The 45,127-nt window shown below is 59.7% G+C and carries 46 protein-coding genes (1 of these 46 running past the window's edge); 39 read left to right on the forward strand and 7 right to left on the reverse strand.

Annotated features, from left to right (window positions below; translation table 11 throughout):
* The 11 genes from C5L13_RS22140 to C5L13_RS22190 form a co-directional block, all read left to right on the forward strand.
* Positions 1-1,171: the 3' portion of an extracellular solute-binding protein gene (locus tag C5L13_RS22140; RefSeq protein ID WP_105385431.1), read on the forward strand. It extends 263 nt beyond the left edge of the window; only the last 1,171 of its 1,434 coding nucleotides appear in the window; its start codon lies off the left edge, out of view; the stop codon is at positions 1,169-1,171.
* Between the two features lie 104 nt (positions 1,172-1,275).
* Entirely contained in the window at positions 1,276-2,157 is an 882-nt protein-coding gene (locus C5L13_RS22145) for a carbohydrate ABC transporter permease (protein ID WP_105385432.1), read from the forward strand.
* The gene (locus C5L13_RS22150) at positions 2,157-2,993 is read left to right on the forward strand and encodes a carbohydrate ABC transporter permease (protein WP_105385433.1); all 837 of its coding nucleotides are present in this window, start codon (positions 2,157-2,159) and stop codon (positions 2,991-2,993) included. The genes C5L13_RS22145 and C5L13_RS22150 overlap by 1 nt, the downstream gene beginning before the upstream one ends.
* A 4-nt stretch (positions 2,994-2,997) precedes the next feature.
* Positions 2,998-3,231, forward strand: coding sequence for a DUF2160 family membrane protein (locus C5L13_RS22155; protein WP_105385434.1), 234 nt, complete (start codon positions 2,998-3,000; stop codon positions 3,229-3,231).
* A 27-nt stretch (positions 3,232-3,258) separates the two neighbouring features.
* Entirely contained in the window at positions 3,259-4,302 is a 1,044-nt protein-coding gene (locus C5L13_RS22160) for an NAD(P)-dependent alcohol dehydrogenase (protein WP_105385435.1), read from the forward strand.
* A gap of 10 nt (positions 4,303-4,312) precedes the next feature.
* A complete protein-coding gene (locus C5L13_RS22165; RefSeq protein WP_105385436.1) occupies positions 4,313-5,374 on the forward strand; it encodes an ABC transporter ATP-binding protein in 1,062 nt (353 codons plus the stop codon).
* A gap of 24 nt (positions 5,375-5,398) precedes the next feature.
* Entirely contained in the window at positions 5,399-6,169 is a 771-nt protein-coding gene (locus C5L13_RS22170; protein ID WP_105385437.1) for an SDR family NAD(P)-dependent oxidoreductase, read from the forward strand.
* A gap of 12 nt (positions 6,170-6,181) precedes the next feature.
* A complete protein-coding gene (locus C5L13_RS22175; RefSeq protein ID WP_105385438.1) occupies positions 6,182-6,907 on the forward strand; it encodes an SDR family oxidoreductase in 726 nt (241 codons plus the stop codon).
* An 82-nt stretch (positions 6,908-6,989) separates the two neighbouring features.
* Complete coding sequence (locus C5L13_RS22180) at positions 6,990-7,973, forward strand: beta/alpha barrel domain-containing protein (RefSeq protein WP_105385439.1); 984 nt, start codon at positions 6,990-6,992, stop codon at positions 7,971-7,973.
* Positions 7,974-7,993: 20 nt separating this feature from the next.
* Positions 7,994-9,010, forward strand: a complete 1,017-nt coding sequence (locus tag C5L13_RS22185; RefSeq protein ID WP_105385440.1) for a carbohydrate kinase family protein — start codon at positions 7,994-7,996, stop codon at positions 9,008-9,010.
* Between the two features lie 45 nt (positions 9,011-9,055).
* Entirely contained in the window at positions 9,056-9,784 is a 729-nt protein-coding gene (locus tag C5L13_RS22190; RefSeq protein WP_407070457.1) for an SDR family oxidoreductase, read from the forward strand.
* Positions 9,785-9,914: 130 nt separating this feature from the next.
* Here C5L13_RS22190 and C5L13_RS22195 read toward each other — a convergent pair whose 3' ends face one another.
* From C5L13_RS22195 to C5L13_RS22210, 4 genes are all read right to left on the reverse strand, one after another.
* Positions 9,915-11,000: an extracellular catalytic domain type 1 short-chain-length polyhydroxyalkanoate depolymerase gene (locus C5L13_RS22195; RefSeq protein ID WP_105385441.1), complete on the reverse strand. Its 1,086-nt coding sequence runs from the start codon at positions 10,998-11,000 to the stop codon at positions 9,915-9,917.
* 216 nt (positions 11,001-11,216) lie between these two features.
* Positions 11,217-13,487 carry a methyl-accepting chemotaxis protein gene (locus C5L13_RS22200; RefSeq protein WP_105385442.1) on the reverse strand — a complete coding sequence of 757 codons (2,271 nt, stop codon included), beginning with the start codon at positions 13,485-13,487 and terminating at the stop codon, positions 11,217-11,219.
* A gap of 234 nt (positions 13,488-13,721) precedes the next feature.
* The gene (locus C5L13_RS22205) at positions 13,722-14,555 is read right to left on the reverse strand and encodes a phosphoenolpyruvate hydrolase family protein (protein WP_105385443.1); all 834 of its coding nucleotides are present in this window, start codon (positions 14,553-14,555) and stop codon (positions 13,722-13,724) included.
* 10 nt (positions 14,556-14,565) lie between these two features.
* Positions 14,566-15,762: a Tm-1-like ATP-binding domain-containing protein gene (locus C5L13_RS22210; protein WP_105385444.1), complete on the reverse strand. Its 1,197-nt coding sequence runs from the start codon at positions 15,760-15,762 to the stop codon at positions 14,566-14,568.
* Between the two features lie 124 nt (positions 15,763-15,886).
* On the opposite strand from C5L13_RS22210, the gene C5L13_RS22215 reads away from it, so the two are divergent.
* The 7 genes from C5L13_RS22215 (at position 15,887) to C5L13_RS22245 (ending at position 22,350) form a co-directional block, all read left to right on the forward strand.
* Positions 15,887-16,549, forward strand: a complete 663-nt coding sequence (locus C5L13_RS22215) for a GntR family transcriptional regulator (protein ID WP_105385445.1) — start codon at positions 15,887-15,889, stop codon at positions 16,547-16,549.
* Positions 16,550-16,686: 137 nt separating this feature from the next.
* A complete protein-coding gene (locus C5L13_RS22220; RefSeq protein ID WP_105385446.1) occupies positions 16,687-17,940 on the forward strand; it encodes an ABC transporter substrate-binding protein in 1,254 nt (417 codons plus the stop codon).
* Positions 17,941-17,970: 30 nt separating this feature from the next.
* Positions 17,971-18,933, forward strand: a complete 963-nt coding sequence (locus C5L13_RS22225) for a carbohydrate ABC transporter permease (protein WP_245571429.1) — start codon at positions 17,971-17,973, stop codon at positions 18,931-18,933.
* The gene (locus C5L13_RS22230) at positions 18,930-19,757 is read left to right on the forward strand and encodes a carbohydrate ABC transporter permease (protein WP_105385447.1); all 828 of its coding nucleotides are present in this window, start codon (positions 18,930-18,932) and stop codon (positions 19,755-19,757) included. Before C5L13_RS22225 ends, C5L13_RS22230 begins: the two co-directional genes overlap by 4 nt.
* 2 nt (positions 19,758-19,759) lie before the next feature.
* Positions 19,760-20,851: a Gfo/Idh/MocA family protein gene (locus C5L13_RS22235; protein WP_105385448.1), complete on the forward strand. Its 1,092-nt coding sequence runs from the start codon at positions 19,760-19,762 to the stop codon at positions 20,849-20,851.
* A gap of 31 nt (positions 20,852-20,882) precedes the next feature.
* Positions 20,883-21,248 carry a cupin domain-containing protein gene (locus C5L13_RS22240; protein WP_407070458.1) on the forward strand — a complete coding sequence of 122 codons (366 nt, stop codon included), beginning with the start codon at positions 20,883-20,885 and terminating at the stop codon, positions 21,246-21,248.
* A 16-nt stretch (positions 21,249-21,264) separates the two neighbouring features.
* Positions 21,265-22,350: an ABC transporter ATP-binding protein gene (locus C5L13_RS22245; protein WP_105385450.1), complete on the forward strand. Its 1,086-nt coding sequence runs from the start codon at positions 21,265-21,267 to the stop codon at positions 22,348-22,350.
* 92 nt (positions 22,351-22,442) lie between these two features.
* On the opposite strand, the gene C5L13_RS22250 is transcribed toward C5L13_RS22245, so the two are convergent.
* Positions 22,443-23,315, reverse strand: a complete 873-nt coding sequence (locus tag C5L13_RS22250; RefSeq protein ID WP_205836871.1) for an SDR family NAD(P)-dependent oxidoreductase — start codon at positions 23,313-23,315, stop codon at positions 22,443-22,445.
* 108 nt (positions 23,316-23,423) lie between these two features.
* Here C5L13_RS22250 and C5L13_RS22255 point away from each other — a divergent pair, with 108 nt between their 5' ends.
* A complete protein-coding gene (locus C5L13_RS22255) occupies positions 23,424-24,329 on the forward strand; it encodes a LysR family transcriptional regulator (protein ID WP_105385486.1) in 906 nt (301 codons plus the stop codon).
* Between the two features lie 217 nt (positions 24,330-24,546).
* On the opposite strand, the gene C5L13_RS22260 is transcribed toward C5L13_RS22255, so the two are convergent.
* Positions 24,547-25,167: an NADPH-dependent F420 reductase gene (locus C5L13_RS22260; protein ID WP_105385451.1), complete on the reverse strand. Its 621-nt coding sequence runs from the start codon at positions 25,165-25,167 to the stop codon at positions 24,547-24,549.
* A 101-nt stretch (positions 25,168-25,268) separates the two neighbouring features.
* Here C5L13_RS22260 and C5L13_RS22265 point away from each other — a divergent pair, with 101 nt between their 5' ends.
* The 14 genes from C5L13_RS22265 to C5L13_RS22330 all read left to right on the forward strand — a co-directional run bounded on the left by C5L13_RS22265 (position 25,269) and on the right by C5L13_RS22330 (position 39,270).
* Positions 25,269-26,168: a LysR family transcriptional regulator gene (locus tag C5L13_RS22265; protein ID WP_105385452.1), complete on the forward strand. Its 900-nt coding sequence runs from the start codon at positions 25,269-25,271 to the stop codon at positions 26,166-26,168.
* Between the two features lie 135 nt (positions 26,169-26,303).
* Positions 26,304-27,233, forward strand: a complete 930-nt coding sequence (locus C5L13_RS22270) for an ArsR/SmtB family transcription factor (protein WP_105385453.1) — start codon at positions 26,304-26,306, stop codon at positions 27,231-27,233.
* Positions 27,234-27,364: 131 nt separating this feature from the next.
* Positions 27,365-28,876, forward strand: coding sequence for an arabinosylfuranosidase ArfA (gene arfA / locus C5L13_RS22275; protein WP_105385454.1), 1,512 nt, complete (start codon positions 27,365-27,367; stop codon positions 28,874-28,876).
* 10 nt (positions 28,877-28,886) lie between these two features.
* A complete protein-coding gene (locus tag C5L13_RS22280) occupies positions 28,887-29,957 on the forward strand; it encodes an ABC transporter ATP-binding protein (protein ID WP_105385455.1) in 1,071 nt (356 codons plus the stop codon).
* Positions 29,958-30,029: 72 nt separating this feature from the next.
* Positions 30,030-31,298: an extracellular solute-binding protein gene (locus tag C5L13_RS22285; protein WP_105385456.1), complete on the forward strand. Its 1,269-nt coding sequence runs from the start codon at positions 30,030-30,032 to the stop codon at positions 31,296-31,298.
* A 70-nt stretch (positions 31,299-31,368) separates the two neighbouring features.
* Positions 31,369-32,247, forward strand: a complete 879-nt coding sequence (locus C5L13_RS22290; protein WP_105385457.1) for a carbohydrate ABC transporter permease — start codon at positions 31,369-31,371, stop codon at positions 32,245-32,247.
* Positions 32,244-33,074 (forward strand): carbohydrate ABC transporter permease, encoded by an 831-nt coding sequence (locus C5L13_RS22295; RefSeq protein WP_105385458.1) that lies wholly within the window; start codon positions 32,244-32,246, stop codon positions 33,072-33,074. The genes C5L13_RS22290 and C5L13_RS22295 overlap by 4 nt, the downstream gene beginning before the upstream one ends.
* A gap of 180 nt (positions 33,075-33,254) precedes the next feature.
* Entirely contained in the window at positions 33,255-33,695 is a 441-nt protein-coding gene (locus C5L13_RS22300) for an acetyl-CoA carboxylase biotin carboxyl carrier protein (protein ID WP_105385459.1), read from the forward strand.
* Positions 33,695-35,086, forward strand: coding sequence for an acetyl-CoA carboxylase biotin carboxylase subunit (gene accC, locus C5L13_RS22305; protein ID WP_105385487.1), 1,392 nt, complete (start codon positions 33,695-33,697; stop codon positions 35,084-35,086). The genes C5L13_RS22300 and accC overlap by 1 nt, the downstream gene beginning before the upstream one ends.
* Positions 35,083-35,505, forward strand: a complete 423-nt coding sequence (locus tag C5L13_RS22310) for an acetyl-CoA carboxylase (RefSeq protein ID WP_105385460.1) — start codon at positions 35,083-35,085, stop codon at positions 35,503-35,505. The genes accC and C5L13_RS22310 overlap by 4 nt, the downstream gene beginning before the upstream one ends.
* A complete protein-coding gene (gene pxpB, locus C5L13_RS22315; protein WP_105385461.1) occupies positions 35,502-36,209 on the forward strand; it encodes a 5-oxoprolinase subunit PxpB in 708 nt (235 codons plus the stop codon). Before C5L13_RS22310 ends, pxpB begins: the two co-directional genes overlap by 4 nt.
* On the forward strand, positions 36,206-37,201 hold the full coding sequence (locus C5L13_RS22320; protein WP_105385462.1) for a 5-oxoprolinase subunit C family protein: 996 nt from the start codon (positions 36,206-36,208) through the stop codon (positions 37,199-37,201). Before pxpB ends, C5L13_RS22320 begins: the two co-directional genes overlap by 4 nt.
* Positions 37,202-37,240: 39 nt before the next feature.
* Positions 37,241-38,008, forward strand: a complete 768-nt coding sequence (locus C5L13_RS22325) for a 5-oxoprolinase subunit PxpA (protein ID WP_105385463.1) — start codon at positions 37,241-37,243, stop codon at positions 38,006-38,008.
* A 56-nt stretch (positions 38,009-38,064) separates the two neighbouring features.
* Positions 38,065-39,270, forward strand: coding sequence for a pyridoxal phosphate-dependent aminotransferase (locus C5L13_RS22330; RefSeq protein ID WP_105385488.1), 1,206 nt, complete (start codon positions 38,065-38,067; stop codon positions 39,268-39,270).
* 44 nt (positions 39,271-39,314) lie between these two features.
* Here the strand turns inward: C5L13_RS22330 and nac are convergent, their stop codons facing one another.
* Positions 39,315-40,220, reverse strand: a complete 906-nt coding sequence (gene nac, locus C5L13_RS22335) for a nitrogen assimilation transcriptional regulator NAC (protein WP_105385464.1) — start codon at positions 40,218-40,220, stop codon at positions 39,315-39,317.
* A 239-nt stretch (positions 40,221-40,459) separates the two neighbouring features.
* Between nac and C5L13_RS22340 the strand changes: the two genes are divergently transcribed.
* From C5L13_RS22340 to C5L13_RS22365, 6 genes are all read left to right on the forward strand, one after another.
* Complete coding sequence (locus C5L13_RS22340) at positions 40,460-41,233, forward strand: SDR family oxidoreductase (protein ID WP_105385465.1); 774 nt, start codon at positions 40,460-40,462, stop codon at positions 41,231-41,233.
* Positions 41,230-41,937: an amino acid ABC transporter permease gene (locus C5L13_RS22345; RefSeq protein ID WP_105385466.1), complete on the forward strand. Its 708-nt coding sequence runs from the start codon at positions 41,230-41,232 to the stop codon at positions 41,935-41,937. The genes C5L13_RS22340 and C5L13_RS22345 overlap by 4 nt, the downstream gene beginning before the upstream one ends.
* Complete coding sequence (locus tag C5L13_RS22350) at positions 41,934-42,692, forward strand: amino acid ABC transporter permease (protein ID WP_105385467.1); 759 nt, start codon at positions 41,934-41,936, stop codon at positions 42,690-42,692. Before C5L13_RS22345 ends, C5L13_RS22350 begins: the two co-directional genes overlap by 4 nt.
* The gene (locus tag C5L13_RS22355; RefSeq protein ID WP_105385468.1) at positions 42,689-43,453 is read left to right on the forward strand and encodes an amino acid ABC transporter ATP-binding protein; all 765 of its coding nucleotides are present in this window, start codon (positions 42,689-42,691) and stop codon (positions 43,451-43,453) included. Before C5L13_RS22350 ends, C5L13_RS22355 begins: the two co-directional genes overlap by 4 nt.
* 31 nt (positions 43,454-43,484) lie before the next feature.
* Positions 43,485-44,321, forward strand: coding sequence for an ABC transporter substrate-binding protein (locus C5L13_RS22360; protein ID WP_105385469.1), 837 nt, complete (start codon positions 43,485-43,487; stop codon positions 44,319-44,321).
* A gap of 76 nt (positions 44,322-44,397) precedes the next feature.
* Entirely contained in the window at positions 44,398-45,072 is a 675-nt protein-coding gene (locus C5L13_RS22365; RefSeq protein ID WP_105385470.1) for a 4-carboxy-4-hydroxy-2-oxoadipate aldolase/oxaloacetate decarboxylase, read from the forward strand.
* Positions 45,073-45,127 lie beyond the last annotated feature (55 nt).

Raw genomic sequence — 45,127 nt, forward strand, 5'->3', positions numbered from 1 at the left:
AGCCAAGACCGGCATCTATGACATGGTCTATATCGAGCAGGACATCATCTACGCCTATCTGGCACGCAACTTCCTGGTCGATATCTCGAAATCGCTGAAGGACGACCCTTCGCTGAAGGCCGCGGAATTCAACGAAACTCATTTCACGACTTTCGCCAACTACTTCAAGAATGGCTCCGGCGACCTCTTCGGCATCCCGATGGAAGCCTTCATCAAGGTCTATCTCTATCGCACGGATCTCTTCAGCGATCCGAAGATCAAGGAAGCCTTCAAGAAGGAGACCGGTAAGGAATTGGCTCCGGCCAAGACTCATCAGGAATACACGCAGATTGCCGAATTCTTCACGAAATACGGCAAGGACAACGGAACGGAGCTCTGGGGGACAACGGCCCAGGCGCATACCGGTCACCCGGCCTCCTGGTACGAATTCTTCGAGTCGATCGCTCCCACATATGGCCTCTACAACTGGGGTATCGACGCCAAAAACAACTTTGCCGCATCGGTCGCCAATGGCGGTCAAATGAACAGTGACAAGGCCAAGGCCGCCATGAAATACTGGCTGCATCTGCGAGACATCGCTCCGCCCGAATCCGCCGCTTCGACCTGGACGGAAGTCGGTACGACATTTGCCGCCGGCCGCGTCGCACAGGGCCTGGTTTATGGTGAAAATGCTGCCTGGATCGCGTCGGATGCGGAAAAGTCCAAGGTGGTCGGTAAAGTCGGTGTGGCGTTGCCTCCCACCGAGCCCGATGTCCTCAAGGAGGTCGAGGCTGGCAAGGGCTATCTCGGCTATTATGACGGCGGCGCCTTCGGCTTGCCGGTCACATCGAAGAACAAGCAGGCGGCACTACTCTTCCTGCAGTTCATCGGCCAGGACTCGGTCCAGCCCGACTGGGCGGTCGCGGCACCCCGCATCACCAATACGGCAACTTACAATGACCCCAAGGTCGTTGCCATGGATAAGAAGCTGAATGGCTACTACACCATGCTCAAAGATCAGGGAAAGCTGTTTGCCGGTGCGCCGCCTTTCCCGTTCCACGCGCAGGTGCGTGAAGCCACGACGCCGATCTTTTACAAGATCCTGCTTGGTGAAGTCGGCCCCGACGAAGGCCTCGACCAGATGGCGGCGGCGGCCGAAGCAGAGCTGAAAAACCTCGGCTACCGCAAATAACACCGATAAGAGGCTGCGTCCGGGTGGCATCTCCCAAGACCGCCACCCGGGCGCAGTTGTCGGATATTGCAGGCTTTGGCCCGCACCTTCGGGAGCACGAATTCATGCGTCCAAATACTGTCGGCTGGCTGATGCTCGCCCCGACGATCGCGATCCTCGGCATCTTCGGCATCATCCCGTTCATCTATGTGCTTTACGTGTCCTTCCATCAATGGAACCCGTTCGGCGCCAGCCCGGACATGATCTATAACGGTGCCAACAACTTCCGCCGTCTCGTCTTCGATGCTGAGTTCCTGACCTCCATCGCCTTCACGATGAAATTCGCCTTCTTCGCTGTTCTAAGCGAAATCGCGTTGGGCTATCTGCTGGCGCAGCTCTTCATGAAGGAGTTCCCCGGACGAGGCTTCTTCAGAACAATCCACACGCTGCCGCTGATCGTCGCGCCCATCGTCGTCGGATCGGTCTGGCGGCTGATGACGACTCCCAGCATCGGTATCATCCCCTATCTTCTGAAAAGCTGGTTCGGATATGATCTCAACATCGGCCGCGACGCCACCGCCGCCTTCGCGTTGACGGTCATCATGGACATTTGGCACTGGACGCCATTGGTGACGCTGACACTGCTCGCGGCACTTCTTGCCCTCCCGAAAGAGCCGTTCGAACAGGCGCAGATCGATGGCGCCAACCGCCGTCAGATCTTCTGGCACGTCACGCTGCCGATGATCCGCCCGGCAATTCTTGCGACGGTCTTCATTCGCCTTATGGACGCGTTGCGCACCGTGGATGAAGTTTGGATGCTGACCTCCGGCGGCCCGGGTGCTGCAACCCGTTTTGTTGGGCTGCATATCTGGAAGATCGTCTTTCCGAAGACCGACTACGGCTACGGCGCCGCGATCTCGGTGATCGTGCTCTACCTCACCCTCGTGATGTGCTGGCTGCTCTATGTCGCACTCGTGGCCCGACGCGAACGGAAGAGGACGTTCTGATGCAGAGCCGCAATCCGCTCTTCTACCTGGCACTTTGGCTCTTGCTGAGCTTGCTGACGCTTTTCCCGATCTATTGGCTCTTCGTCATTTCGGTGAAGCCGGCTGTGGATCTGTTCACGACGCCCAGCGTGATCCTCGATACGGTCTACTGGAAGAACTACGTCAACGTCATCGGCAACGAGACGCTGCGTGGCTATATGATCAACTCTCTGATCATTTCTACCAGCAATGCATTCCTGGTCACCGGACTGGCTTTCCTGGCCTGCTACGCGCTGTCCCGTTTCGATCTTGCGGGTAAGGAGAATATCTTTTTCTGGACGATCACCAACCGCATGGCCCCGGCGGCCGTGTTCCTGCTGCCGTTCTACCTGCTGTTCACCCAGGTCTTCACCTTTGGCGACTGGAAACTCTACGACACCAAGATTGGCATGATCCTGCTTTATTGCACCTTCAACCTGCCTTTCGCGATCTGGACTTTGCGGCCGACCATTGACGGAATTCCCAAGGAACTTGACGAGGCAGCAACCGTTGATGGCGCCTCGACCTGGCAGGTTATCTCCGAGGTCATCTTCCCGCTTGCACGGCCCGGTCTTGCGGTGACGCTGATCCTCACCTGGGTCTTTGCCTGGAACGAGTTTCTGCTGGCTGCGACCCTGACCAGCTTCAACGCCCGCACCATCACAACGGGCCTCTCGGAATATGTGACGACGACGGGAACCGAATGGGGGGCGATGGCGGCGATCGCGATGATCACCCTCATCCCCGCCCTCATCATCTTCGCCGTGGTACAGCGCCATATCGTGGCGGGTCTCACCTTCGGCGCAGTCAAGGAGTAGAGCCATGCAAGAGCCATTCGACCCAGCGAAGGTCGATGCCGATCTGGAAGTGGCGCGCCCGGTGCGAACCGGCTTCCTGCCGATCACCACCAACTGGTTCGACCGTGTCTTCGTCGGCATCTACCTGTTCGTGGCACTCGAACTCTTCTGGATGCGGTTCCTCGAACAGTCGATTCCGTTGATGGTCTGCCACGTTCTGGCCATCTCGCTCGGGGTCCTGATCGTATGGCGCGGCTGATGCTTCTTTGGAAATAGGACAGAGACAATGAAATCGCTGGTATTGGAAGAGAAGATGAAACTGTCGCTGCGCGATTTCCCGATCGAGCGCGAAGAGACGCTAGGCCCGCGCGACGTGCGGATAAAGCTACACACCGTGGGCATATGCGGGTCCGACGTACATTATTATACGCATGGCGGCACCGGCGTGTTCCAGGTGAAAGCGCCGATGATCCTTGGCCACGAGGCGTCGGGCACCGTGATCGAGACGGGAACCGACGTCACCGAGCTAAGGGTGGGCGATCGCGTCTGCATGGAGCCAGGGATCCCCGATCCCAACAGCCGCGCGACCCGCATGGGGCTCTACAATGTCGATCCGGCGGTTCGCTTCTGGGCCACGCCGCCGATCCACGGCGTGCTCAGGCCAACCGTCGTCCATCCCGCCGACTTCACCTTCAAGCTGCCCGATAATGTCTCATTCGCCGAAGCAGCAATGGTGGAGCCACTGGCGGTGGGAGTGCATGCTGCGACCAAGGCGCAGGTCAAGCCTGGCGACATAGCTCTGGTGATCGGTGCAGGCCCGATCGGCTTGGTGACCGCGCTGTCGGCTGTCGCCGCAGGCTGTGCGCGGGTGTTCGTGAGCGATGTCGACGATGCCAAGCTGGAACTCGCCGCCAAGCTTGGTCCAATCTCGCCAATCAATGTTGCAAGGCAGGAACTGGTCAAGGAGATCCTTGCCGCCACCGACGGGTGGGGCGTCGAACTCGTGTTCGAATGCTCCGGCCATCCCAAGGGCGCCGAAGGTGTGTTCGATCCGCTCGCTCCGGGCGGCCGGGTGGTTTTCATCGGTTCTCAGGTTCACCCGATCCAATACGATGTCGGCAAGGCCATGGTGCGCGAGGCCCGCGTGGAGCATGTTTTCCGCTATGCCCATGTCTTTCCGCGTTGCGTGGCCATGCTCTCTTCCGGCGCGATCGACGTAAAGCCGCTCATCACCCGCACTTTCGGCTTTGACGAAAGCGTCCGTGCTTTCGAGATCGCCGCGTCCTCCCCCAAGGGCGAAGTCAAGATGCAGATCGCACTGCCGCAATAGAGGAATTCATATGGCTCACGTCACCGTCACGGACGTTACAAAGAAATATGGTGCGCTGCCGGTCATCCACGGGGTCGGCATAGATATCGCCGACGGCGAATTCGTCGTGTTGGTCGGACCGTCCGGATGCGGCAAGTCCACGCTGCTGCGGATGATCGCAGGGCTTGAGACGATCTCTGGCGGCACGGTTGCGATCGGTGGACGCGTGGTCAACGACGTCCTGCCCAAGGACCGTGACATTGCCATGGTGTTTCAGAACTACGCGCTCTACCCGCACAAAACGGTCGCCGACAATATGGGGTTTCCGCTCAAACTCAAAGGCGCGCCGAGGAGCGAAATCGAAGCCAAGGTGCGCAAGGCGGCCGATATCCTCGATCTCGGGAAACTGCTCGATCGCTATCCCAAGCAGCTTTCGGGCGGCCAGCGCCAGCGCGTCGCCATGGGACGCGCCATTGTCCGCGATCCGCAGGTCTTCCTGTTCGACGAGCCGCTCTCCAATCTGGACGCCAAGCTGCGCGTCACCATGCGCGTCGAGATCAAGGAACTGCATCAGCGGTTGAAGACGACCACGATCTACGTGACGCATGATCAGATCGAGGCCATGACGATGGCTGACAAGATCGTCGTGATGCGCGACGGGCGTGTGGAGCAGATAGGCGCGCCTCTCGATCTGTACGACCGGCCGGCAAATGTCTTCGTGGCAGGTTTTATCGGTTCGCCGTCGATGAATTTCGTTCCCGGCAGATTGTCGATGGCGAGCGGCCAGGTGAACTTCGTCAGCGACAAGGGCACCGTGCTTCCGGTGCCGGAAGGTACACCGGACCACGGCGAACCTGTCATCTACGGCATCCGTCCCGAGCATATCGACGTGCGGCCGGACGGGTTGTCTGCGAGGATCTCGGTCCTCGAGCCCACCGGCTCGGAAACGCAGATCTTTGCGCATCTCGGCGGCGACCCGGTCATGGCGGCGGTTCGCGACCGTGTCGCGGTGACGCCGGGCGATACCATCTCGTTCCGGATCGACCCGCACCGTGCGCATCTCTTCGACGCCAGGAGCGGTCGGCGCCTATAGTTCTGCAGAGGCAGGGAGCAAGACATGTTCTTCGACAAATTCCGGATGGACGGCCAGATCGCTGTGGTGACCGGCGGCGGGCGCGGCATCGGCCTTGCCTGCGCCGAAGCGCTTGCCGAGGCGGGCAACAGCGTTGTCATCATCGATCGCGACGAAGCGGTTGCCGAATCGGGCAGGCTGGCCCTGGCCGACAAGGGGATCGAGGTCGATGCGTTGGTCCTTGATGTCACGGATTCCGCGGCAGTCGATAAGGCCGCAGCCGACATCTTCGCAAAGCACGGTCGCATCGACGCGCTGGTAGCCAATGCAGGCATTGCCCGCACCGGTACGGCCGCGGAGGAGACGCCGGACGAACTCTGGCTCAATGTCAACGATGTGAACTACAACGGCGTCTTCTGGTCCAATCGCGCCTTCGGCCGCTACATGCTGAAGGCCGGCAGAGGTGCGATCGTCAATATCGGATCGATGTCCGGCTACATCGTCAATCGCCCGCAGTTGCAGAGCTACTACAACGCGTCAAAGGCGGCCGTCCACCATCTGACAGCCTCGCTTGCAGCAGAATGGGCGAGCCGTGGAGTGCGCGTCAATGCCGTCGCACCGACCTATATAGAGACCGAAATGACGAGGAACATCGTCGATCAGTCGATGGTGGATGTGTGGCTACGCGACACGCCAATGGGTCGGATGGGTCAGCCGCACGAAATCGCGTCGGTGGTGCATTTTCTCGCCTGCGACGCGTCGAGCCTGATCACCGGTGCGACCGTCAAGGCCGATGCCGGTTTCACCTGCTGGTAGGGAGGTCTTTAAATGGATTTTACGGGCAAGCATGTGATCGTGACAGGTGCCGGCAAGGGCATCGGCCGGGCGACCGCCGTCATGCTGGCGCGGCGCGGAGCCAAGGTGACCGCTCTGTCGCGCTCGGCGACCGACCTTGAGGAACTGAAGAATGAAATCGGATGTATTCCGATCGCGGTCGATCTCGCCGATCCCGACGCGACACGCGCTGCGGCTCTCCGGGCTCTGCCGGCCGATTTCCTGGTGAACTGCGCCGGCACGACCGAACTGCAATCCTTCCTGGACGTCACAGTCGAGAACTTCGACCTGCTTTATGCGGTGAACACACGCGCTCCGATGATCGTCTCGCAGGAATATGCTCGTGACATGGTGAGGAACGGCCGAAAAGGCGCGATCGTCAATGTCTCCAGCGTCGCCGCCTTCGTCGGTATTCCCGACCATGCCGCATATTGCGCGTCGAAGTCGGGTCTCGACGGGCTGACAAGGGTGATGGCCAAGGAACTTGCGCCCAGGGGCATTCGGGTCAACGGTGTGCATCCGACCGTGACCCTCACGCCCATGGCCGTCAAGGCCTGGAGCGATCCGGAAAAGGCAGCTGGTATGCTCAACCGCATTCCGGTGGGCCGCTTCGCAGATCCCGACGACATTGCCGAGGTCATCCTTTTCCTGCTCTCCGACGAGGCAGCAATGGTCAACGGCCTGTCGATGCCAGTGGATGGCGGTTACATGATTGCCTGACGGCTATCCGAGCTAGATGCCTCGGAATCCCGGACCTTCCCCCGCCGTTCTGGCGGCCTTAGATCTTTTAGAGGATCAGCGCATGACACGCTTTGACGAAAAAATCTCGAGAATCAGGGCCGGCAACTATAAGCGGACGGATTTCATAATCGCGGACGCCAAGGATGGCGACATGGGGCCGAGCATTCCCTCCTGCGGCCCCAAGCTCGAAAAGGACTGCTCCTACACGCGCTTCAGGACCCGGACGGAATTCCTCGGCCAGATCAAGGCTGTGATCGCGCAGGATATCGTTGATATCATGTTGACCTCCGCCTCCAATCTCGAATTGCTGACTGAAGCCGGCGCTTATGTCGGCAATAGCGTCAAACCCGCGATCCGCGCCAACGATGCGACCGATATCTGGGTGGGACGCGGTGCGACCTATGCCACTCAGCCGTCGCGGCCCTATCGCACCGCTTCGCTATCGGTCAACCGGCGCCATACCGATCTTGGCCTCTATTCGATCACCTTCAACAACGATCTCGACGCCGATTATAATTCGCTGCTCGCCTTTCTGGATTTTGTCGAGGACGCTGACGACAACGGGTTCAGCTACTTCCTCGAAGTCTTCAATCCGAACGTCGACACCGGTATTTCACCCGAGCTCCAACCACATTTTGTAAATGATTGCATATGCCGCGCGCTGGCCGGATTGACACGGGCCCAGCGGCCGCAATTCCTGAAGATCCCGTTCAATGGGCCGAAGGCGCTGGAGGAGCTTACCTCCTACGACCCGAGCCTGATCGTCGGTGTTCTGGGCGGCGGTGCGGGAACCGCGCGCGATACGTTCGAACTCATCCATCAGGCGGAGAAATACGGTGCTCGCGTGGCGCTCTTCGGTCGCAAGATCAACCTCGCCGAGGACCCGCTCGCCATGGTGAAGTTCATGCGCGCCGTGGCAGATGGTGATCTCGGTCCAGAGGAGGCGGTCAGGGCTTATCACGGTGCGTTGCAGGCAGGCGGGCAGAAGCCGATGCGGGTCCTCTCCGACGATATGCTCGTCACCGAAAAGGTCCTGATGAATTGACACCGGCGAGGGAGGGGAGCATGGCCGGAAAGAGCAGGCGCGGCTTCATCGCCGGAGGGACATGGTGCCTCGACCGCAACCGCAGGATCGATGCCTGGCCCAGGGAAGATAGCGTCGGCATCGCCTGGGGGCTCGAGGAGCGCGGGGGAGGGCCGGCCTGCAACCTCGCCATCGATATCAGGCGGCTCGACCCCTCCATTCCGGTCGAGACCATCGGCCTCGTTGGCAATGATGATGCGGGCCGGAAGCTCGTCGCGGAAGCCGAGAAGGCAGGCCTCGATCACCGACAGATGCATGTCAGCGATGAAGCGCCGACGCATACGACAGAGGCCTTCATCTCGCAGGCAAGTGGCCTGCGCACGCATATTTCGGATCTCGGCATATCGGCGCTGCTGAACCCTGAACATTTCAACTTCTCGACAACGTCAGCGCGCTACATGCATCTCGGCCTGCCGGGCATCCACCCGCGTATGGATTCAAAATGGCAGGACGATGCCAACGGCTGGGTCACGGTCCTCAAGGCGGCGCGGCAGGCGGGATTACAGACCAATCTGGAACTCTGCACTGTCACGCCGGAACGTCTGCGCGGCCTCATCCTCCCCTGCCTGCGGCATCTCGACACCCTCATTGTCAACGACAGTGAGATTGGTGCATTGGCGGAGATGACGACCATCAAAGACGGCAATACTGACGTTGACGCTTGTTTGGCGGCCTCGGCGGCCATGCTGGAGCAGGGTGAGATGCGGCTTGTCACGATCCATTTCCCCGACGGCGCGATCACGGTCATGCGATCGGGAGAGACGATTTTCGTGCCATCCGTGAGGGTGCCTCATGATGCGATTGTGGGGCCAAACGGTGCGGGTGACGCTTTCGCAGCCGGCTTCATGTACGGCCTGCACGAAGACTGGGCGATCAAGGACTGTCTTTGGCTCGGCCATGCCGCGGCCGCTTGCTCGCTCAGGAGTGCCGGCACGACGGATGGCGTAGTCGCCTGGAAGGAATGCCTCGACATTGCACGCCAATGGGGCAGCCGCTGAGACTGGGGCCGCCACGGGATTTTCATGGACAGAGAGGAGATGAATATGGGCAAGTATTTGGAAGGTAAGGTCGCGGCGGTTACCGGTGCGGCTTCCGGCATAGGACTGGCAAGCACGCGGGCGTTGATTGCAGAGGGCGCACGCGTGGTGCTCGTCGATCGCGATCGCAAGGCTTTGGACTCGGTCTGCGCTGAACTCGGCAGCGCTGCCATCCCGCTGGTGATCGACCTCCTCGATCCCGTGAGCTGCGCGACACTCATGCCCTCGATCGAAAAACTCACCGGCCAGCTCGACATCTTCCATGCCAATGCGGGCACCTATATCGGGGGCGACCTGATCGAGGCCGATACCACTGTCATCGACCGGATGCTCAACCTCAACGTCAACGCCGTCATCAAGAACGTCCACGATGTCCTGCCGCACATGATCGCGCGCGGCTCAGGCGACATTATCGTTACGAGTTCAGTCGCGGGGCACTATCCCGTCCCTTGGGAGCCCGTCTATTCGGCCTCGAAATGGGCCATGACCTGCTTCGTCCAGACAGTGCGGCGCCAGGTCAACAAGAAGGGCATCCGCGTGGGCTCGGTTTCGCCCGGGCCGGTGATCAGCGCGCTCCTTGCCGACTGGCCCGAGGAAAATCTCAAAAAGGCGAAGGAATCCGGAAGCCTCATCGAGCCGTCCGAGGTGGCTGATGCCATCGTCTTCATGCTGACGAGGCCGCGAAATGTGACCATTCGCGATGTCGTTGTGTTGCCGACCAACTTCGACATCTGACCACGCGATTGGTCGCTCAGACGCGGGATCGCTAACGCTGAAAATGAAGTGCGGCGGGCAAGGCTTGGCCGATGCCCGCGTCATTGGCAGCGGCGACAGTGAGGACATCTGTCTGCAAGACTTCTCGCGCCTAGCGCATCAGTCCAGCCTTGCGAAGCGCATCCTCAATGATCTGCTGGATGCTATCCGTTCCCTTTGTCTTGTGAGCAGAGGCTGATTGGCGGTCCGGCGCTGGATTGCTTTCGCCGTGGGTTGGCTCGAAACCCTCGCGAAGCAAACCCCAGCGTTCAGCCGAGCACAGAGTTGAGGAAATACCAAAATCCAGCATGTATGGCGCTGCGTTTTCAAACGCCAAGGATGCGTCGACAGGCGTTCCGTGCCCCATTCCAGTGATGCTGTAATATTCAATGACCTCTCGGCCGTCAGCGCTTTTCCAGACGGACTTTGAGTGGGCACCGATAGGTTCGTGAAAATCCGGTCGAGAGCCGACACCGTGAACGCCGCGCCATTGGTCGACAATCGCACGGGCATTGGCCTCTGCTACAGTGTTGTCCTGGTTGCCGTGCCAGACCGACACCAGAGGCCAGGGGCCATCATGCGGAGATGCTGCCTTCAGTTTCGACTGTAAGGTCTTGATTTGGGGAAGGCCGTGTCCGCGCATTCGATCGAAGGCCTCCGGCACAGTCGAAGCGACCCCATAAGGCAGTCCCGCAATGATAGCACCGGCTGCGAACACCTCAGGATACGTGGACAACATGACATTGGCCATCGCACCGCCTGCCGACAAACCGGTGATGAAGATCCGGGAAGTGTCGACCCGGTGCTTCGACACCACGGCATCGATCATTTGGCGGATCGAGCGGGTCTCTCCCTGATCGCGGCGGATGTCGCCTGGAACAAACCAGTTGAAGCAGAGGTTGCCGTTATTGCTACGGTTCTGCTCTGGAAGAAGCACGACAAAGCCGTTTTGATCAGCAAGAGCCGACCAACCGGCGCTATGATCGTAGCCAGACGCGGTTTGCGTGCATCCGTGCAAGACGACGACGAGGGGAGGGTGTTCGGTAAGATTGGACGGCACATGAACTTTGCCCGCAAGGCCTCCCGGATTCGATCCGAAGTCCCGCAAGTCTTGGAGCCGGCCCGGTTGGCTGGTGTATTCGGCTTTGTGTGCTCTGAAGCGGGCAAGCCGCTCCAATGTATCCGACAATGATCTCATAAATGCCTCCTGACAATCAGTGCCGGGATGGCATCGACGATCAACAACGCCTTGCATATGGGAATGGTTGCTGCAGTGCACAACATTTAGATCGACGTAGGCGGGTGCGTTGGCAGAATTTCCGCGGCGGCAGTAGAATCGAACGGAAAAGAGCATCGAACCCCGCCAACCGAAGATCTGGAAAGGCGGGATTCCCAATACCGTACCTGAAGGACGTCAGGCGGCGTACCGACTGGACCGGACGGTTTCGCTCGCGACATTAAAATGGCTGATCTGGTCGTTCAGCACTTCGGCTTCCGCGGCCAGCGAATGAGCCGAGGCGGAGGTTTCCTCGACCATGGCGGCATTCTGCTGGGTCACCTGATCCAACCCGTTAACCGCCGAGCTTATCTCGCCGAGGCGGGAGGACTGGTCGCGCGACGAGCCGACGATCGCTCCGATGTGCTCGTTGATCGATTGAATGTTGTCCTGGATCAGTTCCAGGCTCTCGCCAGTCTTGAGCACCAGCGCAACCCCATTCTCCACGTCGGTGGCCGACGAGGAGATCAACGCACCGATGTCGCGCGCCGCCGTCGCCGACTTTTGCGCAAGTTCCCGAACTTCCTGCGCCACCACGGCAAAGCCTTTGCCCGCCTCACCGGCGCGGGCGGCCTCGACCCCTGCATTCAGGGCAAGAAGATTTGTCTGAAAAGCAATCTGATCGATCACGTCGATGATCTGGCGGATCTTGGACGAAGAGCTTTCGATGCGTTCCATGGCCTGAATGGCATTGCGGACGACGGCGGTCGAGGTCTGCGCGCCCTGCAAGGTATGGGCCGCGACATCGACTGCGGTTTCGCAGCGAGTGAGCGCGGTGTTGACGGCACCGGTCATCTCACCAAGTGCGGCTGCAGCCTCCTCAAGGGCCGCGGCTTGCCGTTCGGTACGCCGAGACAAATCATCGGATGCCGTCTTCAGCTCGCTCGACCCTGTGCGAATGGTGTCCACGCTATTGCCGATCGCGGCGATTGTGGCTTCCAATCCGGCAAGCGAGTTGTTGAAGTCGTGCCGCAAATGGTCGAGAGACGGCCCGAATGGCTTGATGATACGCTGGTCGAGCCTGCCGCGCGAGAGTGCGGCAAGACCGGTCGCCAATCCGGAGACGGCTTCCTCTATTTCACGCGCGCTTGCGGCTTTTTCCGCCTCACGATGCTGGCGTTCTTCGCTCAGCTGTTCATTCTTCCGATGAGCTTCCTCCTCCATGCGCTCCTTGTCGAGGGCTCCTTGACGGAAAGATTCCAGCGCTCTGGCCATGACGCCAATTTCGTCGCCTCGGCTCGCGGAGGCGATGACGATGGCTTTGTCGCCTTCGTTCAAACGGTTCATCAGCTTTGCAAGGTCGGTCAGCGGTCTTGTCAGGCGTGCGGCAATATAGGTGCCTGCGCCACCCATCACGACGAGGACGGCAACGGTTGCCAGAATGGCCCAGATGGCAAGGGACCTTGCCGCAGCCAGTACCTGACCTTCTCCCTGCCCGATAGCCAGCAGATGCGGCTTGCCGAATAGCGTCACCGGCTGATAGGCGAAGAAGAGCGGACGGTCCCCCGCGGTAACGAATTCCGAGCCACTTGCCTGGCCTGCTGCGGCCTTTGCCAGTTCAGCCGGTGTATCGTGGGACACTCCGCGTGCGAAGGAACCGCTACGGAAGGAACCTTTCCCGTCAAGCAGGACGGCTTCGTCGATCGATTTTCCGAAATCATCCGGTGTCACGATACTCGTAAGCTGCTCGGCGGAAATGCGAAAGATCACGCTTCCCTTTGTCACTGTCTTGCCCCAGGACGCGACGGCAAGTTGCTTGCCGATGAGAACGGACGGTTTGTTGCCATCAGGCTCATAAGGGATGAAGTCGGAAACATGCACAGCGTCTGGAGACGCCGCTTGGATCCGTTTTAGAAGTTCGTTGATCTGAGGCAGGTTTGAGGCTGGCTGAAGCAGTTCAGCTCCCTTGGTGACGGAGTAGACGACCTGGCCGCTGTTATCGATGACGTAGATATCGCTGACGCGTGAATTCTTCCAGGCGCCGGCAAGGGTGCCGTGGATTGCGCTGTGGTGCACGGCATAAAGCAGTTTGAGAGCTGCGCCATCGAAACCTGCGCGTTCGCTGAGCGACATCCCGGGCTTTTGAAACTCTGCCCTGATGGTGTCAGCTTCGCTCGGGATGATGTTTGACATCGTTTCGACCGCCTGGCCGATCGCGGTGTTCTGGGCGAGGTCTGCGAGCGATTGCGAAATGCGGTCCTGGTAAGCAGCCAGTTGCTTGGACTGGTTTCCGGCCGCCGACTCCAGTCTCATCTTGCTTGCTTCGATCAGGCCGCTCTTGCCGATTTGATAGCTCAGAAGGCCAACAGCCAAGCACGAGACAAACGTTGCCCCAACAACCAACCCGACAAACTTCGCCTTGATCGACAAACGTCGGCCGGTGCCTTCCAACCTGGATGACTGCGACATGATAGTTATTTTCCCCCACCCGTAAAACAATAATCAGGGAACCTGACAGGATATCATTTCGTTAGTTTTAACGAACCGAAGGGGTCGAGGCGGATAGATTTTTTGTTTGAGAAAATTGGTGGGCGTTGTGGCGGGATCGTTCAAATATGGCGGCGAGACCCGGCTCGGGTGGACCATTTTCGTGTACCGCATCTATCCGAACTTCCCCCGTTGAAGGGACGCGGGGATGAGTCTCTACTCCAGCGCAATCGCAGTGAATCGCTTGATCTGGTCGACGATGGCAATTTCCGTCGGGATACGTTCCATCGAACTCGCGCCATAAAATCCGTCGCAGCCCTTGGTGCGGCTCAGGATGTATTGGGCATCTTCCGGCATGGCGATCGGCCCTCCGTGGCAGAGGACAATCACGTCCTTTCTTACTGAGCGGGCCGCTTCCGACCAAGAGTCGATCCGTTCGATGCATTGGTCGAGAGTGAGCGCGGTCTGCGCGCCGATCGCGCCTCCCGTGGTCAGCCCGAGGTGGCATACGACAATATCGGCCCCGGCTTGTGCCATCGCCCGTGCATCTTCGCTGCTGAAGACGTAAGGCGTCGTCAGCATGTCCTTCGCGTGCGCCCGGGCGATGATTTCGACCTCATGGCCGAAGCCCATGCCGGTCTCTTCCAGATTGGCGCGGAACATACCATCGATCAGGCCGACGGTTGGAAAATTCTGGATGCCGGCAAAACCCAACGTCTTGAGTTCGTCGAGAAAGTGATCCGCCAGCATGAACGGGTCGGTTCCATTGACGCCGGCGAGTACCGGTGTGTGCCGGACCATCGGCAAGACTTCCCGGGCCATCTCCTTGACGATCTCATTGGCATTGCCATAGGCCAGCAGCCCCGCGAGCGAGCCGCGGCCTGCCATGCGATAGCGCCCGGAATTGTAGATGACGATCAGGTCGATGCCGCCGGCCTCCTCGCATTTCGCGGACAGGCCGGTACCGGCTCCTCCGCCGATGATCGGTAACCCGGAGGCGATCTTCTGTCTCAGCTGGGAAAGGATTTCCTGCCGTGTCGGTCTGCTCATGCTCTGTTCCTCACTTGGATATGCTGCGATAGGCCTCAACCAGGCCGTCCGCGAAAACCTGATCGTTGATGTGTGCGTCGATCTCGATGAGCTTGCGGTTTGGCGCGCTTTTCCACCCTGACCGGATCGTATCGAATAGCGCGGCATCCGCCTCCGGATCGTAAAAGGGCAGGCCGGGCGCGTCGATCGCGGAGACGCCGCCGAGCGGAAGAAGAAAACGCACCGGTCCATCCATCCGGTTCAAGCGCTCGACGATGAAATGGCCGACGGCGCGGTTTTCCTCCGGCGTCGTGCGCATCAGCGTCACCTGCGCATTGTGGACATGCAGCCGCCGGTCGCGGAATTCCGGCGGGACGGTTTCCCTGGCGCCGAAATTGACCATGTCCACGGCACCCACCGAACCGACATAGGGCATGCGGGTGCGGATGATCGCGCCGAACCGGTCCTCCGTTGCGGGGAAGACCCCGCCGACCAGAAGATCCGGCACCTCCGTCGTCGTCACGTCGATGACGCCCTCCACGAGACGCGAGTCCGCCAGCTTTTCCATCGAACGGCCGCCGACGCCCGTGGCGTGGAAGACGTAGATTTCATGTGTCGGCTCCATCAGGGTGCGCACCTTTGCGACACAGGTGGTGGTGACGCCGAACATGGTCATGCCGAGACCGGGCCGATCGGTAGCCACTTCCCAAACACCGTTTTGTGCCATGCCCGCCGCCGCATGCGCCGCATTGCCGATGACCTTGCGGGAAATGGCATTCAATCCGGCGACGTCGACCACCGAATACATCATTGCGAGGTCGCTAGGCCCGACATAGGGAGCGGTATTTCCCGAGGCGACGGTGGAAACCATCAGTTTCGGAATGCCGATCGGCAGTGATCGCATTGCTTCGGTGACGAGAGCGGTGTTGCCCGTGCCACCAAGGCCGAGCACGGCGCCGATATCGCTGCGGGAAGTCAGGAAGTGCGTCAGCGCCTGCGCCATGGCTGAAACGGCGGCGCCGCGATCGCCGAGACCGAGCACGGCGGAAGCACCCTGCGGATGGAAGGCGGCCACCTGTTCGGCCGTGAAATCCGCCTTTTCATCATGGCCTTGTGTGCTGACGTCGATCAGCAGCGCTTCCGCTCCTGCGGCCAGCGCCGCGTCCTTCGCATAGTTCAATTCGGCGCCCTTCGTGTCGCAGGTGCCGACGACATAGACCTTGCCCATTTCCCTCTCCTCCCAGCAGACGCCCGCCTCCCGGTATGAATTTCGGGCGAAACCTAATTTTGCATATTGTATATTTTCCTGAATATTGCATATTGATGCCAACGACGCCAGATGGAATTTGAAAATGAATGCGCCTCGCCACCTCACGCTTCGCGAACGGATCTACGAGGAAATCGTCCGCCTCATCGTCTCCGGAGAGCTGCCGAGCGGAGTGTCTATCGATGAAAAGGCGCTGACGGAGAAATTGCAGGTCAGCCGCACCCCCTTTCGCGAAGCGATCGGTACGCTGGCCAAGGAGGGGCTGATCGAGATCAAGCCCTATCGCGGCTTCTTCGTGCGAAGCTTCTCGCGCAAGGAGATCGAGGACCTCTACGAATTGCGCAAGACGCTCGAGTGCTTTGCCGTGGAGCTTGCCGTGCCGCGGATGAGCGATCGCGATATTGCGGGGCTTGAACGGGTTCTCGACGAAGCGGTTGCGGCGCTGGAGCGGGGGGATATGCAAACCTATGGGGTGCGCGACAGAGAGTTTCACGAGACGATCGCGGAACGTTCCGACAATGCCGCGCTGATTGAAACCCTGTCCCGGCTGGCGATGCAGATCCAGGTCTGCCGAACGATTGCGAATGAGAGCCGCGATCTGGCGCAACGGGCCGCAACCGAGCGCGACGAGATCCTCAAGGCGCTGCGCGCTCGCGATGTGGCTGCTGCCTCGGCTCTGATGCGCGAGCATATCAGCGACGTACAGCAGGCCGTGCTGGGGCGTTTCAGGGATGATGACGCACGCTAGAGCCGGCAGGTTCCGTTCTAGCATGGGAATTCGGCTCTTTGGGGGCCGGATCGGAAATGCGGCACGTCCCGCGTTTCCGCGGGGAGGCAAGGGAGAGGCGACGCTGAGGAGTAGCGGCGTGCCTGGAGGAGGAGAACATGATGAATATGCTTCTACGCGGCGCAGCCTTTGCCGCATTGCTCGCCGTAGCCGGTGATCTGAAGGCGCAGACCCTCAAGATGTGGGGGCCGGAGCAAATCACCGAACCGCTGATCGCCGAACTCTGGAAAGGCATCAAGGCCGATTTCGAGGCCGCAAATCCCGGCGTGAAGGTGGAGTTCATTCCGCCGACGGGAACGATCAGCAATGGCGCGGTCCAAGCGGCGCTGCAATCGGATGCGGGGCCTGATGTGGTTCTGACCAATTCCGGCATTGGCCGCATCACGGTGGTGAAGAATGCCAAGCTGGTCGCGCCGCTCACGGCCCAGTACGAAAATCGCGGCTGGAAGGGTAAGATCTATCCCTGGCTCTACACGGAGCTGAAAGGCCAGTTCGGTGGCGAGATCTACGAAGTGCCCGATGGGTTGGATGCGCTCGGCGTCTGGTACCACAAGGACATGTTTGCCCAAAAGGGTTGGGCGATCCCCAAGACGTGGCAGGATTTCGTCACGCTGATGAAGAAGATCGATGCCGCGGGCGTCCAGCCGCTGGCGATCGGACCGCGCACGACAGGCAGTGCCGGACACCTCTTCGGTAACCTGCTGCAATCTGCGAGCGGCACCGCGGCGGTCGGAAAGGCGGTGGGCGGCAAGCTTTCATGGACCGATCCTACCATGGTGACCGGTGCCGTTAGGCTACGGGAACTGGTCGATGCCGGGCTGATCAAGAAGGAGATGGCCGGCCTTGATCTCGAAGGCGCATCGCGGCTCTGGTTCACGAAGCGGGCCGCAATGTTCGTGGCAGGCCCCTGGTTTACGGCCAACGCCCGCAAGGCCGGTTACGATCTTGCCAATGCCGGTTATGCGCCCATGCCGTCCGACCTTGCCGGTGAAAGCAAGCCGACCGGCGGCGTCGGCTGGAGCTGGCTGCTGCCGGCCAATTCCAAGCAGCCGGAACTGGCGCTGAAGTGGATCGACTTCATGCTTTCCGATGCGGTGATGAAGAAGCGGGCCCAGCATGCCGCGAGCACGATGATCTATCCACGCGAACTGCCAGGGATCGAGCCGCCGACGCCGGTCCTGAAAGACATCTTCGCCGCTGCCGCAAAAGGGGTCGGCTACAATCCGAGCGTCTATCTGCCCGGTTCCGTGCTCGACACGTATTTCCAGGTGATCCAGGGGCTGATCTCGGCGCAGATCACCGGCGAGCAGGGCATGGCCGAGATCCAGGCGAAGATGGCGGCGGCGCAATAGCGCCACCGCACCTAAGCGGAGCATGACGGAATGAACATGGCGAAAAGCGAAAGCATGGCCGGGGCCGGGCGGGGCAATGCCGCCCGTTCCCGCGCCGGACGCAGCCGGGAGGATGTCCGGCTCGCCGGAGACGGCGCCGGATCGGCGCTCCTTCTTATGGCACCGGCTCTGGCGGTCTATGCGGTCTTCACGCTGTTTCCGATTGCAGTGACGTTCTGGCTGAGCTTCACGGATTCGAACGGCTTCAACACCGACGCCGGCTTTGTCGGTCTTGAGAACTACCGCAAGGCTGCCGCCGATCCGATCCTTTGGCAGAGTCTCTGGCAGACACTGCTCTGGCTTGTCTACCACGTCGTGCTGGCCGGTGGTCTCGGCCTCGGGTTGGCGCTCGCAATTGCCCGGCTGCGGCGCAGCCAGGTGTTCTTCCGGACGGCGTTCTTCCTGCCGCATCTGGTCTCGCTGGCGGTCGTCGGGGTGATCTGGGCGAATATCTACGATCCGTTTTTCGGGCTTCTGAATACCAGCCTCGTCGCGATCGGCCTCGGCGGCTGGACCCAGGGCTGGCTTTCCGATCCCTCGCTTGTCCTCTTCTCGGTCAATGTCGCCAGTTCCTGGCAGGGTTTCGGCCTTTACATGCTGCTTTTCATCGCCGGTCTGCAGGACATCGACCCGTCGCTCTACGATGCGGCTGAGGTTGACGGGGCAAGCGCATTTCAGAAGCTCGTCTACGTAACGCTGCCGGGGCTTCGGGAAGTAATGACTTTCGTGATGTCGCTGGCGATGATCAACGGCCTGAAAGGTTTTGCAACGGTGTTCGTCATGACCAATGGCGGACCATTCTATCAGAGCGAACTGATCACCACATATATCTATCGGCTGGCATTCCAGTCCCAGGACCACGGCCTTGCCGCCGTGCTCTGCATCCTGCTCAGCGTGCTGGCGATCACCATCACCGTCGTCTTCAACAAGTGGCGTGCGAGGCTCAGCCGATGACGATGCACAAACGTGAATGGCCGACGGTGGTCGCGCTCGCTCCGGTATTGCTGCTGGTGCTCGCACCCTTCGCCTGGCTGATCGTTTCCAGCCTGAAGAGCGAGATCGAGATCGGCCAGGCCGACCCGCTCAGCCTGCCGGCCAATCTGATGTGGCGCAACTATCAGGATGCCTGGCAGATCGGCGGTTTCAGCGAACTGATCGGCAATAGCTTCCTCAACCTCGCCGGCGTGGTGGCGCTCACGCTCCTGACATGCACGCCTGCAGGCTATGCGCTGTCGAAGATCCGCTTTCCGGGGCGCGAATGGCTGTTCTACGCTTTCATCCTCGGGCTCACCATCCCTATCCAGGCAATCGTCATTCCGCTCTACGAGGTGCTGACGGCGCTCGGCCTGGTCAATTCGCTGAGCGGCATCGTACTTGCGCAGGTGAGTAACGGCATTCCGTTCGGCATTTTCCTGATGCGCAGCTTCTTCACCAATGTGCCGGACGAACTGGTGGAAGCGGCCAAGGTTGACGGAGCCACCCACCTGCAGATTCTGACCAAGGTGTTCCTGCCGATCTCTACTCCCGCAGTACAGGCGCTGATCATCATCTCCGCGCTTTCCACCTGGAACGACTTTTTCCTGCCGCTGGTCGTGCTGATCAGTCCTCAAGTGCAGACGCTGCCGCTCGGTCTCGTCCGTTTCGCCGGCACCTATTCATCTGAATACCGCCTGGTGTTTTCCGGGACGGTGATTTCCTTCCTGCCCATCATCCTTCTCTACATCCTGACGCAGCGCCGCTTTACCGAGGGCCTGACGCAAGGGGCCATCAAGGGTTGACCATGCCACATCACGTCCAGCGCGAAATCCGCTACAACTTCGAATACGAGCGGCGCATCCGTGCTTGCTTTATCGGGGCAGGCGGACACGCATACCGTAACGTTTATCCCGCATTCCGCTATGCGCCCATCGATCTGGTCGGGGTCTGCGATCTGAACCTTGATCGCGCCAGCCAGTTCGCCCGGTTGTTTGGCGGGGAGCGCGCCTATACGGACCATCACGAAATGCTTGAGAAGGAAAAGCCCGATCTGGTCTTCCTCGTGACCGCCTATCACCCGGACGGGCGCGTGCAGGCGACAGGTCTGGCGCTCGACGCACTGGCGGCCGGTGCGCATGTCTGGATGGAAAAACCGACCGCGGCTAGCCTTGCCGAAATCGACGCCCTCGATGCGGCCAGCGCCAACGCGGGTCGGATGGTGATGACCGGATTGAAGAAAACCTTCTTCCCGACCATCGAGAAGCTTCGCGACCTCATCGATTCAGACGAGTTCGGGCCGCTGACCTCGATCAACGTGCGCTATCCGCAGAGCCTGCCGCCGCTTGGCGAGCGCTCCAATCTGGTGAAGATGCAGAGCTTCCTCGACCATATCTATCATCCGGCGGCGATCCTTCACTATCTCGGCGGGCCGATCGAGCGCGTGAGCTATGAGTGGGAAGGCCGCAACGGCGCAACGGTCACCAATATCCGTTTCCGCTCTGGTGCGATCGGTACTCTCCATTTTACGGCGGGCCAGTCGGGCGCCAGCCTGTTCGAGCGGGTGGAAATCATCGGCGAGGGCGCCAATGCCATCGTCGACAACGGCAGCCGGCTGACCGTCTACCGGCGCGCTTCGCTGCCCTCCTACGGGCGTGCGGCAAGCTTCATTCAGCCTGACGAGCATGCCGCTCTCATCTACGAGCCGGAGCATTCGCTTGGGCAGCTTTACAACAACAATCTTTTCTACCTCGGTTATGTGCCGGAGATTCTGCACCTCACCGACGCGATCCTGTCCGGCGGCGAGATAACCAAGGGCACGCTCGGCGTGGCGCGGGAAATCATGAAGCTTTTCGAATTCTACCGGCACACAGATGCCGGTGTCGTCGCAACCCTTTAAACGGCGGGTCAAACCTATGTCGGAAGACAACATGATTTCGAAGCGGCTGGACGGGGAGGTCGTAAAGACCAGCTGGGGGGAGCTGAACTGGAAGATCACCGCGGAAGCTGCTCCCGGGGCCGAGATGACGTTCGGCACCTGCCTCATCAATCCCGGTGAGCGCAATGCACTGCATTCCCATCCCGATTGCGAGGAGATTCTTTACGTCCTCTCCGGCGCCTGCGAACACAAGCTGGGTGACGCCGTCTACAGACTTGATGTGGGCGATGCCATCCGGATCCCGCGCAACGTGCGCCACTGGGCGCGGGCGCTGGGCTCCGAGCCGCTCTTTGCGCTGATCATTTTTTCATCGGGAACACGAACAGCGGTCAACCACGAAGACGCAAGCACGGCTTGAGGGCGGGAGAGAGATCATGGCGCCTGTAGCGCTCAGCAATATCCGAAAATCCTACGGCGCGCTGCCGGTCATTCACGGCGTGGATGTCGATATCCAGGATGGAGAATTCATCGTCCTGGTCGGCCCATCGGGATGCGGTAAATCCACACTTCTCAGAATGATTGCGGGACTGGAGCCTATCAACGAGGGAGTGCTTTCGATCGGCGGCCGCATGGTCAACCATCTTCCCTCGAAGGATCGCGACATCGCGATGGTCTTTCAGAACTATGCTCTTTATCCGCATATGACCGTGGCCGAGAACATGGGTTTTTCGCTGAAGCTGCGCGGTGTCGACAAGGCGGAGATCGCGCAGCGGGTCGATCGCTCCGCCAGGATACTGGCTCTCGAACCCTATCTCGACCGGCGCCCGCGGCAGCTTTCCGGCGGCCAGAGACAGCGGGTTGCCATGGGGCGTGCGATCGTTCGTGAGGCGGCGGTCTTTCTGTTCGACGAGCCCCTCTCCAATCTCGACGCCAAGCTGCGTGTCGCGATGCGGGCCGAGATCAAGGAACTGCACCAGCGGCTCAAGATCACCACCATCTATGTCACCCATGACCAAACCGAGGCGATGACCATGGCTGACCGGATCGTCGTCCTCAACAAAGGGCTGGTGGAGCAGGTTGGTGCGCCGCTCGATATCTACGATCGTCCCGCTTCGACGTTCGTCGCCGGTTTTATCGGCATGCCGGCAATGAACCTCTGGGAAGGGACGATCGAAGCCGGCGACCAGCCGCTTTTTCGCAGCCGGGATGGCATGGCGATGCCGCTTTCGGGCAGGTCGGCCGTCCCGCCCGCGGGCCAGCCGGCGATCTACGGCATTAGGCCCGAACATATTGCGCTGGACGATAACGGTTTCGATGCCGAAGTCGTCGTCGTGGAGCCAACTGGCGCGGAGACACAGGTCGTTCTTCGATCCGGTCGAAAGGACATCACCATGGTGTTGCGCGAGCGCGTTTCCTTACGCCCAGGCATGCGGGTTTCGCTTTCGATCCTGCCAGGAAAGGAGCACCTATTCGACGGAAAGACAGGTCTCGCGTGCGGTCAATCGCCCACAGATCTCTGAGGTTGACGCATTTCTGTTCGAACGCGCCATGACCGGCATACGGTGATGGCGTCCTTCATCCAATCCGATGGAACGAGGTGGATTGAACGAGCTTAGGCAAGATCACCGCCATCGATCCCGATGACATGCCCGTTTATATAGGAACTCGCGTCGCTGGCGAGGAAGACAACCAGAGACGCCACCTCTTCCGGCGTGCCGACCCGGCCCATAGGGTAGGGGGCAACGAGTTGTTCGGTCGTCACCTTCCAGTCGCGCCGTACCCGCCCGAGCATAGGCGTCTCGATCGCCCCGGGGGCTATGGCATTGATGCGCACTCGCTTTCCGTACTCCTGGGCTGCTGCCCGAGTCATGTGGATAACAGCGGCTTTCGACGCGCCGTAGGCGACTATGTTCGGGAAGGCGTGCCGACCGCCGATCGAGGCCATGTTGATTACCGCGCCTCTGGAGCTGACGAGATGCGGCAGCTCGTACTTCATTGCGAGAAAGACGCCGCGCAAGTTGGTGGCAATCTGGTCATCAAAACCGGTGATGTCGGTGTCCGCGATCGGCGCCGGCGGCAAGTCGATACCAGCATTGTTGAAGGCAATGTCAAGGCGACCGTAGCGCTCGAGTGTCTCGGCCACGAAGCGTTCGACCTGTTGTGCCTCGCGCACGTCCGATCTGATATAGACCACGTCGCCGCCGGCGGCTCGAAGGCGGCTCTCCACCTGGCGCCCGAGAGCTTCACGCCGGCCGTTGAAAGCAACCTTCGCCCCCGCTTTTGCAAGGACGCCGACAGTTGCCGCGCCGATACCCGAGGTTCCTCCAGTAACAATCGCGACCTTGCCCTCCAGGATACGAGGTGCCTGCGCAAATGCTGGCGTCGTGACAACCTCCGTTCCAACCATTGCGCCAGCAGCAAGCATGCCGGTCAGAAGGTGCCGGCGTGGCAGAACCATTGTCTCTGATGTGATCGCTTCCGTCATGCCCTTATCCTCTCTTGTCTTTCGATGAGAGGAGCCTAGCCGCAGCGGCTCCCTGAAAAAATAGCGGTGTGCTTTCAGCATTTTTAAGTATTGGTTTATAATCGGCGCATGAACCTGCGACCGGATCCATTTTACGGCCTCTCGGCCTTCCTCGCTGCAGCGGAGGCGGGCAGTTTCACCGCCGCTGCGGCACGACTGGGTGTCTCGCCGGCTGCCGTCAGCCAGGCAGTGAAGGCGCTCGAAGCGAAGCTCGGCACGCCCCTGTTCATCCGCACGACGCGACGTGTTGGCCTGACGGAGGCTGGGGCGGCACTGCAGGCGCGCGCCACCCCCGCTGCCATGGAGATCGTTGCCGCGGTCGAGGCGGCCGCCGCCGCGCATGAGCCGTCGGGTTTGTTGCGCCTGACCGTGCCGCGCATGGCAGTGCCCTTGGTCGTCGAACCCGTCGTACCTGCGCTGAGACGCGCATATCCGAAGATTGCGATCGAAGTCGCGGTCGAAGATGCGACGGTCAACCTACCCGAGCGCGGTTTTGATGCCGGCATCCGCATCGGCGAATATATCGAGCGCGACATGGTTGCGGTGCGCCTGACCCGTGATATCGCCTGGTCGGTCGTGGCGAGCCCTGCCTATCTGGCCGTTCACGGTCGGCCGGAGACGCCAGAAGACCTGACCGATCATGAGGCAATTCGGTATCGGTTTCCGAGCTCCGGCGCGGTCTATCGGTGGGAATTCGAACGCGATGGCCGAAGCTTTTCGCTCGACCCGCCCGGCAGCCTGATCGTCAATGACGGTGCGCTGCTCGTTTCCTGGGCACGGGCCGGCCTCGGCCTCGCTTATGTGGCCGATATTGCCGTGGACGGTGAATTGGCTGATGGCCATCTTGTCCGTGTTCTCCAAGGATTCCTTCCGACGACGCCTGGCCTCTTCCTGTACTTTCCTAGGCGTGCCCAAGCCCAGCCGAAACTGCGCGCGTTTATCGATCTGGCGAGGCAGGTGCTGCGGGCGCGTTGAAGGTGCTCTGAGCCAATGTATGTTGCAGCGGTCCCCGTTGTGACATCGCTCGGCGCCCTCCAGCCGCAAAGCGATGGCGCGCAACCTGATGTACGGTCAAGCGTCGCGATGAATAAGATAGTCTACGAAGACACCGCGGCGGAAAAATGCCTGCCGACACGGCAACGCTGAAAACAAGCGCTGTCGTGCCGGCAGGCCAGTGGGCAAACCTCGCGGTTTAAGCGGCGATCTTAAGCCAGGCCGGCGCGATAGCAGTGCCGCGGCCGAGCCCGTAACCAAGGCGGATATTGAGCATGCCAACGGGTTCAAGCAACCTGGCCGCATCGAGCGCGCCCGCATTTTCGACGGCAAAGCCTGCGGTGATGACAAGCTGTTCCACGGCCTCGACAGCTTTCGCGGTATTACCCGCAACGAAAACCGGAACGTTTGCGGTTGCCTGTCGCGGTGCGTCGAAGATCTCCGCGAAGATGGTGTTAAAGGCCTTGACGACTTCAGCGCCGTCCGCCCGTTTCTGAATTTCCTCGCCAGCTGAGGTGTCGTGGCCAATCGTCAATCCAGAGAAGTCCTCCTTGAGCGGGTTGCTGATATCGACGAGAATTTTGCCATCAATCTTCGCATCGGAGACGAAGCCAAGAGCGGCCGAATAGGGAAGGCCGAGAATGATAATGTCGGCGACCGCTATCGCCTCAGCGATAGCCAACCATTCGACCCCGAGCGTCGCCGCCAAGCCCGCGGCATCGGCCTCGTTGCGAGAGGCAAGGACGAGGTTAGTTCTACCAGCCAGCCGCCGTGCGAGACCACGGCCCATGTTTCCAAGTCCAATGATTGCAGTTTTCATGTTCTACGTCTCCGTCGGGTTTCAATGGAGACAAAGTAGCTCGGTCCGATTATGATGATAATTGGCGGAAATGTATCTTCAATATTGCAAGAATGTATCGAATGCCGGACCTTGAAAATCTTCGCACCTTCATTGCGGCGGCAACGTCCGGCAGTTTTGCGGCTGCTGCCCGGCGACTGCAGGTGTCGCCGGCGATGGTCGGACGGCGCATTCAAACGCTTGAGGATGAATTCGGCATTAAACTGATCGAGCGTACCACACGCACGCAACGCGTGACGGATGTCGGGTCGAATTTCCTCTTGAAGGCGATGCAGGTAATCGAACAGCTGGAGGAACTCGCCGAGATCGCCAGTCCCGAAGCCGGCACACTTTCTGGCCGTGTCCGGTTAAGCGCGCCCACCACGCTTGGTATCAAGGAAATTACGCCCATCCTCGCGGAATTTGCGAGGCAACACCCGTCGCTTGTACTCGAGATGAAACTGAGCGACCGCAATGTGGATCTGGTCGCTGAAGGGTTTGACCTTGCAATTCGGATTGGGCACCTGCAGCCATGCTCGATGATTGCGCGGCGCATTGGAACCTATGACTTCGTCTGTTGCGCAGCGCCGTCTTATCTTGGCGTCTACGGTGAGCCTGAAGACCCGCAGGAGCTCAGAGACAAGCGGTGTGTGCTGAACCTCAATCTGGTGCCCCGGGACCAATGGCCGTTTGAGGACGAGGCGGGACGCTTCACGGTCGACGTAGGTGGCAATATCGAGATCGATAATGGCGAAGCACTGCGTGTGGCAGCTCTTGCAGGAGCAGGCATTGTTTATGCGCCCACCCAATTGGTCCGCGAGGACATCGAAGCTGGCCGTTTGGTCGAGGTACTCGCCGGTTGGCGCAAGCTTTCACTGCCCATCCACGCATTGCATCCTTCTCGACAGTTCGTGCCGAACCGCATCAGGGTGGTTCTGGATGCCATTGCAGCCGGATTGAAATCCAGCGGCGGGCGGTCATAGGCTCGTCGTCGCCTCTTTCGCAGCCTCCCGGCATGCGCCTCGTTGGTGATCCGCATCCATGATCGAACACCGTATTTGCTCTAGAACTGTATCGGAAAATCCGATACAGTCGAACAATTACGACGAGACGGACGGATGAGTTCAAACTTTCTGGTTATCGATCCTGAGAAAGATCTTGCTGCGATCAAAGGCATTTCATCGCTCGCGCGAGTGAAGCTTCTAAAGGAATTGTCGAGACGGCCCGGGATAAATGTCAACGATCTCGCAGAGGTGTCCGATCTGCCGCAATCTTCCGTTTCCGCCCATCTTCAGGTCCTAGAGAAAGCCGGTCTTGTACGGACTGAGATGCAGAAGGCCCGCAAAGGGAACCAGAAGATCTGTTTCGCTGTCTATGATGAGCTCATCGTCACCTTCCATCCGACGACACAGGCCCTCTCCTCGGACGTGATCGAGGTGTCGATGCCGCTTGGTCTCTACACCAACAACAACGTCACCGGCCCGTGCGGAATTTGCTCTGTCGAAGGCGTTCTGGGTCTTCTCGACGTGCCCGAGACTTTCATGGATCCTGAGCGGATGAAAGCAAGCCTGCTCTGGTTCACCAGCGGGTTTGTGGAATATCAGTTTCCAAACAACGCCAAACTGCGCGGCGATAGCATCGAGCGGCTTGAGATCGTGATGGAAGTCAGCTCCGAAGTGCCGGGCACATTGGCAAACTGGCCGTCGGACATCGTCTTGTCCATCAACGGTCGGGAGATTGGCGTATGGACTTCGCCCGGCGATTTCGGCGATCGGCGGGGCACTTATACGCCGGCTTGGTGGAAGCTGAAGGGATCTCAGTACGGGATGCTGAAGACGTGGACCGTCGGGCCCGGTGGGACTTTTGTGGATGGTTACAGGATTTCCGATGTGAATGCGCAAGACCTCGAGCTCGACGAGCATCGGTCCATTCGCCTGCGGGTCGAGGTCAAGGCGGACGGAAAACATCCCGGCGGAATCAATATTTTTGGCCGGGGCTTTGGAAACTACGATCAAGACATAATTCTTCGTTTGAAGACCGCAGGGTGATCAGCGGCGCGCATTGCCTTGATCATGTGTTGCGTCGCAGCATTCTTTCTCATTGACTTTCCGATGCCGGCTCGAAACTATATCTGAAAATACGATCTATATCGTTCAGTCAGATATACGGAGCAGTCAGCATGAAGGTACGCGTAGCCGTTCATCGGGATTTCAAGATCAGCGACATCGATGAGCGGCTCTATTCCGCCTTCATCGAGCATATGGGCCGCGCGATCTATGGTGGCATCTACGAGCCTGGTCACCCCCAGGCAGATGAGCGCGGCTTCCGCAAGGACGTACTTTCGTTCGTGCGAGACCTGAACATCCCGGCGATACGCTATCCGGGCGGAAATTTTGTATCGGCCTATCGATGGGAGGATGGTATCGGCCCGCGTGACCAGCGCCCGGTCCGGCTCGATCTCGCCTGGCGGTCAAAGGAGACCAATCAGATCGGCATCAACGAGTTCGCCGATTGGTCGCAGATGGCTGGTATCGAAATGATGCTGGCGGTCAATCTTGGTTCACGCGGTCTCGACGATGCCCGCAATTTCCTGGAATACGTCAACTTCCCTTCCGGGACGGCCTGGAGCGATCTGCGTCGCTCGCACGGCAAGAACGACGGCCATAACGTCAAAATGTGGTGCCTCGGAAACGAGATGGATGGTCCTTGGCAGGTCGGCCACAAGGTGGCCGTCGAATACGGACGGCTCGCCAATGAAACAGCGAAAGCGTTCAAGAGCTTCGACAGCTCGATCGAAGCAATCGTATGTGGCAGCTCGAACGATGGAATGCCGACCTATCCGGAATGGGAGCGCGAAGTTCTCGAAGAGTGCTACGAGAACGTGGACTACATTTCGCTTCACAAATATTTCGGCAACAAGAGCAAGGACACGCTCAACTACTTCGGCAAGATCGAAGAGACCGGCCGCTACATCCAGACGATCGCAGGTGCGATCGATTATGTGAAATCGAAAAAACGCGCGAAGAACGACGTCCATATCTGCTTCGACGAATGGAACGTCTGGTATCACATTCGCGAAGAAGACAGTCACCGTTGGCGAACCTGGGACTGGCCGGAGGCCCCGGCACTCCTGGAGGAAACCTACAATTTCGAGGACGCCCTCTTTGTTGCCGGGCTGTTGAACGAGTTCATCCGCCGCTCCGACCGGGTGCGAATTGCCTGTATCGCGCAGCTCGTCAATGTTATCGCGCCCATCCGTGCCGAAAAGAATGGTCCGGCCTGGCGCCAGACGATTTACCATCCCTACAGGTTCGCATCGATCTACGGGCGCGGTGAAGCATTGCGTGTCGCTGTCGACGGTCCGACCTACGATTGCAGCGTGGCCGACGATGTCTCCTATCTGGACGTCGCGGCCGTGAACAATCGCGACGACGGCCTGCTCACGCTTTTCGTCGTGAACCGTCATCTCACCGAAAAGGCCGAGCTCGATGTCGGGCTCACCGGATTTGGCAACCTCACCCTCGTCGAGCACCATGCCATGGAGGGTTACGACCTCAACGATACCAATGGTCCCGACAAGCCGGACCACGTCGTGCCGAAAAAGGGTTCAGGCGTCGGTGTCGAGGATGGGAAGGTGAAGGGTTCGCTTGCGCCGCTTTCCTACCATGTGCTGCGCCTGAGGGTCGGCTGAGGGGGAAGCCATGGGAGTTACCTTAAGGAATGTCAGCAAGAGTTTCGGGACCGTCGGGGTAGTTCACGATGTCAACATCGAGATTCCGACAGGCAACTTTGCGGTCTTTGTTGGCCCGTCGGGCTGCGGAAAGTCAACGCTGCTTCGGATGATCGCGGGATTGGAGGATACGTCGGGCGGCTCGATTTCGATCGAGGGGCGCGATGTCACGGATCTCGAGCCCGCCAAACGGGAGGTCGCGATGGTCTTTCAGTCCTACGCGCTTTACCCTCATCTGACGGTCTTTGAGAACATGGCGTTCTCCCTGAGGCTCAAGAAGACCCCAAAGGCTCGTGTCGCGGAGATGGTGCACGAGGCCGCTCGCATCCTGCATCTTGATGAGCACCTCAAGAAACGACCGTCGGAGCTGTCTGGGGGACAGCGCCAGCGGGTTGCCATTGGCCGGGCCATCGTGCGCCAGCCGAAGGTCTTCCTGTTCGACGAGCCGTTGTCCAACCTCGATGCGGAACTGCGCGTCCAGATGCGCATCGAACTTGCCAGACTGCACAAGCAGATCGGCGCCACCATGATCTATGTGACCCACGATCAGGTGGAAGCGATGACCCTGGCCGACCGCATCTTCGTATTGAAGCGCGGTCGTCTGCAGCAGGCCGGAAGGCCGCTCGATCTCTATGACGATCCCGATAACCAGTTCGTCGGTGGCTTCATCGGCTCACCGGCGATGAACTTCCTCGATGGCCGAGTGTCGGGGCGTCAGGGCGACATGTTGAGGATTGGTTTGACCGGTCTGGACACGGAGTTGTTGGCAAATGTGCGCGCCGATGTGGGCGAGGGAACCCAAGTGAAAATCGGGCTAAGGCCGGAGCATCTTCATATTTCCGGCGATGGATTGAAGGCGTCGGTCGAGATGGAGGAGGACCTTGGGGGAGTGTCTTACCTTCATGCACGAGTAGCCGGTGGCAAGGAGATCATCGTGGAAACCCGCGGTCGGCGCGAAAGTCTGGATGGCAAGACCATCTCGCTCACGGCCGATGCCGGGGAGGTGCTTGTTTTCGGCGAGGACGGAATTCGGCTGCGCTGACGGATCGACGTGGAGTGGTTTCAACCGCCGCCGATCAGGAGATTGGCGGCATGAACGGTGGAGGAGACTGTTATGCGATACAGAAAATTACTTGCGGCGGGTGCTATCGCGTTGATGGCTATGCCGGCTTTCGCGCAGGAGAACATCACCTGGTGGGACTTCCTGAGTGGCGGTGACGGTGTGCGGATGAAGGCGCTGATCAGTCGCTTCAACCAGGAGCATCCTGATATCAAGATAACCGGCACGACGCTGGAATGGGGCATTCCCTACTACACCAAGGTACGCACAGCCGTTGCCGTGAACCAGGGCCCGGACATAATGACATATCATCTGTCGCGCATGCCACTGGGTCTTGAGGAGGGTGTGCTGGAGGAGATCACCAATGAGGATCTCAAAAATGCAGGCTTGAGCAAGGAGGACTTCTTCGGGGCATCGGTAAAGGCTGCCAGCAGCGACGACGGCAAGCTCTATGCCGTGCCTTTCGATATCCATTCCATCGTCCTTTACTACAACAAGACCTATCTGGAAGGCTCGCGCTTTCTGGATGCAAACGGAAAGCTGACGGGCATCGAAAGCCTCAAGGATTTCGAGGAGGCTTTGGCGATTGCCAAGAAAAAGGGGGCCGAGGCGCCGGTCACCTACGCGACCGGTGACGACGGAGGTACTTACCGCGTCTTCTATACCTTGCTTCGCCAGCAAGGGGGCGAGTTGATCGCCGGCGACGAGGTCTTGCCCGGCGAGAACTTGCAAAAGGCTGCAAAAGCCATCGAAGTGATGACCAAGTGGGGTAGCAACGGATGGCAACCGGAACAGGCTGCATACGAGGCCTCGGTCGCTCTGTTCACCTCGGGCAAATCTGCATTCATGCTGAACGGCGTCTGGGAAGTGCCGACCATGGTTGACCTCAAGAAGAAGGGTACGCTCGGTTTCGAATGGGGTGCGGTGCAGGTTCCGAAGCTGATGGGAGCCCAGACCACCTGGGCCGACTCGCACGCCTTTGCGCTTGCCAAGAACAACCGTATGTCGCCTGAGAAGCGCAAGGCGGTCATGACTGTCATCGGCTGGATGGAAAAGAACGCCATCTCCTGGGCCGATGCAGGTCACATCCCGGCCTACAAGTCGGTTGCTGAGAGCGACGAATTCAAGAAGATGGAACCGAACGCTACTTATTCGGCGCTGGCCGGCACGGCATCTTACGATCCGCGCTCGCCGATCGCTGGCGTTGCTTCGCCAGCCTATGACGCGGCGATCAACGTCATATCGCCGGCCATTCACGGCTATGCCGAACCTCTGGCGGCCGCTGAGCAGGTCAAGGCGGACCTCGCGAATGCACTGAAGTGACGGAATGAGAGCGGCTGCGTCCTTCAAGGACGCGGCCCTCTGTTCCTTGAGGAGGGTTCCAGACGTGGCAATGCTTACAAACCGGCGCAGAGAGGTGGCGGTCGCAGCTTCCTTGGTAGCACCCTTTGTGCTTATCTTTGTGCTAGTCTTTCTTTATCCCGCTATCCGCCTCGTCGAGCTCAGCCTGACCAATTCACCGCTGATCGGCCCGGGGGCATGGGTGGGGCTCGACAATTTCAAAAGGCTCCTGACCGACAAGCTGTTTTTCACGTCCTTGAAGAACAACGGCTACTTTATCCTGCTGACGGTCATTCCGACGACGGCCCTGGCGCTGAGCATCGCGCTCATGATCACGCGCCTGCGCGGCTCCTTGCAGGCGCTTGCGCTCGCCGTCTTCTTTCTGCCTTATATTCTGCCGGTCTCCGTCGTGACGCAGATCTGGACCTGGATGCTGGATTTCCAGTTCGGGGTCCTGCAACCTGTCATATCGTTCTTCTACGGCAAGCCGGTCCCCGTCTTCAAAAACCCCTATTGGGTAATGCCCATGGTAGCGCTCGTCACGATCTGGTGGACGAACGGGTTCAACATCCTGTTGTTCATTGCTGGCCTCCGAAATATCCCGAAGGATTATTATGAGGCGGCACAACTCGATGGCGCGACGCGATGGCAGCTTTTTGCCAGGGTCACCTGGCCTCTGCTCTGGCCGGTCACCGCTTTGGTGCTCACATTGCAACTCATCCTGCAGCTCAAGATCTTTGATCAGGTCTACCTTCTCAGCAGCGGCGGCCCATTCAACTCTTCCTATGTCCTGCTGCTGATGGTCTATCGTGAGGCCTTTCAGCTCAATCATGGCGGTTATGCCTCGGCTATCGCACTTATCCTGTTTGTGGTTATCGCAGTGTTGTCAGTGCTGCAGTTTCAGATTTTGCGAGCCGGAGGACGCCGATGAGAAACATCCGCAAGGTCGAAAATGCGGTACTGACCATCAGTACTTTCCTGGCTGCCGCCCTGTGGATTTTCCCGCTCTACTGGGCGTTCATCACCTCGATCCGCACAGAGGAGCGTGTGGTTTCCAATGATGCGGGGGTGATCCCGGACGAATTCAATCTCGGCGCCTACGCCGACATCCTCTGGAATTCGAACATCCTCAACTGGTATTTCAACTCGATCGGCACCGCGATGATCATAACCGTGACCGTCATAGTCACGGGCATGATGTGCGCCTACGCGATTTCACAGCTGCGCTTCCCCGGTCGCCGTCTGCTCTACGGCATTGTGCTCGCCAGTTTCATGGTGCCGTCCCAGGCACTCGTCGTCACCCAGTTTATCCTGATGAACGACCTCGGGCTTATCAACACCTGGGCCGGCATCATCCTGCCGCAGCTCATCGTTCCGGTGGTGATCATCGTCTACAAGCAGTTTTTCGATGCCGTACCTAAGGAAATGCGCGAAGCGGTGGTTCTCGACGGAGGGGGAGATTATACGCTCCTGTTCAAAATTTACTTGCCGCTTAACTGGGGCATCACAACCGCGCTCGCCATCATCACCTTCATCATGGCGTGGAACCAGTTTCTCTGGCCGTTCCTTGCGGTCACGACAGAGGATATGATGACGATCCCTGTGGGGATTACTCAGGTCAATGACGCATTCGGTGTGTTCTATGCCCGCCTCATGTCGGTTGCGCTGCTGGGCGCGATGCCGGTCGCTTTTGCCTACCTGATATTCCAGAAAAGGGTCACCGAGGCGGTCATGATCTCCTCCGGCGTCAAAGGCTAGAAGCAGGCGGCAGTATCGGCATGGCTGGGCGATCTGCAGCGGCCGACGAGGCATGGAACGCCGGTCATCAAAAGTTCGTCTGACCCCATCGTGGGGGTCATCGTGTTACGGAAGAATGCAACTGATTACGAGCCGGATATTCCGGCGTTGTCAGCAGGATGCGAAATACCGAGCACGCTCATGGACCTGTCGAAAATAAAGACGCTGATCGATTTTGTCGGCCGATCGAACATTACCGAACTGACGGTCACAGAGAAGGACGTGACGGTTCGGATTTTTCGGACGCCGGGTCAGGGGGCATCGGCCACGCCGGCGTCGGAGGCACCGGAAACAACGGACACCGTCGTGTCAGGTCGCGACGCATCTTCTGCAGACGGGCAAGCTCCGGCTTTTCCGGTAAGGGCGCCCGTCTTCGGTGTTCTGCATCGGTCGCCAGCTCCAGGGCAGGAGCCGTTCATCGGGGTTGGTGACACGGTGGAGGAGGGGCAGACACTCTTCATCATCGAAGCGATGAAGGTCTTCAACACGATAACCGCGCCTCGCGCCGGTCGGATCATGCGCCTGACCGAAATCGACGGCGGAGAAGTGGAGACCGGCGCCGTGCTGGCAGAGATTGCATGATGCCCGGATCGCTCGACAAGGCTCCGCCTCCGTACAAACGGTTCGATACGGTGCTCATCGCCAATCGTGGAGAGATCGCAGTTCGTATCCAGCGCGCCTGTCACGAACTCGGTTTGAAGACGGTTGCGGTATGCTCCGAGGCCGACCGCGAGGCGCCCTACGGCCGGACGGCCGACAGCTTTCTCTGCATCGGGCCGTCGAACGCGGCGAAAAGCTACCTGAACAGGGATGCTCTTCTGCTCGCCGCTCGCCTGACCGGGGCAGGGGCCATCCATCCGGGCTATGGATTTCTGTCGGAGAATGCCGACTTCGCCAAGGCGGTCGAGGAGGCGGGCCTGGTGTTCATCGGGCCCGATGCGTCTTCGATCGCGACCATGGGCGACAAGATTTCGGCAAAGCGCGCGATGATGGCGGCAGGGGTGCCATGCGTGCCCGGCCCGGATACGGCGCTTCCGGATGACCCGGCGGCGGTTGAGCGGATTGCCCTGGAAATTGGATATCCGGTCATCATCAAGGCGGCTGGCGGCGGAGGCGGGCGCGGCATGCGCGTTGTCCAGGAGGCAGCGCGATTGCATGAAGCCATAGCGCTGACGCGCGAAGAGGCGCGGCAGGCCTTCGGCTCGCCCTCTCTCTATATAGAGAAGTTTCTCCAGCATCCCCGTCATATCGAAATACAGGTTCTGTGCGACATCCATGGCAACGCCGTTTGGCTCGGGCACCGCGATTGCTCAATGCAGCGCCGCCATCAGAAGGTCGTGGAGGAGGCGCCTGCGCCAGGCATCGCGCCCGAGGTTATCGGTCCGGTCGGTCTGGCTTGCGTCCAGGCTTGCCGGCAGGTCGGCTACCGTGGCGTCGGGACTTTCGAATTCCTTTATGAAGATGGCGCGTTTTATTTCATCGAGATGAACACGCGGCTTCAGGTCGAACACCCTGTCACCGAGATGACGAGCGGGCTCGATATCGTGCAGTCGCAGATCAAGGCGGCGCAGGGTAATCCGCTGGAGATGAGCCAAGCGGATGTCCAGTGCGAGGGCCATTCATTCGAATGCCGCATCAATGCCGAAGATCCAGACAATTTCCTGCCCTCGGCGGGCGTAATCAGCGATCTCGTGTTGCCAGAGGGGGACGGCGTTCGGGTCGATACCCATATCCATGCAGGCTACAAGGTATCGCCTTACTACGACTCATTGATCGGCAAACTGATCGTTCATGCGCCAACCCGCGCCGAGGCGATGACGAAAATGCGCGAGGCGCTCTCCCGAACCCGAATTGGTGGAATTGCGACAAACCTCTCGTTGGTGCGCGCGCTGTTTGAGGACGAGGCTTTCGGACGCGGCGAGACGGATATCCATTATCTCGAGCAATGGTTAAAGCAGCGGGGAGCGCAATGAGCGCGATCGATTTCAGCGATCCGGCGACCATCGCATTCCTGACCGATGCATTGACCGCTGCGAGCGTGGCCGGCCTCGAGATTTCGGCGCCTTCCGGTCAGCTTCGTATCGTTATTTCCGGTGCGGGCGAAGCGAAGATCGGATCAAATAGGTCGGTTCAACCCGGTTCGGTTTCCCCAGTTCTCGTCAGGGCTCCGCTGGCGGGATATTTTTGCGTTGCGCACCTATCGGGGTCTGCCGAGGCCAGTTCTCTGCCGCGCGCGATTTGCGCAACCGAGGTCCTCGGTTTTATCCGCGTCGGGCCGGTTCTCCTACCCGTTTCCGCGGGCCGTTCCGGAACCGTCACCAGGCTGCTTGCAGAAGTGGACGCGATGGTTGGATATGGCGCTCCCCTGTTCGAGATCGAGGTCCAATCATGATCGCTCCATCGAACGGCCACGCCCTGCAGCGCGAAATCTTATCCTCGACAAAAGCCCGCGCACGCGTCTCATCGATCGGCTCGAGGTCCTTCCTGCTTGAAGCGCCCGGAGATTTCGACCTCGCTGCCCAGCGCCGGATCTGGGCCCTTTCCCAGACGGTAAAAGGCTGGCCCGATATCGCGGAAATCATCCCCGGGATGACCAACCTTTTGGCGATCCTAAAAGAGACGCCGGAGGACCCTGATGTCGTTGTCGACCGGCTGCTGGAAGCGTGGGACAGTGCCCTCAGCATCGACCTCAAGGGAAAGACCATAGAGATCCCGGTCCATTATGGTGGTCAGCACGCAACCGACTTGCCGGCGCTTTGCGATTTGTCCGGCCTCAGTGATCGGGACGTTGTCCGTATCCATCATGAGGCGACCTACCGCGTGTTCGCGCTCGGCAGCGCGCCTGGCTTCGGCTATCTGCACGGTCTTGATCCGCGCATCTACATGCCTAGAAAAACGGTTCCATCACTGAGGATGGAGAAGGGCTGCGTGACCATCGGTGGCATGCAGACAGGTGTGGCGATGCTTACCGGCCCGAATGGTTGGAATTCGATCGGCTTTGCAGAAATGCAGATGTTCGACCCGACGTCGGCGTCGCCCGCCATGATGGCCCCGGGCGATACGGTTCGTTTCCTGCCAGCGAGGATCGAGTTGTGATCGAGATTGTCGAGACCGGTCCATTCAATACCGTGCAGGACCTCGGACGTCCCGGTTATCGTGATATTGGCGTATCCGCCAGCGGCGCAATGGACCCGCTCGCAGTCAAGATCGGCAATATTCTCGTCGGCAATGCCGAGGGGGCGGCAACGCTTGAAATCCAGACCTTCCCGTTCCGCCTCATTTTTAAACGCCGGTCGGCATTCGTGGTGTCGGGCACCGACGGCAACCCGCTGCTGGACGGGATCGAGTTACTTCCATGGTGCGCTTATAATGCAGAGGTCGGGCAGGTTCTTGAGCTGAAGCAGCCACCCAAGCTGGCGCGTGCCTATGTCGCCATCGGTGGCGGCGTGGATGTGCCCTGCATCATGGGTTCGCGCAGTACGTCGCTTCGCGGCAACTTCGGAGGCAATGCCGGCCGTCCCCTGGAAAAAGGCGATCGGATCGCGGTCGGGGAGGAAGCCGGTATTCTTCCGATACCGGCGTCAGGCCTCGGGGTTGTCGAACCGGCTGTCGCGCTTCTTGAATTCTTTCCGCGGTCCGCCGACGGCTCTTTGCTGATCCGCGCTCTGCCGGCTGGCGAGCATAAGCTGTTTGTCGGCGATGGCGAAGCGTTCTGGAGCCAGACCTGGCGGATTTCCTCCCGCAGCGATCGCACGGGCTATCGCCTTTCCGGCGATCCCGTCGTGCCGATGGAGATTGTGGAAATGCGCTCCCATGGCGTCGTACCGGGTGTGATCCAGGTTCCACCTGGCGGCGAACCGATTGTGCAGATGAGCGATGCAAACACGGCAGGCGGATATCCCAAGATCGTGGGCGTCATCGAATGTGATTTGTGGCGGCTCGGACAGGCTCGAATCGGCACACGCCTGCAGTTCGTTCGGTCGTCGTACGCCGAGGCGCGTGCAATTGAACAGGCGGTGGCGAGCTATATCGAGGACGTGCGCCGTACATCGGGACAGATCAAGCGCGCCCTGAAGGCGATGGCTTAAGTCGAGTTGAGATAACGGGCCGACCAAACGGAGCAGGTGATGGAGATCGATCTGAATTCAGATATGGGCGAAGGTTTCGGCCCTTACCGGCTGTGCGACGACGAGGCGATGATGAAGGTCGTGTCTTCGGCCAATATCGCCTGCGGCTTCCACGGAGGCGATCCGGATACTATGGCCCGTATGGTGCGGCTGGCCAAGCAGAACGGCGTCGGCATCGGCGCTCATCCGGGCCTGCCGGACCGCCCGGGCTTCGGGCGGCGGGAGATGCCGTTCGAGCCTGATGAATTGCGCCAGCAGATGCTGTATCAGCTTGGCGCCCTGATGGCGATCGCCAGAAGCGAGCGGGTGAACGTCGGCCATTTCAGTTTTCATGCGGCCATGGGCAACATGGTCAATCGCGATCCGGTGCTTGCCGATCTGATGATGGACGCCATTGCGGCGGTGGATCGAAATCTTGTGGTTTTCGTGACCTCAGGCAGCGAGATCGAGAAAGCGGCAAAGCGCGCCAGGCTCAAGACGCTGGCTCTGTTTCTGGCCGACCGCGCCTACGATGCCGAAGGCAAGCTGGTTGCCCGCGGATTGCCCGGTGCCCTGGTCAAGGACGAAGCTTCGGTGCGGGTGCGCGTACGCCGTTTTCTTCTTGAAGGTACCGTCGAAGCCATTGACGGCACGGTCATTGCCATGCCGGCGCGCTCGATCCTTGTTCACAGCGACACACCCGGTTCCCTTGAGCTTGCACGCCTCGTGCGCAGCGAGATCGAAGCCACCGGCGCAACCCTTGCACCTGCTGCCCAACTCGCCAGCTGACACATGCCCGCCCGCGGGCTGCGCCTCATTCAATCCATAATCGAAGGTTCATGCTGATGTCCGTCACAGCCGATCGTCTGAAAAATGTTTCAATATCCGCTTCCGCTGCCATGACCCAGCGCGCCAGAGAACTGGCCGCCAAGGGCATCAAGGTCGTGAGCATGTCTTCCGGCGAACCTGATTTCCCGACGCCCGCTCATGCCGTCGAGGCAGCGCATGCCGCCGCGCTTGGCGGGGATACGAAATATCCGCCTATGGACGGGACGCCTGCGCTGAAGGCGGCGATCATCAAGAAGTTCAAGCGCGACAACAACCTCGACTACGATGCCGGTCAGATTGTCGTTTCCGGTGGCGGCAAGCAGGTTATCTTCAATGCGATGTTGGCGACCTGCAATGCCGGGGACGAGGTTATCATCCCAACGCCTTCTTGGGTCAGCTATGCCGATATCGTCAAATTCGCCGGCGGCGTCCCGGTTGCAGTCCCCTGCTTCGAGCAGGCCGGGTTCAAGCTTAGGGCGGAAGACCTCGAAGCAGCGATCACACCGCGCACCAAATGGCTTTTCCTGAATTTCCCCAACAATCCCACCGGAGCGGCCTGCTCCCGCGCCGAGATGGCGGCGATTGCCGAGGTCATGCTGCGCCATCCCCATGTCTGGATTCTGACCGACGATATCTACGAACATCTGGTCTATGATGACTTCGAATTCTGCACCATCGCCGAGGTCGAGCCAAAGCTCCACGATCGCGTGTTGACGATGAACGGCGTCTCCAAGGCCTATGCGATGACCGGCTGGCGGCTCGGTTTCTGTGCCAGCGGCTCGAAGGAACTGATGACCGCAATCAGCAACGTCAACGGCCAGAATGGCGGCGGCATTACCACTCTGACACAGGCTGCAGCAATCGCCGCTCTCGAGGGACCGCAGGATCTTCTCAAAGAGCGTGCGGCGATCTATCGCGAAAGGCGTGATTTCGTCCTGGACAGGCTGTCTGAGATCGAGGGCCTGCGTTGCCACAAACCTGAAGGCGCCTTCTATATCTATCCGAATATTTCCGGGCTGATCGGAAAAATCAGCAAGGGCGGACGGAAGATCGAGACCGACGTCGATTTCGTCATGGCGCTGGTGGATGAACACCATGTTGCGACCGTACAGGGTGCAGCCTACGGAATGAGCCCCTACTTCCGCATTTCCTATGCCACGAGCATGGAGATGTTGAGCGAAGGTTGCGCCCGCATTGCCCAGTTCTGCAAGGACATGCGTTGACGATCATTGATCTCGACCAGATGCGGTTGCAGGGGGAAGAGAGCCTATAGCTTCAGCCGCTCGGTCAGTTCGACGAGGATATCCTTCACGGCGAATGCCGGTTCCGACAGCGAGCCCTGGTCGGCTGTGCAAAGCGATAGGGTTTCTTCGATGCGCGGGGATATGACCCTGCAGACGAGAGGTTCGCTGGATTCAGACACGATGCGGTCGGCAATGGCTTTGGGCATGATTGTGGCGCCGAGGCCGCCGCCGACCGCGCGGGCAAGGGTTCGTACGATTTCCACTTCGGCCACGACCTTGAGATTGATCCGGCTGCGCGCGAATGCGGTATCTACGGCGCGGCGCACGAAATTGTAGGCCGGCGGCAATAGCATCGGTATTCCGTCTAAGGCGCCGACCGGAATCGGCTTCGCGTCCGCTTCGATGGCAAAGTCACGATGCGCCACGAGATAGAATTCCTCACCCAGGATCGGTTCAAAACGGACGCCCTTGATTGGACCGGTCCCATGGATCAGCGCCATCTCCAGCCGACCGTTCATGATCATCTGGCTGTAGGTTTGACCGACGCTTTCCGTCAGATGAAGCAGAATGCCCGGATGCCGTTTTCTTGTTTCGGCCAGAAGGTCGACCGAAAGGGTAGCGGCGCTGCTGAAGGGCACCAGACCCACCGAAACGCGCCCTGCAAGCGAGTTGCCGGCGGCGGCTGCGTCTGCCTGCGCTTGCTCCATCTGGCGAAGAATGATCTGAGCATGCCGATAGACCGCATGTCCCGCATCGGTCATGCTGACGCCCTGCTGGCTGCGGATCAGCAGCTTCTGACCGAAATGCTCCTCCAGTGCCGCCAGTTGCTGGCTCAGTGCCGGCTGGGCAAGGTGCAGAATATCCGCCGCGCGTGTGATGCTGCCGCTGTCGACAATTGCGATGAAGGATTTGAAGCGTCTGATATCCATAGGGATTTTGGTTCTTTGATCGTTTAAGCCACATGTTTACAGACGTGCCGATCTTTTGCAACGCTAGGCGCCCGCAAGACAGATTGGTCGTGGTTGGAGGCGTGGTTTTCAATGCCGTCCGCCCGGTTGGCGGCCGAGCATCGACCTCCATAAAAGTTGCTTATTGCTCCAAAGATAATCGGTCTTAGGCAAGGCTTTAAAGGTCCGCTAATCTCCACGACAACAACAAGGGGATCAGAATGCCATTCTCCGATTACAAGACCGCGTTGGTCACGGGCGCTTCGTCCGGCATCGGCGCTGCGGTGGTGGAGCGGCTTCGACGCGAAAACATCGAGGTGCATGCGATTGCCCGAAGCACCGGCCCTTTGCAGGAGCTGGCGGCGCGCACGGGCTGTATTGCGCACGCCATCGACGTGATCGATCGCAAGGCAATTGCGGCTCTCGCGGCTGAGATCGAATTCGACATCCTCGTCAACAACGCCGGCGTCGACCGGCCGAAGAAGTTCCTCGAGGCGGACGAAGGGGACATTGACCTCCTCGTCGACGTCAATCTTCGCGCCGTCCTGCATATTTGCCGCCTCGTCGTGCCCGGAATGGTGGCCCGCGATCGCGGGCATGTCGTCAACATCTCCTCGATTGCCGGCAATTACAATTTCGGCGGCAATTCCACCTACCATGCCGTAAAGGCCGGCGTTGCGATGCTGTCGAACCAGTTGCGCATCGACGCCTTCGGCAAGCGGGTGCGGGTGACGGAAATCTGCCCAGGCAGGGTCGCCACGGACATCTTCAATCATGTCCACGGTGACGATCCCTCCGTTCGCGAACGCTTCATCGATGGTTTTGAACTGCCGCAGGCATCCGATATCGCCGAGGCGATCGCCTTTGCAATTGCCGCGCCTGTCGCTGTCAACATCGGACATATGGAGATCACCCCCACGCTGCAGGTCATGGGTGGCCTTCAGACCGCAAAGCCCCAGGCGGCCCCTGGCGCCTCCGAAGGTCCAAAGCGGTGAACGGGTTCGATCTCTCCGCAATCCTGGGCAGGGCGGATTATGTCTCGATGCTCGTCCACGGCATCGAGATGACCTTCGTCATCTATTCAGGCTCGTGGCTGCTGGCCATGACGCTCGCCATCCTTCTGCTGGCGCTGCGGATGTCGCCGTTACGGTTCGGCGAACCGGTCGTGAAGGCCTATGTTTCGTACCATCGCAATGTGCCAACCCTCGTGCAGCTCATGCTCTGGTATTTTGGCATATTCACGCTATTGCCGGACGGATTGACCTCATGGCTCGCCGCCCACAATGCCGAAACGATATTTGCGGTTATTGGTCTCGGACTTTGTCAGGCGGCCTATTTCAGCGAGGATCTTCGTTCCGGCCTGCGCTCCGTCAGCCCGGGCCAGATGGAAGCGGCCAAGGCCCTGGGGCACAGCTATCTCTCCGCAATGCGCTACATCATCATGCCGCAGGGCGTGCGTAACGGCCTGCCCCCGCTCATCAACCACAGCGTCTCCCTGTTCAAGAACAGCAGTCTTGCCATTGTCATCGGTGCGCCGGAACTGACGCATGCGGTGAAGGAGATCGAGAACCTCAGCTTCCGCACCTTCGAGATCTATCTGATCGGCACGGTTCTCTATCTCTTCTTCTCGCTCCTGATCATGAGTGGTGGCGCCTATCTGTCGATGCGCGCCGATCCCACCCGGAGTGCGCGCGCATGATCGGCGACATCATCACCATCATCAACGACTACTGGCTTCTTCTGCTGATCGGTCAGTATCCGAACGGTCCGCTCGGCGGACTCGCCAATACGCTGATCCTCTCGGCGCTCAGTATCGCGCTCGCCTTCCCGGTCAGCATCCTCTTCGCACTGGCACGGCTGTCGAAATGGCCGCTATTGCGGTGGCCGGTGACAGTGCTGGTTTACGTGACCCGAGGCGTGCCTCTCCTGATGCTCATTCTCTGGAGCTATTTCCTCGTGCCGCTGCTGACGGGAGCCGATGTGCCGAGCTTCGTCACCATGCTGACGACGCTCGTCATTTACCAGGGCGCTTTTCTGAGCGAAGTGGTACGGGCCGGCATCGTCGCGCTTGGCGAGGGTCAGATGGATGCCGCTCGCGCTCTGGGCCACAGCTATCTCAGCGCGATGCGTTTCATCATCTTGCCCCAGGCGCTCTACAACATGATCCCGAGCATGATCTCTACCTTTGTCGCAACGATCAAGGATACGACGCTCGGATATGTGATCAATGTGCCCGACCTGACATTTGCGGCAAGCCAGGTCAACAATCAGCTTCTGACGCAGCCGTTTCAGGTCTTTCTCATCCTGGCGGTCGTCTATTACGCGATCTGCTGGAGCCTCACATACCTCGCAAACGCCGTCGAGCGCCGCATCTCCCGCCGGCGTGCAGGCCCGGCGAATGATCCAGCGTCCCCGTCGCTTGCCCAGGCCAAAATCGTATCGGAGCAGCTATGACCACGTCAGCATCGTCGCCCCAGCAGCAGGCAATTCGTATTTCGAATGTCTGCAAGAGCTACGGCAATTATCCGGTTCTGAAGGGTATCGAGGCCGAGGTTATCAGAGGCGAGGTGGTTGTGATCTGCGGGCCGTCGGGTTCGGGAAAGTCCACGCTCATCCGCACGGTCAACCGGCTGGAGGAAATCAACAGCGGCGCGATCACCTTCGACGGCCAGAACATCCATGCTCCTATGCGGACCAAGGAACTCAACCTGCTGCGCAGCCGCATCGGCTTCGTGTTCCAGAACTTCAACCTGTTTCCGCACCTCTCGGTGGTCGAAAACGTATCGATTTCTCCCATTCGGGTGAAGGGCGTCGCGCCTGGCGTCGCGCGTGACAAGGCGCTGAAGCTTCTCGATCGCGTCGGCCTCGCCGACAAGGCTGGGGCCTATCCCGGTCAGCTGTCCGGGGGACAGCAGCAGCGTGTGGCGATTGCCCGCGCGCTCGCGATGGAGCCGCCCGTGATGCTTTTCGACGAACCGACGAGCGCGCTTGATCCGGAAATGGTCGGCGAAGTTCTCGCGGTCATGAAGGGCCTGGCTGCTGAGGGCATGACCATGCTCTGCGTCACCCATGAAATGGGCTTTGCTCGCGAAGTTGCCGATCGCGTCTGGTTCATTGATGCCGGGGAGATTCTCGAAACGGCCCCGCCGGAAGAGTTCTTCAAGCATCCCCGCCATCCCCGTGCCCAGCGGTTTCTTGCCGATTTGCGTCACTGATACTCACGACTAAAAACAAAGGAGAACAGCAATGAACTGGAAATGCCTCATCCTCTCAGCCGCACTTGGAGGCGTGGCTATGGCCTCGCCGGCAAAGGCGGATCAGCTCGATACGATCATCTCGGCCAAGACGCTTCGCTGCGCCACGTTTGCGGATGTTCCGCCTTTCGCTGCGCCCGATCCGAAGACGCGCGAAATGGCCGGCTTCGACGTCGATCTTTGCAATGCGATTGCCAAGGAACTGGGCGTCAAGGCGGAAGTGAAGCCTGTGTCGGTCGAAGCCCGCGTTCCGGAAGTCAAGCTTGGTCGCGTCGACATCACCGTTGCCAATCTTGCCTATACCCTGAGCCGCGCTGAACAGATCCAGTTCAGCGACCCTTACTATCTCGCCAAGGAAATGCTGATCGTGCCGGCTGATGACCCTGGCAAGAAGAAATCCGACTATGAGGGCCAGCGCGTCGCCTCGACAAAGGGCTCGACCTCGGAAATGTCGATCAAGCTCAACAAGTCCGAGCCGTTGACCTTCCAGGATACCGCTTCGGCCTATCTCGCCGTTCAGCAGGGCAAGGCGCGCGGCATGGTCGCGAACACCATGACAACGACGAAATTCGTCAATGAATCAAAGACCAAGGGCAAGCAGATGCGGATGATCGAGGAGCCCATGCTGTTCCAGCCGATCGGCATCGGCATGGCCAAGGACAACCCGGCGCTGACGGCGAAAATCAACGAAGTGCTTCGCAAGCTCGACACATCCGGCGAGATCAACAAGATCTGGGACAAGTGGCTTGGCCCGACCACCGAATACAAGATGACGCGCACGGACAAGGTCGTACCGCTTTCCGAACTGAAGTTCGACCCGATCCCCTAAGGCCCACTACCTCATCGAAACGATAACTGCAGGCGGCGGGGAATGCCCGCCGCCGGTCCAACCGTGGGAGGTTTCCATGATCCACATAAAAGACATCGCCGAGCGGCCGAGCAAAGCCGATATCGAAGCAATCTCCAAATTCTCGCCGGCGACGATCCATGAAGCTCAGGGACGCCGCGGAGCGCTTTCCTCCCGCTTGAAGCCGGTGGACTATCGCATGAAGCTGTGCGGCCCGGCGTTTACGGTCAAATGTGCGCCGCGCGACAACATCATGCTGCAGCTTGCCATCAACTATGCCAAGCCGGGCGATATCATCGTCGTATCGGCTGGCGAATACGAGGAGGCAGGCTCGTTCGGCGACGTTCTTGCCAATGCCTGCCTCGCCAAGGGCATCGGCGGTCTGGTGACCGATACCGGCGTGCGTGACACCCTTCAGCTGAGAGACCTCGGTTTCCCCGTCTTTTCGCTCAGCGTCTGCATCAAGGGCACGGTCAAGGAAACGATCGCTGCGGTGAATGATCCGATCATCGTCGGCGGGGAAGTCATCAATCCCGGCGATGTCATCGTTGGCGACGCCGACGGACTGGTCGTTGTCAGGCGCGCCGAAGTTAAGGAGGCGGCCCAGCTTTCGCAGGCCCGTGAAGATGCCGAAGCCGGCTATATCGAGGCCTACAAGCAAGGCAAGTCGGTAATCGAGGTGAGCAAGCTGGAGCCGGTGTTGAAGGCCAAGGGCCTTATCGTCGACATCTGAGCCATGGCCGTGATCGTCTCACGAAACGGCTGTCTCTCTTTTGAAAGAGATTTGA

This window comes from Neorhizobium alkalisoli (genome assembly GCF_002968635.1).
Classification (GTDB): domain Bacteria; phylum Pseudomonadota; class Alphaproteobacteria; order Rhizobiales; family Rhizobiaceae; genus Neorhizobium; species Neorhizobium alkalisoli.

Bases quoted from the DNA above. Each gene is read 5' to 3' on its own strand.
- C5L13_RS22200 (WP_105385442.1), bottom strand. From the start codon at position 13,487: ATGTCGCAGTCATCCAGGTTGGAAGGCACCGGCCGACGTTTGTCGATC.
- C5L13_RS22180 (WP_105385439.1), top strand. From the start codon at position 6,990: ATGACACGCTTTGACGAAAAAATCTCGAGAATCAGGGCCGGCAACTAT.
- C5L13_RS22260 (WP_105385451.1), bottom strand. From the start codon at position 25,167: ATGAAAACTGCAATCATTGGACTTGGAAACATGGGCCGTGGTCTCGCA.
- C5L13_RS22250 (WP_205836871.1), bottom strand. From the start codon at position 23,315: ATGACGGAAGCGATCACATCAGAGACAATGGTTCTGCCACGCCGGCAC.
- C5L13_RS22190 (WP_407070457.1), top strand. From the start codon at position 9,056: ATGGGCAAGTATTTGGAAGGTAAGGTCGCGGCGGTTACCGGTGCGGCT.
- C5L13_RS22220 (WP_105385446.1), top strand. From the start codon at position 16,687: ATGATGAATATGCTTCTACGCGGCGCAGCCTTTGCCGCATTGCTCGCC.
- C5L13_RS22160 (WP_105385435.1), top strand. From the start codon at position 3,259: ATGAAATCGCTGGTATTGGAAGAGAAGATGAAACTGTCGCTGCGCGAT.
- C5L13_RS22255 (WP_105385486.1), top strand. From the start codon at position 23,424: ATGAACCTGCGACCGGATCCATTTTACGGCCTCTCGGCCTTCCTCGCT.
- nac (WP_105385464.1), bottom strand. From the start codon at position 40,220: ATGGATATCAGACGCTTCAAATCCTTCATCGCAATTGTCGACAGCGGC.
- C5L13_RS22215 (WP_105385445.1), top strand. From the start codon at position 15,887: ATGAATGCGCCTCGCCACCTCACGCTTCGCGAACGGATCTACGAGGAA.
- C5L13_RS22185 (WP_105385440.1), top strand. From the start codon at position 7,994: ATGGCCGGAAAGAGCAGGCGCGGCTTCATCGCCGGAGGGACATGGTGC.
- C5L13_RS22175 (WP_105385438.1), top strand. From the start codon at position 6,182: ATGGATTTTACGGGCAAGCATGTGATCGTGACAGGTGCCGGCAAGGGC.
- C5L13_RS22365 (WP_105385470.1), top strand. From the start codon at position 44,398: ATGATCCACATAAAAGACATCGCCGAGCGGCCGAGCAAAGCCGATATC.
- C5L13_RS22355 (WP_105385468.1), top strand. From the start codon at position 42,689: ATGACCACGTCAGCATCGTCGCCCCAGCAGCAGGCAATTCGTATTTCG.
- C5L13_RS22290 (WP_105385457.1), top strand. From the start codon at position 31,369: ATGCTTACAAACCGGCGCAGAGAGGTGGCGGTCGCAGCTTCCTTGGTA.
- arfA (WP_105385454.1), top strand. From the start codon at position 27,365: ATGAAGGTACGCGTAGCCGTTCATCGGGATTTCAAGATCAGCGACATC.
- C5L13_RS22280 (WP_105385455.1), top strand. From the start codon at position 28,887: ATGGGAGTTACCTTAAGGAATGTCAGCAAGAGTTTCGGGACCGTCGGG.
- C5L13_RS22300 (WP_105385459.1), top strand. From the start codon at position 33,255: ATGGACCTGTCGAAAATAAAGACGCTGATCGATTTTGTCGGCCGATCG.
- C5L13_RS22265 (WP_105385452.1), top strand. From the start codon at position 25,269: ATGCCGGACCTTGAAAATCTTCGCACCTTCATTGCGGCGGCAACGTCC.
- C5L13_RS22165 (WP_105385436.1), top strand. From the start codon at position 4,313: ATGGCTCACGTCACCGTCACGGACGTTACAAAGAAATATGGTGCGCTG.
- C5L13_RS22195 (WP_105385441.1), bottom strand. From the start codon at position 11,000: ATGAGATCATTGTCGGATACATTGGAGCGGCTTGCCCGCTTCAGAGCA.
- C5L13_RS22150 (WP_105385433.1), top strand. From the start codon at position 2,157: ATGCAGAGCCGCAATCCGCTCTTCTACCTGGCACTTTGGCTCTTGCTG.
- C5L13_RS22205 (WP_105385443.1), bottom strand. From the start codon at position 14,555: ATGAGCAGACCGACACGGCAGGAAATCCTTTCCCAGCTGAGACAGAAG.
- C5L13_RS22155 (WP_105385434.1), top strand. From the start codon at position 2,998: ATGCAAGAGCCATTCGACCCAGCGAAGGTCGATGCCGATCTGGAAGTG.
- C5L13_RS22350 (WP_105385467.1), top strand. From the start codon at position 41,934: ATGATCGGCGACATCATCACCATCATCAACGACTACTGGCTTCTTCTG.
- C5L13_RS22170 (WP_105385437.1), top strand. From the start codon at position 5,399: ATGTTCTTCGACAAATTCCGGATGGACGGCCAGATCGCTGTGGTGACC.
- C5L13_RS22310 (WP_105385460.1), top strand. From the start codon at position 35,083: ATGAGCGCGATCGATTTCAGCGATCCGGCGACCATCGCATTCCTGACC.
- C5L13_RS22360 (WP_105385469.1), top strand. From the start codon at position 43,485: ATGAACTGGAAATGCCTCATCCTCTCAGCCGCACTTGGAGGCGTGGCT.
- C5L13_RS22235 (WP_105385448.1), top strand. From the start codon at position 19,760: ATGCCACATCACGTCCAGCGCGAAATCCGCTACAACTTCGAATACGAG.
- C5L13_RS22230 (WP_105385447.1), top strand. From the start codon at position 18,930: ATGACGATGCACAAACGTGAATGGCCGACGGTGGTCGCGCTCGCTCCG.
- C5L13_RS22325 (WP_105385463.1), top strand. From the start codon at position 37,241: ATGGAGATCGATCTGAATTCAGATATGGGCGAAGGTTTCGGCCCTTAC.
- C5L13_RS22295 (WP_105385458.1), top strand. From the start codon at position 32,244: ATGAGAAACATCCGCAAGGTCGAAAATGCGGTACTGACCATCAGTACT.
- C5L13_RS22240 (WP_407070458.1), top strand. From the start codon at position 20,883: ATGATTTCGAAGCGGCTGGACGGGGAGGTCGTAAAGACCAGCTGGGGG.
- accC (WP_105385487.1), top strand. From the start codon at position 33,695: ATGCCCGGATCGCTCGACAAGGCTCCGCCTCCGTACAAACGGTTCGAT.
- C5L13_RS22330 (WP_105385488.1), top strand. From the start codon at position 38,065: ATGTCCGTCACAGCCGATCGTCTGAAAAATGTTTCAATATCCGCTTCC.
- pxpB (WP_105385461.1), top strand. From the start codon at position 35,502: ATGATCGCTCCATCGAACGGCCACGCCCTGCAGCGCGAAATCTTATCC.
- C5L13_RS22270 (WP_105385453.1), top strand. From the start codon at position 26,304: ATGAGTTCAAACTTTCTGGTTATCGATCCTGAGAAAGATCTTGCTGCG.
- C5L13_RS22340 (WP_105385465.1), top strand. From the start codon at position 40,460: ATGCCATTCTCCGATTACAAGACCGCGTTGGTCACGGGCGCTTCGTCC.
- C5L13_RS22145 (WP_105385432.1), top strand. From the start codon at position 1,276: ATGCGTCCAAATACTGTCGGCTGGCTGATGCTCGCCCCGACGATCGCG.
- C5L13_RS22285 (WP_105385456.1), top strand. From the start codon at position 30,030: ATGCGATACAGAAAATTACTTGCGGCGGGTGCTATCGCGTTGATGGCT.
- C5L13_RS22210 (WP_105385444.1), bottom strand. From the start codon at position 15,762: ATGGGCAAGGTCTATGTCGTCGGCACCTGCGACACGAAGGGCGCCGAA.
- C5L13_RS22225 (WP_245571429.1), top strand. From the start codon at position 17,971: ATGAACATGGCGAAAAGCGAAAGCATGGCCGGGGCCGGGCGGGGCAAT.
- C5L13_RS22245 (WP_105385450.1), top strand. From the start codon at position 21,265: ATGGCGCCTGTAGCGCTCAGCAATATCCGAAAATCCTACGGCGCGCTG.